Source organism: Pseudomonas sp. DWP2-2, assembly GCF_049897065.1.
GTDB lineage: Bacteria > Pseudomonadota > Gammaproteobacteria > Pseudomonadales > Pseudomonadaceae > Aquipseudomonas > Aquipseudomonas paracarnis.
Map to the genome: position 1 here is coordinate 1 of NZ_JAFCVN010000009.1, position 57,671 is coordinate 57,671.

A 57,671-nucleotide genomic window follows, 5' to 3' on the forward strand; every position below is an offset into this window, starting at 1 on the left:
TACTTCCTTGAACTGGGTCATGATACGAAACTGAAACTTCAGTTCAAGGCGACGCTTTCATCTAGTCAAGCCGAGGCTGACGCCATCATCTTCCCGATAGTGGAATACACTGTTAACACTCTGCCGGCAGAATTCCCTGTTCCCAAGTTGACCCAGGCCACGGGGACGGGTACCTCAGTTACCCTGGCGCCGTTGAATGCACAAAACGGCGGCACGGTGTCGGTGGAGTACACACCGATGTACACCACAGACAGCATCAAGGTGACGATGGTGGGGACAGCCGGTGCGGGTTCTCCGGTGATCCCGGCCAAGAATGGGGTAACGGCGGGCAAAGTCACGTTCGACATTACCAAGGCCGCGATTGCCGCCAACGTCGGTAATGCCAACAAGACGTTCACCCTTAAGTACGACGTAACCCGTAGCGGCAAGGTGGTTGCGTCCAAGGTGTTGACGGTGACGGTGACGCCGATACCCCAGGCTGAGTTGGCCAAAACGGTGCTCAAGATCAACCAGGCTAACGCGGCGACTCAAGTACTGGACTTGACTACGTTTACCGGCGATGCCACAGGGCAAATTGGTGTCTGGCCGTTTATCACTGCACCTTACCCCGTCTGGTTGAAGCTGCAGGGGAAAACGGACAAGGGCGATGATCATTCGCTGACAGTGTACAACGGTGCGGACACTGCAGCTGTCAACTCGACCTGGATCGCTGAAGGGAAAATCGAACCAAGGATCGCTCGTACTTATCTGGCGAGATTGGGACATGGCACCAAGCTGCAGGTGGAGTTAAAAGCGGCTTTCAGTCTTAGTAAAGCTGAAGTCGATGCCATTGTCTTTCCGATAGTGGACTACCAAGTGAGCAATAAAAAGCTCGACCATTTCACGGATTTTAGTAGTGGATATAATGGGTGGACCGTGTTCGGCTCGGGGGACATAACTTCAGGCTATTGGAGAGGTTACAACAGTGTGTCTGGAACTGGGACAGGTTTATATCAAGTTTTCAGTGTGGCCCCCGGATGGTATGAGGTTTCAGCGAGGGTTATTGGGAATTACAATATGTCCGTAGATATCCAATTTGTAAGATTCCTATATAGTACGCCTGGGGTGTGGCAGACAATGACGCACCGTTTTCATGTAGATGATATTAGGACCGGTGTTTCTATTACTGCTAGGCTCTATGACTTTCCGGCAGGCCAATTTGTTGGTTTCGATGATATTCGGATTCGGCAGTTATAAAAAAGAGATGTGGTTAATGGAGCTTAATTAGCAGATAATTGGTTGATGCGACTGCAAGAAATGAAAAAAGGTTGGCCTTGGCTTATGGGGATAGTTGCGTGAACACCTGTAGAATAAGGGCCGGACCGAGTGAGTCGTAGATATAGTCAGCGCGCGAAGGTATGGGGAGATTTACTTAAAGTAGATCTCCCTCTGCACCTTCCATCGCCTTGTAGGACGGTGGGCCACAGACAACCTCCAAATAAGAACTCTGCACCGCCCGCGCCAACTCCCGGATAGCTTCAATAAACTCCGTCAACCGACTATGCAACCCATCCTCCAGAATCTCATCAATCCCCGTATACCTCAGCCGCGCTTCAAATTCCGCCGCCAAGCGCTGCGCCGTGCGTCCATAGCTGCCAGGCAGGTCCGCGAGGATATGGCTCAACTCCCCGATACACGCATGCAGCGAGCGCGGCACGTCGCTGCGCAACAGCAGCAGTTCCGACACCGAGCGGGCATTCAAGGCATTGGGATACAGCTCGGTGTATGCCTCGAATGACGACAATTCGTGGAACACGGACTGATTCAAAAGCGGGTCTGCCCCATACTTGATGCTAGATAACAAGACCCGGCACTGTACTGGAATTGAGCGACGGTCAAATGTGGGAGCTGGCTTGCCTGCGATGGCATCAACTCGGTGTTTCAGTTGCACCGAGTCGTCAGTATCGCAGGCAAGCCAGCTCCCACACTTGAGTGTATCGGCCTCAGGGCTTTGCCATCACGGCGGTAAACAGTGGGGACTCAAGGAACCGCTGTAACCAAATCTGCAAACGCTGATACGGCGTCCCCGCAAACCACTCCCGATCCACATGAGCAAACTGCCGCACAAACGGCGCCAGTGCCGCATCCGCCAGGCTCAGGTGTTCGGCGAGCAAGTACTCACGCTCCGCCAGCAAGCCTTCCAACTTCTGCAAGAACACCTCACCCTCGGCCCGATAATGCTCCATTGGTTGTTCCAGATAGCGCTCGGCATACTTGTATCGATTCAAATGATGCTTGAACACCTGATCATTCTCGGCAATCAACGCCAGCACCGCAGGGTCACCTTGCAGCAGCCAGTCATCCGGGTCGTGCTGCGCCAGCGCCCATTGCATGATCTCCAGGCTCTCCTCGATCACTCGACCTTCGACACTCAACACCGGCACCGTACCCTTGGGCGACAGTGCCAGCATCTCGGCTGGCTTGGCCTTGAGGCTCACCTCGATGATTCGCACAGGAACGCCTGAGTAACCCAAGGCCAGCCGCGCCCGCATCGCATACGGGCAGCGTCGGAACGAGTACAGCAGCGCTTCGTTCACTTGACCTCCAGGGTACTCAAGCCATTGCCCTGGCGCTGGACCTGGATTTGCACCGGAATGCGCTCGTGCATTTCCTGTACGTGGGAGATCACCGCCACCTTGCGGCCCTGGGCCTGCAGGCCGTCCAGGGCGTCCATCGCCAATTGCAACGACTCCGGATCAAGGCTGCCAAAGCCTTCGTCGATAAACAGCGACTCGATCTTCAAGGTGCTCGACGCCATGGACGCCAGGCCCAAGGCCAAGGCCAACGACACCAGGAAGGTTTCGCCACCGGACAATGAATGCACCGAACGCAGTTCATCGCCCATCTCTGTGTCCATCACCAGCAGCCCGAGCATGCTGCCGCCGCGTTTGAGCCGGTAGCGGCGCACCAGTTGGCGCAGTTGCACGTTGGCATGGTGCACCAGCAAGTCGAGGTTGTAGGCCTGGGCGATCTTGCGGAAGGTGTCGCCGGTGGCCGAGCCGATCAGCGCATTCAGGCGTGCCCAGCGCTGCCACTGCTCGTAAGCCTTGGCGATCTGTTCGGCCAGGGCCTGGTTGGCATTCTGGCGGCGCTGGTCTTCGGACTGGCGTGCGCGCAGTTCGGCGCAGTGTTTCTCACCCTCGAGCAATTGCTGCTCAAGCGTTGCCAGGGTGGCGGCCAACTGCTCGGCCTCCAGGTTGCCATTGTGCAGGGCCTGGTGTTCGGCCAGGCGCTGTTCGCGCTCGTGCAGCAGAACCTTGGCTTGCTCGACGGCCTTTTCGCTGCTGTGCAGGTGCTGGCGCAACTGCGCGACCTGGGCTTCATCAAGGGCCAACAGGCGTGCGAGGCCCTGATCATCCAGTTCTGGGTGCTGGGCGCGCCATTCGCCGATGCGTGTCGCAAGGGCGTGCTGTTCCGCCTCCAATGCCTGCTGGCGTTGCTGCTGGGCCTTGAGGTCGGCGGCCAGCTGTACTTGCGCCGTGTGCACGGCGTGCAGTTCCTGGTTGGCGTCGGTCTCGCTTTGGCGCGACTGCGTGACGGCTTGCTCCAGCTGCTGTTGCCAGTGTTCGGCGCTGGGGTAATCCCCTAGCAAGGCGCGGAGTTTTTCCTGGACGGCGTGTTGCTGGTCGGCCAGCTCGGCGACTTGCAGATTCACAGCGTCAAGTTGCTGCTGGCGATGCTGTTGGTGGGTGTGTTGTTTCTCGATGGCCTGTTGGCGCTCTTGCTGCTCGGCCTGCTCATCGCGTTGATGGCCCAACTGCTCAAGGCGCTGGCTGACCTGCTGGTCGAGCTGCATGAAGGTCGCCGCAGGTGCGCTGCGCAAGCCTTCCAGCGTCTGGGCGGGCAGCAGGTTGGCGAAGGCGCTGAGTTCCGCCTCCAGGCGTTCGCGGTCGCCGGCCAGTTGCCGTTGTTGGTCCACCAGCAATTGCCGGGCTTGCTGGCTGGCATCCTGGGCCGCTTGTAATTGTTGCTGCAAGCGCCCGGCGTTCTGTTGCAGGTTGAGCAGGGCGCCTTGGCGTTGTTCGTCCTGGCTGATGCTTTGGGTCAATTGGGCCAGTTGCTGGGCCAGCCAAGGGCTGCGCTTGGCAGCGTCCTGATTGAACAGCGAGGCAGACAGTGGGTGGGCTTGCAAGCTCGGCGCCAAACCCTGCTGCTGGGTGGCCAACTGTTCCTGCTGTTGCAGGAACTCTTTTTGCTGAGCGATCAGGCCGCCCACTTCACCGCGCAATTCAGTGAGTTTTTCCTTGAGGCTATCGACGGCTTTCTGCGCAGCCGCCTCTTCACTTTCATCATGGCGACCCAGGCTTTGCAGCAGGGCTTCAGGCTGGTGATAGGGGTGTTCGTGGCTACCGCACACCGGGCAGGGTTGGTCATCCTGCAACTGCTCGCGTAATTCCTCGACGCTGGCACTGCGGGCCAGGCGTTGGCGCTCAAGCAGTTGCTTGGTCACCGCCAGGGTTTGTTCGGCAACGGTGAGTTCGGCCTTGGTTTGCAGGCCGGTCTGGTTCAGTTGTTCGCGTTTTTGCGCGGCCTCGGCAAGTCTTTGCGTGAGCGCAGCGGCCTGTTGATCCAACTGTTGCTGGCTGTCCCACAAGCGGGCCAGGTCTTCGAAGGCGCGCTGTTGCTTGCGATTGTCTTGCAGCAGGCTGGCCAGCAATTGGATTTGTTCGGCCACCGCGTGCGGTTCGGCACCGGCCTCGTGGTAGAGCAGGTCCAGGGCTTCGCGCTGTTGGGTGAACTGTTCGGCGGCGGCGCTGGCGCGCTGTTCGAGTTGCCCCAGCTCGGCCTGGCCTTGGTTGAAGCGATTGCCGATCAAAACCAACTGTTGCAGGCGGTCACGGTAGGCGTTCCAGGCATCGCTCAGCGGCGCGAGGGCGGCGCTGTGCTCAAGTTCGGTGGCCAGGCGCTGCAGGCGCTCGGTGCCTTGGGCCTGGGTGTGTTGCAAGCCGTCGAGCAGGGCCTGGCCTTCGGTGCAGGCGCTTTCGTGCTGGTGTTTTTCCTCGTTGCGCTTGGCCAGTTCGCGGCTCACATGGGCGAGGGTGTTTTGCTCTTCGATGGCCTGGCGCAACAGGGGCGCGGCGTCGGCCTGGTGTTTCAGGGCCTCGGCCAGTGCTGCCTGGGCGGCCACTTGCTGGTGTTGCGCCTGTTCCTGGCGGGAATGCAGGGCGGTTTGTTGCTCGAGGTGCTGGGCAATCTGTGCCGCCAGGGGCGTCAGCAGGGTGCCGAGTTCTGCCTGGCGCAGGAAGTGATGGCGTTGCGGTGCTAACTGCTCCAGCAGGCTGAGGTCTTGGCGTTGCTGGCCTTGGCTGGCCCAGGTTGCTTCGTCGCGTTGCAGTTGCTCCACTGCGTGTTGATGGCGCTCCTGCCATTCACGCAGTTCCTTGAGCCAGGTGTGCTGCAACTCCAGCTGCTTGAGCTGGGCTTGTTGGGTCTTGAGCTGCTGCTGGGCGTGGGCCAACTGTTGATCCAGCTCGGCGCGGGCTTCGGGTGCCAGGGGTACCACGCCGGTGGCTTGGTCCTGCAGCTGTTTGTGGGCGTCCTTGGCCTCTTTGGCCTTATCGAACGCACGGCGGCCGAGCTGGGTGTAGAGCGCGGTATCGGTGAGCTTTTCCAGCAGTTCGCTGCGCTCATTGTCATTGGCCTTGAGGAAGGCGCTGAACTCGCTTTGCGCCAGCAGCACTGCACGGGTGAACTGTTCGAAGTTCAGGCCCAGGGCCAATTCGAGCTGGGTCTTGTATTCGGTTTTCTGGCTGGCCAACAGTTGGTCGCTGTCCAGGTCGATCAGGCTTTGCCGGCTGTTCTGCAACTTGCCGCTGGCCTTGTCACGGGCGCGGTTGGCTTCCCAGCGCGCACGGTAGCGACGGCCACTGACACCGACAAAATCCACCTCGGCATAGCCGCCACCGGTGCCGCGTCGAATCAGAGTGCGCGGGTCGCCGATGGAAATATCCGTGTCGGCGTCCGGCATCTTGGCCTGGCCGGTGTCACCCAGGCGTGGCACCGCGCCAAACAGCGCCAGGCACAACGCATCGAGCAGGGTACTTTTACCCGCGCCGGTCGGCCCGGTGATGGCGAACAGACCCGCACTGGCCAGGGGCTCGGCGGTAAAGTCGATTTCGAACGGGCCCGCCAGGGAGGCGAGGTTTTTCAGGCGGATGGCGAGGATCTTCATGGCTGTTCGCCCTCCTGTTGTACTTCCTGGAGTAGCACGGCGAAGTCCTTCAAGGTCTGTTCATCCACCTCACTGCCGTAGCTGTCCTGCCAGGCGCGGCTGAACAGTTCCTGGGGCGTGAGCTGGTCGAGTTCGATCAGTTGCGCATCGTCTACCTCTGCGCTGCCGCGTGTGCCGGCATATTCGGCGGCGATACGCACCAGGCGCACGGCCTTGCCTTGCAGGGCAGTTTCGATCTGTTGGCGCAGGTCCGGTTGCGGCTCGTCGAGGCGCACGCGCACTTCCAGCCAGGGGTGGCGCTGGGTTTCGGCGAGCAGGTCGATGTCGGGCAGCTCACCGAGTTGCTTGAGGATATCGGCCAGGGGCGCGGCATCCAGGCGTTGCAGGTTGACGGAGCGGGGAATCAGGATCGGTTCGCAGCCCACCAGCCTTTCGCCCTGGAACGTCACGTCGAGAATCTGGTGCTTGTAGCCGATTTCGGAGAACGACAGGGGGATTGGCGAGCCGCTGTAGCGAATGCGCTCCTCGCCATTGACCTTTTGCGGTTTGTGCAAATGGCCGAGGGCCACATACGCCACGCTTCGGTCGAACAGTGTGGCAGGCAGCGCCTCGGCATTGCCGATGATCAGGCTGCGTTCGGAGTCTTCGGATACCGACCCACCGGCCATATGCGCATGGCTGATGGCTATCAGCGCCTGGCCTTTGTTGCGCTTGGCATTGGCGGCCGCGATCAGCCATTCATGCACTTGGCCGATGCCGCGCAGGTAATCATCGCCCAGCTGTGCGCCGGTGACTTCCGCCGGGCGCAGGAAGGGCAGCGCCAGGCACCAGGCGGCGATCTTGCCTTTGGCATTGGGCAGCGGGATCAGCAGCCGGTCGGCATCCAGTTGCCCGTCATCCAGCCACAGCACCCGGCCCAGGGCATGGGTGCGCAGGCGGCGCATCAGAGGCGCAGGCAGCTCAATGCGCGAACCGGAGTCATGGTTGCCGGCAATCATCACAATGGTCAGTGTCGGCTGTTGTTCGTGGGCGCTGATGATGAAGTCATACAAGCGCTCCTGGGCCTTGAGCGGCGGGTTGACCGTGTCGAAGATATCGCCGGCGATCAACAGCACGTCCGGGCGCTGGGCCTTGAGTTGGCCCAGCAGCCACTCAAGGAAACAAGCGTGTTCGAAGTCGCGTTCCTGGCCGTGGAGGTTTTGGCCCAAGTGCCAGTCGGAGGTATGAAACAGACGCAAGGCGAACTCCGTGGAGAAGATGAAAAGGAGGGGAGTTTACCTGTAAAAGTGCACGCGGACTCATGGCCGACGCGATCAACGGAGTGTGGGCCAGCCCTGATGGCTGATTGTAGGAGCGAGCTTGCTCGCGAAAAACGTCAACGATGACGCGTGTTTCCTGGATAAACGCGGCGCCTGGGAGTTCTTCGCGAGCAAGCTCGCTCCTACACAGGGGTCATGGGGTGTTAGTGGGGTTGGGTTGCAGGCAATCCAGCGCACGGTCGGCGAGGGTGCGGGCCATGTCGATCAGGTGAGCGGTGGAACAGGCCATGTCGCGTCGGGTGCCTTTAAGGCCTTCGGCGGTTTCGGTGGCGGTGGTGGCGGCGCAGCGCAGTAGCGAGGAGATGCTGGCGATGGCGTCTTCGAAGCTCAGGTCTTCGTGGGCGACGAAAATGGGGAAGGGTGGGTCGGGGACGATTTTGCTCATGGGTGAAGCTCCTGCTTGGTTTGGGAGCCATTCTTTTGCCGATCTCACACGTCAAAAGGTGGCAGCTATGTGCGGGGTGAGATACCGGAAAACAGGACCCGGCCAGACCGAAGTCTGCCCGCACACAGCCGCCATTGACGGTTGTAGCGCATTGCGCCTGCTAATAACGGGATCTCACACCCGATCGCTGATAGGCAGCGACGAAGCGAAGGCTAGCCAGTGGGTTGAGCAGGCGCAAGGCCAAAGGATTGTCTAGGAAACGTCCTGCAAATTAAAGGGATATGGATTGCTGGCCTTTAACAATGCATGTCGAACGGGCGGTGATGAATGGAACGGCAGGTTGAGTGACGACCACCCATAAGGTGGATTTTTCAATCAATCCCTGAATGAATCAGAGGCCCACCATGTCATTTTCAGTAAAACCACCTTCGACTAGCGCTTTCACCGCTCTACCAGATCAGCTGGATGCTGACAGTCGCTCAACCCAAGCTAACCATCGTCAGGCACGAAGCGCTCAAACCCAGGCCAGCGCCCCGGACCTGCGCCCGTACGCAAGCGTGAGTGACCGGCAACTAATAGGGGTGATCCGCGATCACTTCCGCGAATTCGCCGCAGGGGCGACAGACAGCTATGTGAACTTCAATGAGTTGAAAGAGGCCGCCGGCCTGATCGCCACCGACAGGACGTTCTCACCCGAGGCCCATCACGCGGCCAGGGAGCTACTCTCACGCCCCAAACTGCTGCCCAAGCTGGATATCGGCATCAGCTTCTTCGGTGGCCCCGGCAAGGAGGATGGCCGGTTCGATATGGATAACCTGAACTATCTGTACAAGTTCCCCCATCGGGAATGGAAGGTGCCGCGTCGTAATCACTAAGTGCAGGCAGGCGTCCGTGCAGCGGCCCGCCAAGCACGCAGCTAGAAGTAGCCGCCCGAAGCACTGTGCCGGACGTCGCAGGCCTATCAGACTTATACGACGAAATACCCGGAATCGTCCGACTTTACCCTAAGTAAATCCCTCTCCAAAGTTTGGCTTGCCGCTGACTCTCTCGTTCTCGTTTACCTCGATTGAATGCATCACGTATCAATTTTCTTATTCGAGACGAGAAGGAGAGTGCGGCCATAAACTCAAATGGATAAAGGGTAAAGCAATGAGCTTAGGTTATTTCATAGGTCTGGGTGACAAGACCACCTGCGGCGGGGAAGTGCTGGACGGAGATAAGAGAGTCAACATACACGGCCTTTTCCATGCGTGCGAAGGTGACCGAGTCACCTGTGGCAAGGATGGGCAAACTTATAAGATCGTCGGTGGCATTTCCCACATAAACAGCCATGGCCGGCTTATGGCTGGCACTTTGGATAGTTACAGCGACTGTCCCTGTAAAGCCGAGCTGATTCCTTCGGTGTACTCAGCCACCTATGAAAACCAACATACAGAACCGCCCATTAACCTGCGAGTAGCTCAAACAAACCCATCATCTGTAAATCGAAACACTGTAGCGCCACGTCATTCTGGTTTCGTGCCGTCCGGTCATGTTGGATCAATGGCATTCAATGGTGTGCAGGGTCAGGAGCCAGGTTTTTATATCGTGCCCAAAAGTATCAGCCGCGAGGCGCTGGAAGCCACACTTTTTCCAACGTTCGACCCGGCTGTAATGCGCAAGTTTAAGGCACTGAACCCGAATACGAGCCACGTCAAAGCCGGCTCGATGATCGTACTCAGCGATCCGAACAACACCTCGTGCACCTATCAGGAAGCGCAACTGTTGCAGGCGGCTCAACACGTCAGCGCATCACTGGATGAGCTGACGCCGGACGAGGCTGACTTTCTGTATCGCCATGGTGCTGAAGTCGCCGGTTTCATCGGCCAAACCTCAACCTGGCTCGGCGTCAGCGCAGTGGTGATGGAAAAGCACCTGAGCAATCTGCGCGAAACACTGCAGGCCATGGAGCGCCTGCATCAGGACAGCTACCGGCAGCACGGGCACCTTAGGTCACCGCAGTTTTTTGCTGATCGCCAACGGTGGATGAACCAGTTGGATGCTCATCTGCTCAACTCCACCCGCCTGCGCGGGCAGACCCCCTTGGGCGATCACCCCAAGTTGAAAACGGCCTTGGGGATATCCAGTCGCAGCTTGGTGCATCACTGGGACAAGGCGGGTGGGCCGGGGCAGATTCCGGGGTATGCCGCTCATGTGGAGGCGGTCAGTCGTGCCACGAAGTATATGAAGGCAGGGGGTTATATCGGTATAGGCCTTGGCGGTGTGTCCTCGTTGTTGGCTATACAGCAGGTGTGTAATGCGGATTCTGGGGCGGCTTGCGAGAGGGTCAAGCTCACCGAAGTAGGAAAATTTGTGGGGTCTACTTCTCTTGGGGCTTTGAGCGGAGTGATGGCTGGTGCTGCAAGTGGCTCTATTTGCATTGCAATGGGTGTGGCGACTGGAGGCGTTGGCGGGGTTATTTGTGTTGCCGCTATAGTGGGAGCGGGCGCATGGGTGGGTACGACGGGTGGGGGGATGGCGGGTGAAGCTATTGGAGAAAAACTCTACCAAGTAAATCAACCATGAGCAGTATCGACACTTGGCCTCTTTGGGTTGCGATCTCTTTTCTAGGGGGGCCAATGTTACTTGCAACTTTGACCCTTACATACAGCCTGTACCTGACCCATCGTCACATGGACGCCATAAAGGAGGCCTTAAAGCACAGTCGTTATATCTATATCTGGGGGCCAAGCCTTGGAAAACGAGGCTTGATTTGGTCACTCTTAGAGATGGGTAAAATCTCGGGAATGCTACTGTGGCCAAAAGCTTCTCTCATTAATGGAGAGCTGGACCCAACCGATCTTGAAAATTTCCCACCTCACTTAAAGCTCCGAATTACCCTTAATCTGAAAACGATGATCATCGCCTTCATATGGATGTTGATCGGGGTTGCTCTGCTGAAGTTCAGGTAGTTCTGCGGTGAAATTTTTAACTTGAAGGCTCTCGGCACTTTCCACCCATGCCTCTGATCTATCATTGGGTTCCCGGTGGCTGTGCCGAGGCAAACCTCAAATTGAAGCCTGCCCGTTCACCGCATCGCCTTGCTGTTCAACAGCAGCATAATCTACGACCGCGGCATAATCGCTGGCATCGGCAACTACCTGAGCAGCACCCTTGCATCCTGGGACCTGTTCCTGGAAGAAGACTTCCTCTACCGCCTGCGCGGTATCGAGCGTTGGCAGGGCGATGGGATCATTGCTGACTTCGATGACCCGCTGATTGGCGGTGCGGCAGGTGGTGCGTTCGTCAGTTATACCAGTGGTTCGATCTGCTTGGCGCTTGGTGTGTCTACAGGTATAGGCGGGGTCGTTTGTGCTGCTGCTTTAGTAGGAGCTGGCGCCTGGGCGGGTAAGACTATCAGTGGGAAGGCCGGCGAAGTCAGCGGAGAAATTTCGTACGAGAAAACACTGCCATGACATCGGGAGATTTTTGGACATCCTGGTTGGCTTTCTGGGTTGTTGGAGGTGTACCGGGCCTGCTCGGCATGGCTGGTGTCGCATACAGTCTGTACCTGAGTCGGTGACACCTTGAAGCCATCAAGGAGGCTCTGAAAAATAGCCATTACATTTATCTCTGGGGGCCAAGCCTGGGAAAACGCGGGGTGATTTGGTCGCTCCTGGAGATATCTAAAATTGCTGGAATGGTGGTGTGGCCGAGGGCTTCGCTCATTATTGGGGAGATAGACCCCGTGGATCTTGCCAATTTTCCTCCGCGCCTGAGGAGGCATCTGATCATCAAGATGATGCTCATGTCGACTTGCTTCCTTTGGATGGCAGGTGTAGCGATTTTGTTGGCGTTCAGGTAGATCGAGCGGACGTGCCCCGGCTGCACTAAACGCAGCCAGCTACCACAGGGGTTTTGTGGTGTTGGTCGAGGCTGGGTTACTTGGGGTAGAGCGGCGGCAAGCTGGTGGTGTCGGTGGCCGGGTCTTGCTCGCGCTCGGCCACGGGGATCGCCTTGATGGCACGCCACAGGTCGTCACCCAGCCAGTACTGGCCGCTTTCGCTGTACAACGCGCCATTCAACCCATCCAGGGCATCGGACAGCGGCACAAACCGCGCGGCCATGTCGGCCAGCGTTTCCGGCTGTTGCCGTGCCCAGGCGTCGAGGGCCTGGCGGGTAGCATGAGGGTCGTTGGCCTGGGTGGCGCGCTTGAGGTCGTCGAGCAGGGTGCGTGGGCTGGGGCCGGTTTGCGCGGCGCGTTGTACCGCCGGTTGCCGGCGTGCGCGCCACCACAGGCCAAAGCCCAGCAGGGTGGTGCAGGCCAGTATCAGTGTGCTCAGTTGCCACAGCCACAGGCGGTCATCATCGGGGGCGGTGATGATGGTCGGTGTCGCCGGGGTGTCCACCACCAGGCTGGGGTTCACCGCCACGTGCACGGTGCGCGCCGGCAGGCTGGTGCGTTCCAGATGATCTTCGTGGGTGTTCCACCACACCACTTCCACGGCGGGCAGTTCCAGCTCGCCGGCGCGGGTCGGCACCAGGGCTTCGCGGTCTTCACGGCTGCCGGTCAGGCCGCGGTCGCTGGTACGGTTAGCCATCACTGGTTGGTCGGGGTAGCGGCGCAGGCCGTTGACCTCGGTGCCGGGCAGCGCCGGCAGCTGTGCGCTGGACAGGCCTTCGGCCTCCACGGTAAGGCTGCGGGTCAGGGAATCGCCGACTTGCACGTGGTCCGGCGTGGGGTTCCAGCCTTCGCTCAAGGTCAGGCTGCGCGCGGGCAGCCAGGGGGCGTCGGCGGGGTAGGCGTCCGGTTTGGGTTTGACCGTCAAGGGCAGGGGCGCAGAGCTGACATGAATCATCTTGCCCGGCTTGGTGCCCTGCAGGGTGTTTTCCTGGGGCGGTCGCGATTCCACCAGGGTGGCGCTGAAGGTCTGCGCCGGAATCACCACAGCGCCGCTGTGTTGCGGGTAGAGGGCGTAGCGGGTTTCGATCACGCCATGGCGAATGCTGTTGATGACCTTTTCATAGGTGCGTGATTCGCCCAGTTGTTCAACACGAGCATCCGGTATCTGCAAGGGCGTGAGGCTGCTGTCGTCATACAGCGACACCGAGTGGTAGACGCGCACGGTCAACAGGGCCTGGGCCTGCACGTACACGCTGGTCTGGTCGAGGCTGGCTTCGATGAACACCGGGGCCAGTTCGGCGCTGGTGTTCTGGCTGGCGCTTTCCACCACTTGCAGGGTGATCGGCTGGGTCTTGAGCGCGCCCACCTGCAGCGGCGGGATCACCACGTTGCCGTTTACCTTGGGCAACAGGGTGATGATCCAGCGGGTGGTGGCGTGGTTGTCGCCGTCCAGCGTGGTGAGTTGGTTGATCTGGCGGGTGCCGCTGACTTCGAACTGCGCGTCCAGGGGCGACAGGTCCGGTTTGCCAAACTGGGTCACATCACTGGATTGCACCGTCAGCTCCACCGTTTCCCCGGAGTTGAGGCGGCTGCGGTCTACGCTGGCGACCAGGTCCGCCGCCTGGGCGTGGCCTGCCGACAACGCGAGCAGGAGCAAAAGGGTGGTGCGGCGGCTCATCGAGTGGTGTCCTGATGTTGTTGCTGTTCGTACCAGAATTTGCGGCGCAACAGCTCGCCGGGGTTGTCCGGGATCTCCTGCAACCATTGCTCCAGTGCTTGGCGGCGCTCGCCTTCCAGGCGTGTGTCGGCGGGGCGCAGTGGCGGCGTGGTGGTCTGCTCGTCGCCCAGTTCGCTGCCAGGCACTTCATTACCGCCTGGCTGTGGCGCGGCGCCTGTCTGAGTCTCAGCGGTACCGGCTTCGCCCTGGCCGTGGGACGATTGCTCGCCGCCCTGGGCCGTTTGTGCGCTGGTGCCCGGTTGCGCAGTTTGGCCGGGTTGGGCGGTTTCGTCATCTGCGTTTTTTGCGGGCGGGTCCGGCTCGGGCTGCGCTTGCTCCTGCATCAGCGCTTCAACCAGGGCTTTGTTTTTCAGCGCGGGCTGCAAATCGGGCTGGGCTTCCAGGGCTTGTTCATACGCATCAAGGGCCGCTTCAAGTTCACCGGCCTTGGCCAGGGCATTGCCGCGGTTATAGTGGGAATAGGCGTCGCTGCCTTGGGCAAACCGCTTGATGGCCTCGGCGTAATTGCCGGCTTCATACAACGCAACGCCTTGCCATTGCGGGTCCTGGAAGTGTTCGGCGGCTTCGGCCGGGCGTTTGTGCTTGAGCAGGTACTGGCCTTGTTGGTCGGGGCGAAGCCACAGGTCCTGCAGCCCAAAGGCGTAGCTGGGTTGCGGCGCGCCCATCAGCAGCAAGGGCAGGCAGAACAGCCAGCCGCGACGCCCGGCGCACGCGGCCAGCAGCAACAACGGCAAAAGCAGCCAGTAACCCTGGTCGGCCCAGCTGTCCAGGCGCAGCCGTTGGCCGTCGTCGCGCAGGGCTTGGGCGCTGTCGAGCATGCCGAGTTGGCGCAGGTCCTTGTCATCCAGGCGCGCCGCACGGTAGCGGCCGCCCATTTCGCTGGCGAACGCCTTGAGGGTCGGGCTGTCGAGGCGCGGCACCAGGATCGCGCCCTGGTCGTCCTTGAGGAATTCGCCGCTCTCCTGAGTCACCGGCGTACCTTCGCGACTGCCGATGCCGAGGATCGACAACGTTGGAGCCTGGGCACTTTGCAGTTGCAGGCGGATGCCCTGGCGCTCTTGTTTGGACAATGAGGAACCGATCAGCAGCAGGCGCCCCTGGCCGAGACCGCCTTGCTTGAGCAGGCCCAGGGCTTTTTCCACGGCAAGATCGGCACGATGGCCGGGCTCGGGCATGATCGACGGGCGCAGGGCTTCCAACAGGTTGCGGCTGGTGGCCAGGTCATCGGACAGCGGCACCAGGGTATGGGCGCTGCCGGCATACACGATGATGGCTGTTTGCGCATCGGTGCGCGCTTGCAGTAAGTCATACAGCTTGCGCCGCGCCTGTTCCAGGCGGTTGGGCGGGCTGTCAGTGGCGAGCATTTCCGGGGTCAGTTCCAGCAGCACCACCAAGGGGTCGGAAGGTTTCTGGCTGGCTTGTTCAACCCGTTGCCAACTGGGGCCCAATAGCGCGAGCACGGCCAACAGCCAGGCGATGCCGAGCACCACCCACGGCGATTTACTCTCGCGGCCATTGCCACCGCTGAGCAACTCGGCATGGAACGCCGGCGGCAGGATCATCTGCCAGCGCCCGGCGCGCTTTTGCCGATGCCATAGCTGCCACAGCAACCAGCCAAGCAGGGGCAGCAACAACAGCCACCAGGGGCGCAACCAGTGCGGCCACAGCGCGATCATCGACGCCTCCGCAAACGCAGGCGGCGCAGACGCTGGCGCCATTCAGGGTGTTGCTGCAAAAAGATGCCCTTGCTCGATAGCCTATTGAAGCCGCGTTGCAAAGCGTTGTTCGGCCAGCGTTCCTGGATCACCAGCAACAGGCTCAACACCAACGCCAAGGCCAATGGGCCGCTGTACAGCGCCTGGGCCGGGCGGGCCTGGGTGGGTTGTTGTTCCACGGGCTCGAGGGTGTCGAGAGTGTCCTTGATCTTCAGCAGTTCCTCGCCGTCTCGGGCGCGGAAATACTGGCCGCCGGTGGTCTCGGCCAGTGCCTTGAGCGCCGGTTCGTCGAGGTCCAGGCTCGGGTTTACGCCTAGGATGCCCAGGGAGCCGGTTTGCTCGGGGTCGGCGCCGATGCCGATGGGGTAGATTTTCACGCCTTCCTCGGCCGCCAGGCGCGCGGCGGTCAACGGGTCGATCTGCCCGGCGTTGTTGGCGCCGTCGGTGACCAGGATCAGCACACGGCTTTGCGCCGGGCGCTGGCGCAGGCGTTTTATGGCCAGGCCGATGGCGTCGCCGATGGCGGTGTTCTTGCCAGCAATGCCGATGCGCGCTTCATCCAGCCAGATGCGCACGGTGCGGCGGTCAAAGGTCAGGGGCGCTTGCAGGTAGGCTTGGCTGCCGAACAGGATCAGGCCCACGCGATCACCTTCACGCTCCTCCAGAAAGTCTCCCAGCAGGTGCTTGACCAGGGCCAGGCGGCTGACGTCCTCGTCCTGCCAATGCATATCGGGAAAATCCATGGAGCCGGACACATCCACCGCCACCAGCAAATCCCGACCGCTGGCAGCAATCGGCAAGGGTTCGCCCAGCCATTGCGGGCGGGCGGCGGCGGTCAACAGCAGCAACCACAGCACCACGAATGGGGCTTGCTGGCGCCAGCCGGGCAGGTTGACGCGGGCACGGCGGCGGGCCAGGCCTTCGAGGTCGCTGAGGTAGCTGACTTTCAGCGCCGGTTCGCCGCTGTCGGCCACGGGCAGCACCAGGCGCATGACCCAGGGCAGTGGCAACAGGGCGAAGATCCACGGCCAGGCGAACTCAAACATGTTTGCGAATCCAGGTGTCGACGGCTTGGGTGAGGCCGGCGATTGCTTTGTCGTCGAGCTTGCATTCGGGTTTGTAGGCACCTTCCACCAACACCATCCAGCGCGTCAGGCCGGCGGCAGGGCAGCGGTTGTCCAGGAAGGCCAGCCATTTGCGCCCGTTGAGGGTATGGCTCTGGCTATAAGGGTAGTCGTTACGGCACAGGCGCTTGAGCAGGCCGTTGAGTTGCTGCAGCCAGGCGCCCGCAGGCGCTCCGTCGTAGGGCTTGGGCATCAACGCCAACTCGGCCAGGGCGGCGATACGCAACGGGTCCAGTGGTTGTTCGGCGCGGGCCACAGGGCGGCGGGCCGGCAGGAAACGGCGCAGCCACCACAAGCCCCAACCGAGCAGTGGGATCACCAGCAGCAACAGCCACCAGCCCGGTGCCGGTGGCCAGAAGCCAATGGCGGGCGGGGCGATCAGCGGTTGCAGTTGGTCCAGGCTGCTCATGGTTTTTTAACCGGGCGTTGCGGGTTGAGGTATTCGCGCAGTTGCTCGACCATTTCACTCTGGGTGCTCAAGGGCATCAACAACAGCCGCAGTTTCTGCGCGAGCAGTTCCCAGCGGGCGATACGCGCTTCGGCTTGAGCCTTGTAGGCCTGGCGCAGGTCGATATTCAGCGTGTCCAATTCCAGTTGCGCGCCCCTTTGCGCGAAACGCAGCAGCCCGGCGGCGGGCAGGGCGTGGTCCAACGGGTCAGAGATTGGCAACAACAGCAGGTCGCAATGGCGCGCCAGCAGGCTCAGCTGTTGCTCGGCGCCTTCGGTGAGGGCGCGTTCATCACAGATCACCACCACCAGGCTGCCCGGGCGCAGTACCTCGCGGCCACGGCGCAAGGCCATGCCCAGGGCATCCGCTTCAGGCTGACGTTCGGTATTCAGGCTCTGGTTGACCCGCACCAGCCGGTTGAGCAGTTGCAACAGGCTCTGTTTGCTGCGCCGTGGCTTGATCTCGTAGTGCTCGTTGTCGCCGAATACCAGCCCGCCCACCCGGTCGTTGTGGCCCAGGGCGGCCCAACCGATCAGGCTGGCGGCCTGGGCGGCAAGCACCGACTTGAACATTTGCCCCGAACCGAAGAACAGCCGGCAACTTTGCTCGACCATGATGAAAATCGGTCGCTCGCGCTCTTCGTGGAACAGCTTGGTGTGCGGCTCCTGGGTACGCGCCGTCACGCGCCAGTCGATGGTGCGCACATCGTCGCCGGCCTGGTACACGCGCACCTGGTCGAAATCGACGCCACGCCCGCGCAGCTTGGAGTGATGCAGGCCCACCAGCGGGCTACGCTGGCCAGGCGTGGAGAACAACTGCACCTCACGCACGCGGTGGCGCATCTCAATCAATTCACTGAGGGTTACGCGGATGCCATCGCTTGCGTTCATCGACTTCAAGCGACGGCAACGACGTCGAGAATGCGTTGCACCACGCGGTCCTGGTCGACACCGGCGGCCTCGGCCTCGAACGACAGGATGATGCGGTGACGCAGCACGTCGAACAAGACCGCCTGGATATCTTCCGGGCTGACAAAATCGCGACCGGCCAGCCAGGCATGGGCCCGGGCACAACGGTCCAGGGCGATGGAACCACGCGGGCTGGCGCCATAGGCGATCCACTCGGCCATTTCCGGATCGAACTTCGCAGGGGTGCGCGTGGCCATCACCAGTTGCACCAGGTATTCCTCCACGGCATCGGCCATGTACAGGCCGAGGATTTCCTTGCGCGCAGCAAAGATGGCCTGCTGGCTGACCCGGCGCTCGGGCTTGGTTTCGCCATTCAATGCTTCGCCACGGGCCTGTTGCAGGATGCGGCGCTCGACGGCGGCGTCCGGGAAGCCGATCTTGACGTGCATCAGGAACCGGTCGAGCTGCGCTTCGGGCAGCGGGTAGGTGCCTTCCTGTTCGATGGGGTTCTGCGTGGCCATCACCAGGAATAGCGGCGACAGCTCGTAAGTGCTGCGGCCCACGCTGACCTGGCGCTCGGCCATGGCTTCGAGCAATGCCGACTGCACCTTGGCCGGGGCACGGTTGATTTCGTCGGCCAGTACCAGATTGTGGAAGATCGGCCCCTGCTGGAATACGAAGCTGCCGGTTTCCGGACGATAGATCTCGGTGCCGGTGATGTCGGCGGGCAGCAGGTCGGGGGTGAACTGAATACGATGAAACTGCGCTTCGATCCCTTCGGCCAACTCCTTGATCGCCTTGGTCTTGGCCAGCCCCGGTGCGCCTTCGACCAGCATATGGCCGTCAGCGAGCAGGGCGATCAGCAGGCGATCGATGAGTTTTTCCTGGCCGAGAATCTGCGTAGAAAGAAAGGTTCGCAGCGCAAGCAGCGCTTCACGATGTTCCATCGATGACGGTTCCTGGAAAGATGAGCCTGGGTGTCGTGACAGAACACCGGGCCTGGGGCGTTTACTTTAATGCATCGCGGGGTGCGGCGACTAACGGCTTGATGGGTATTTTTGGCGAAACTTACAGGATTGCGGTGTGAGCGGTATAACAGCTGGGTAGGTAGAGCACGGTCACTGTGGGAGCTGGCTTGCCTGCGATCCAGTCAACTCGGTGATTCAGGCACACCGAGTCGATACCTTCGCAGGCAAGCCAGCTCCCACATTTGGATCGTGCCTCAGCCAGATCAGCGTCGGCTGTCAGGCCGTCACGGGAGCAAGCTCCCTCGCCACAGATTTAGCGTCGTGCCGAAGTTTCAAGTGACCGGTTTCAAGTCCGAATGAACGTGCCGGTGCCTGTGAGGATGTTCTGCAGGGTTTCCTGCACTTCGGCCATGTCTGACGCGGCGGTGCTGTGGGTGATCTCCAGCTGGTCCTTGCCGCCCAGGGCATCGGCATCGCCGGCCGCCAGTTCGATCAATAAGGTGGTGTCGCCCAACGTCACTTTCAGCCCATCCAGGGTCGAAGGCTCGTAGTCCCAGGTCAGCTCCACTTCGTCTTCATCCGGGTAACGGGTGAGCATGAACATTTCGCCGTTCTTGCCGTGACAGCAAAGCATGGCCATGTTGTCTTCTTCGTCGTCGCACGGGGTGGCCATCAGGGCGTCGGTTTTCAGCTGCAGCATGGGGCAATCCTGTGTAGGGGAGGGCAATTGTGCCACTGCGGCGAATTTTGTGCTTCATCCTGTGTCGGAAGTCAGGCATGACCTGACGGGCCGGATCGGTCATTTCTGGTACTGATGGTGTGCAAAGTAGCAAGATTTTCTACCGAAAATCCTGGGTTGCCCAAGTTGCAACCGACACCCTGCTTACCGATGACCGAATATGTCGCAGCGTTGCAAGCAGCGTTCTTCCTACACTCGTTAAGCTGCGCAACGGATGTGCCCTGTGCCAGGCGCCTGACCTGCCCGTCGTATCGTCATCTGGCCAACGGCATGCCGTATGGAAGTTGTATGTGACCTGACTGTCCTGTCCAGCTTCACCCACCTGTCACCCTGATTCGTTTATGGTGCTTGTCAGCACACCAGCGAACAGAGCTGACGGTCTCCCCGCAAGGGGATAACACGCGACGCTTTCATCAATAACAAGCCCAAGCGGAGTACCACAGATGGCGTTCTTCACCGCAGCCAGCAAGGCCGACTTCCAGCATCAACTGCAAGCGGCACTGGCGCAGCACCTCAGTGAACAGGCACTGCCACAAGTGGCGCTGTTCGCTGAACAATTCTTCGGCATCATTTCCCTGGACGAACTGACCCAGCGTCGCCTTTCCGACCTGGCCGGTTGCACCCTGTCTGCCTGGCGCCTGCTTGAGCGCTTTGATCACACCCAACCGCAAGTGCGGGTCTACAACCCCGATTACGAACGTCATGGCTGGCAATCGACCCACACTGCGGTCGAAGTGCTGCACCATGACCTGCCGTTTCTGGTCGACTCGGTACGCACCGAGCTGAATCGCCGCGGCTACAGCATCCATACCCTGCAAACCACCGTGCTCAGCGTGCGTCGTGGCAGCAAGGGCGAGCTGCTGGAAATCCTGCCCAAGGGCACCCAGGGCGAAGGCATCCTGCAAGAATCGCTGATGTACCTGGAGATCGACCGCTGCGCCAACGCCGCCGAACTGAACGTGCTGAGCAAAGAGCTTGAGCAGGTGCTGGGTGAAGTACGCGTGGCTGTGGCCGATTTCGAACCGATGAAAGCCAAGGTCCAGGACCTGCTGGCCGGTATCGACGCCAGCGCGTTCGCCATCGACGGCGAAGAAAAAGCCGAAATCAAGAACTTCCTCGAATGGCTGGTGGGCAACCATTTCACCTTCCTGGGCTACGAAGAGTTCGTGGTACGTGACGAGGCGGACGGCGGTCATATCGAATATGACGCAAGCTCTTTCCTCGGTCTGACCAAGCTGCTGCGCGCCGGCCTTACCGCCGAAGACCTGCGCATCGAAGACTACGCCGTGGCCTACCTGCGCGAGCCGACCGTACTGTCGTTCGCCAAGGCCGCCCACCCAAGCCGCGTGCACCGTCCGGCTTACCCGGACTACGTGTCGATCCGCGAGATCAGCGCCGACGGCAAGGTCATCAAGGAACACCGTTTCATGGGCCTGTACACCTCCTCGGTGTACGGCGAAAGCGTGCGGGTGATCCCTTACATCCGTCGCAAGGTCGCGGAAATCGAACGTCGTTCGGGTTTCCAGGCCAAGGCGCACCTGGGTAAAGAGCTTGCCCAGGTGGTGGAAGTACTGCCCCGTGACGACCTGTTCCAGACTCCGGTCGACGAGCTGTTCAGCACCGTGATGTCGATTGTGCAGATCCAGGAACGCAACAAGATCCGCGTGTTCCTGCGCAAAGACCCCTATGGTCGTTTCTGCTACTGCCTGGCGTACGTGCCACGCGACATCTACTCCACCGAAGTACGCCAGAAGATCCAGCAAGTGCTGATGGACCGCCTGAAGGCCTCGGACTGCGAGTTCTGGACCTTCTTCTCCGAGTCCGTGCTTGCCCGTGTACAACTGATTCTGCGGGTTGACCCGAAGAACCGCCTGGACATCGACCCGCTGCAACTGGAAAAAGAAGTGGTGCAGGCCTGCCGCAGCTGGCAGGACGACTACGCCAGCCTGGTAGTGGAAAGCTTCGGCGAAGCCCAGGGCACCAACGTGCTGGCGGATTTCCCCAAAGGCTTCCCGGCTGGCTACCGCGAGCGTTTCGCCGCGCATTCGGCTGTGGTCGACATGCAGCACCTCAACAGCCTGACCGAAGCCAACCCGCTGGTAATGAGCTTCTATCAGCCGCTGGGCCAGGTCTCCGGCCAGCGCGAGCTGCATTGCAAGCTGTATCACGCCGATACGCCGCTGGCGTTGTCCGACGTGCTGCCGATTCTGGAAAACCTCGGCCTGCGTGTGCTGGGCGAGTTCCCGTATCGCCTGCGCCATGCCAATGGCCGTGAGTTCTGGATCCATGACTTTGCGTTCATCGCCGCCGAAGGCGTGAACCTGGATATCCAGCAGCTCAACGACACCCTGCAGGATGCATTCGTGCACATCGTGCATGGCGATGCCGAGAACGATGCGTTCAACCGCCTGGTCCTCACTGCCGGCCTGCCATGGCGCGACGTGGCGCTGCTGCGTGCCTATGCCCGTTACCTGAAGCAGATTCGCCTGGGCTTCGACCTGGGTTACATCGCCAGCACCCTGAACAACCACACCGACATCGCCCGCGAGTTGACCCGGTTGTTCAAGACCCGCTTCTACCTGGCGCGCAAGCTCACTGCCGACGACCTGGAAGACAAGCAGCAACGCCTGGAGCAAGCGATCCTCAGCGCCCTGGACGACGTTCAGGTGCTCAACGAAGACCGCATCCTGCGTCGCTACCTGGACCTGATCAAGGCCACCCTGCGTACCAACTTCTACCAGACCGATGCCAACGGCCAGAACAAGTCGTACTTCAGCTTCAAGTTCGACCCGCGGGCTATCCCCGAGCTGCCCAAGCCAGTGCCGAAGTTTGAAATCTTCGTGTACTCGCCACGGGTCGAAGGCGTGCACCTGCGCTTTGGCAACGTGGCTCGTGGCGGCCTGCGCTGGTCCGACCGTGAAGAAGACTTCCGCACCGAAGTGCTTGGTCTGGTAAAAGCCCAGCAAGTGAAGAACTCGGTAATCGTGCCGGTGGGCGCCAAGGGCGGCTTCCTGCCGCGTCGCCTGCCATTGGGCGGCAGCCGGGACGAGATCGCGGCCGAAGGCATCGCCTGCTACCGCATCTTCATTTCCGGCCTGTTGGACATCACCGACAACCTGAAAGACGGCGCGCTGGTGCCGCCGGCCAACGTCGTGCGTCATGACGACGATGACCCGTACCTGGTGGTGGCGGCGGACAAGGGCACTGCGACCTTCTCCGACATCGCCAATGGCATTGCCATCGACTACGGCTTCTGGCTGGGCGATGCGTTCGCCTCCGGTGGTTCGGCTGGTTACGACCACAAGAAAATGGGCATCACCGCCAAGGGCGCGTGGGTAGGTGTACAGCGTCACTTCCGTGAACGCGGCATCAACGTGCAGGAAGACAGCATCACTGTGGTAGGCGTCGGCGATATGGCCGGTGACGTGTTCGGTAACGGCTTGTTGATGTCGGACAAACTGCAACTGGTCGCAGCCTTCAACCACCTGCATATCTTCGTCGACCCGAACCCGAACCCGGCCACCAGCTTCGTCGAGCGCAAGCGTTTGTTCGAACTGCCGCGTTCGGCCTGGACCGACTACGACACCAGCATCATGTCTGAAGGTGGCGGTATCTTCTCGCGCAGCGCGAAAAGCATTGCCATCTCGCCACAGATGAAAGAACGCTTCGACATCCAGGCCGACAAGCTGACCCCGACCGAACTGCTCAACGCCTTGCTCAAGGCGCCGGTGGACCTGTTGTGGAACGGCGGTATCGGTACCTACGTCAAGGCCAGCACCGAGAGCCATGCCGATGTGGGCGACAAGGCCAACGACGCACTGCGCGTCAACGGCAACGAGCTGCGCTGCAAGGTAGTGGGCGAGGGCGGTAACCTCGGCATGACCCAGCTGGGGCGTGTGGAATTCGGCCTCAATGGCGGCGGTTCCAACACCGACTTCATCGACAACGCCGGTGGCGTGGATTGCTCCGACCACGAAGTGAACATCAAGATCCTGCTCAACGAAGTGGTGCAGGCCGGTGACATGACCGACAAGCAGCGCAACCAACTGCTGGCGAGCATGACCGACGAAGTCGGCAACCTGGTGTTGGGCAACAACTACAAGCAGACCCAGGCCCTGTCCCTGGCCGCGCGCAAGGCTTACGAGCGTGCTGCCGAGTACAAGCGCCTGATGAGCGACCTGGAAGGCCGTGGCAAGCTGGACCGCGCCATCGAGTACCTGCCGACCGAGGAGCAGCTCACCGAGCGCGCCTCCAGCGGCAAGGGCCTGACCCGTCCGGAGCTGTCGGTGCTGATCTCGTACAGCAAGATCGACCTCAAGGAAGCACTGCTCAAGTCGCTGGTACCGGATGACGAGTACCTGACCCGTGACATGGAGACCGCGTTCCCACCGAGCCTGGTGGCCAAGTTCGGCGAAGCCATGCGTCGCCATCGTCTGAAGCGCGAGATCGTCAGCACCCAGATCGCCAACGATCTGGTCAACCACATGGGCATCACCTTCGTGCAGCGACTCAAAGAGTCGACCGGCATGAGCCCGGCGAACGTGGCGGGCGCTTATGTGATCGTGCGGGACATCTTCCATCTCCCGCACTGGTTCCGTCAGATTGAAGCCCTGGACCACCAGGTTTCCGCTGACGTGCAACTGGAGCTGATGGACGAGTTGATGCGCCTGGGCCGTCGCGCTACGCGCTGGTTCCTGCGCAGCCGTCGCAACGAGCAAGACGCCGGGCGCGACACCGCGCACTTCGGTCCGCACCTGGCGGCGCTGGGCCTCAAGCTCGACGAACTGCTGGAAGGCCCGACCCGCGAAGGCTGGCAGAACCGCTACCAGGCCTACACCCAGGCCGGCGTACCGGAGTTGTTGGCGCGCATGGTTGCGGGTACTACCCACCTGTACACCTTGCTGCCGATCATCGAAGCCGCCGACGTGACCGGGCATGACGCCGCCGAAGTGGCCAAGGCCTACTTCGCCGTCGGCAGCGCCCTGGACCTGCCGTGGTACCTGCAGCAGATCAGTGATCTGCCAGTGGCCAACAACTGGCAGGCCCAGGCCCGCGAAGCCTTCCGCGATGACGTGGACTGGCAGCAACGGGCGATCACCATCTCGGTCCTGCAAATGGCCGATGCACCACAAGACATGGAAGCCCGCGTGGCCCTGTGGCTTGAGCAGCATCAGGACATGGCGGATCGCTGGCGCGCCATGATGGTGGAAATTCGTGCCGCAGTGGGCACGGACTACGCCATGTACGCGGTGGCCAACCGTGAGTTGCTGGACCTGGCGTTGAGTGGCCAGTCGGTGTTGCAACCGGCTTGATGCCTCGCTGAACAAAAAGCCCCCGCATCGTGAGATGCGGGGGCTTTTTATTTGATCTGGAATGCGATCAATGTGGGAGCTGGCTTGCCTGCGATAGCGGCGGGTCAGTCAATCATTTGGTCACTGGTACACCGCTATCGCAGGCAAGCCAGCTCCCACAGTTTTAACGTCATTCACTTGGAGTCAGTGATGTTTCAGTAGTCGGGTTTCCAGGTGATCCAGGTGCTGGGTCATCAGGGCGACAGCCGTGTGGGCGTCGCGCTGTTCCACGGCATCCACAATCGCCACATGCTCCTGCCATGCGCAATAGGTGCAGGCCTTTGTTTCAAATTGCGCAATGATCAACGACGTCAACGGCACCAGGCTGTTGAGAAACTGTGCCAGCGGCGCATTGCCTGCCATGTGCGCCAGTTGCAGATGAAACTCTCCCGAAAACCGGATCGCCGGCCCCCGCTGGTCACGCTCAATGGCGTTGCGCTCCTGTGCAATCAGCTCGCGCAGTTGGCGAATCTGCATCGCTGTGGCCTGGGCGCAGGCCAGTTGCACCACGGTCATTTCGGTGAGGCGCCGTGCTTCCAGAATCTGCCGTGTGTGCTGGGCATCCGGCGCGGCGACCTGGGCGCGCTGGTTGGGGCGCAGGATGACCACTTGCTGATGGGACAGCTTGGCGAGCACCCGGCGAATCACGCTGCGGCTCACGCCAAAGAGTTCGCCCAGGCCTTCTTCGGTGAAGCGGCTGGCGGGCGCAATGCGTTGCTCAAGAATGGCGTCGAACAAGCGTGGGTAGATATCGTCCACCGAGGGCTTTTTTTCGGGCGTCCAGCGTAGGGACGTGAGGGTGGAGTCGCGTTGCAGGGCGTGAGCGTTCATGGCCGGTCTCCGAAAATCAACTGCCCAGATGGTCGTCCGGGATATTCAAGCGAATGCCCATGCGCAGGCCTTCCTGCAGGATGTGCCGACGCATTTCGGCACTGGCCAGGGCGCTGTTCTTGTTGCGGATGGCGCGGACCACGGCTTCGTTCTCTTGCAAGCGTTCGGCCAGGTGTTCAGGGGAGTTGCGCAGTACCTGGGCGCTTTGTTTGAGCGCGGTGCTGGTTTGCTGCACCACGTTCTGGAAGATCGGGTTGGAGGTCAGGGCGAAGAGTTCTTCATGGAAGTCGATATAGGCGTTCATGCCGGCTTCGGCATCGCCGGCATCCAAGGCTTCGCGCATGTCCATCAGGGTCAGGCGCAGTTGGCCGATTTCCTTGCTGCTGATCGACTGCGCCACCAGGCCGACGATGAAGGGTTCGAGGGTGTAGCGCAGTTGCAGGATGTCCTCGAGGCTGGCATCGGCCACGGCGTCGCTCGATTGCGGCTCGCTGACGCTGGTTTCCAGCACGACCACGCCTTTGCCCGGCATGGAGCGCACCAGGCCGAGGGTCTCCAGCACGATCACCGCTTCACGCAGGCTCGGGCGGCTGATGCCCAGCTGTTCGGCCAGTTCGCGTTGACCGGGCAGCATTTCACCGCGGCGCCACTGGCCTCGCGCCAAGGCGGCGCGCAGTTTTTCTACCACTGAATTGACGACGGTTGAGGTGCTGATCACGTCGAAGGCTCCTTGATGTTGCTCATACAGTATTCAGTCTGGCGAAGGTCCAATGTGGGAGCTGGCTTGCCTGCGATAGCGGTGGGTCAGCACCCAATGTATCGCCTGACACTCAGTCATCGCAGGCAAGCCAGCTCCCACATTGGGTGGGTGTTGTCCTAGAACTCCTGATGCGCCGGCAGCACCGGCTTCTTGGCCTGGAAGGCATAGCCTTGCTGGCCGTCGAGCACTTTGTTGGCGCGCTGGATATCAATGTCTTTTTCCCAACGGGCAATCGCCACAGTCGCGACGCAGTTGCCGATCAGGTTGGTCAGCGCACGGCCGATGCCCATGAACCAGTCCACCGCCAGCACCAACACCAGGCCGACCACCGGAATCGCCGGGATTGCCGTGAGCGTTGCCGCCAGGATCACCAGCGCCGAGCCTGGAATGCCATGGGCGCCCTTGGAGGTGATCAACGATACCAGGAGGATGGTCAGCAAGTCGGTCATCGACAGCGGCGTGCCGGTGGCGTTGGCGATAAAGACGATGGCCAGGGTCAGGTAGATCGAGAAACCGTCGAGGTTGAACGAGTATCCGGTGGGGATTACCAAACCCACGGTGGAGCTGCCAATGCCCAAATGTTCCAGCTTGCGCATGATCTGCGGCAGCACAGCGTCGGACGAAGCGGTGCCCATCACGATCAGCAGTTCTTCGCGCAGGTACTTGAGCAGCGGCAACATGCGCAGGCCCGACAGGCGCATCACCAGCCCGAGGATCACCGCCACGAAGGCAAAGCAGGTCAGGTAGAAAAGCCCCACCAGGCTGCCCAGGTGTTGCAGTGAGTCCAGGCCATAGGTGCTGGTGGTGAAGGCGATGGCACCGAATACGCCAATCGGCGCCAGGCGCACGATCATGCCCATGATGCGGAAGATCACATGGCTCAATTCGTTGATCAGTCGCGAAATCCCGCTGGCCGCTTCGCCCACCAGGTTCAGCGCGCTGCCGAACAGCACCGAAAACAACAGCACTTGCAGCACGTTATTATCGGCAAAGGCGCCGACTACCGAGTTGGGGATCAACTCCATCAGAAACTGGCTGGTGCCGCGGATGTGCTGGCCCTTGTCGGCCAGTTCATTCAAACCGGCGGAAGAGAGTTGCTCCAGGTGAATATTGGCGCCGCTGCCGATGCCGGTGCTGAAGGCCATGATCAGGCCGAGCACCAGGGCGACGGTGGTCAGCATCTCAAAATAGATCACCGACTTGAGGCCGATGCGTCCGACCTTCTTCAAGTCGCCCGCGCCGGAAATACCGCTGACCACCACGCAGAACACGATCAGGCCGATCAGCATTTTGATCAGCTTGATAAAGCCGTCACCCAGGGGTTTGAGTTGCGAGGAGAATTCGGGAAGGGCCAGGCCGCAGGCGATGCCGAGCATCAGGCCAATCACGACTTGCAGGAAAATCGAACGCGAGCACCATCTGAGCATGGGAGGGATCTCTATTCGGTGCCCTGGTGGTTCCAGGGCTTAATTGTTGTGGTCTTACCGGTAAGTCCAGTGCGGGGCCAGTCTACGCTCGGTTTTTTTCAAATCACAAGTAAATATTTGGCGGTTGGCAGGTCCCGGTCTGACCAGTTGGTCGGTAAGTACGATGCTTGAGCGGTTGGCGGGGATTAATTTTTTTTGCGTATCATCGTCCTCGGCATACGAGGTGATGGATGGACCAATCAGGGCTGACAACCGACGAAGCAGGGCGCGTGTATTGCGCCTGGCGCACTGCAGCGCCTGCTTACCTGCATTACCACGACCACGAATGGGGCGTGCCGGTGGCGGATGACATCGCGTTGTACGAGAAGATCTGCCTGGAGGGCTTTCAGGCGGGGATGGCGTGGATCACCATCCTGCGCAAGCGCGAAAACTTTCGGCAGGCGTTCGAGGGTTTTGATTTTCGCCGGGTGGCGCAGTACGGCGAGGCGGACATCGAGCGGTTGACGAGCGACCCGGGCATCGTGCGCAATCGCGCGAAGATCGTCTCGGCCATCAACAACGCGCGCCGGGCCTGTGAACTGGTGGCGGAGACCGGTTCGCTGGCGCGCTGGCTGTGGGCGTTCGAACCCGGCGCGCAAGAGCGGCCGGCAGTGGTGGACATGGCTTACTGGACGGCCAATCCGACCTCAGCGGCTTCGGTGCGCTTGTCCAAGGCCCTGAAGAAACGCGGCTGGACCTTTGTCGGCCCGACCACGATGTATGCGTTGATGCAGGCGATGGGGATGGTCAATGATCATCTGGAGGGTTGTGAGTGCCGCCCGCGCATTGAACACCAGCGCAACCTGTTCAAACGTCCCTGACCAGATACGGTTAAAACTGTGGGAGCTGGCTTGCCTGCGATAACGGTGGGCCAGTAAAAGATGAGCTGGCTGGTCCACCGCTATTGCAGGCAAGCCAGCTCCCACATGGGTATTGTGGTGTTGCTGATTACTTGGGAAGTGGGGTAAGTACCTCAGCCTTGTCATCCAGCACCATCACCACCAGCAGCTTGGCCGGTTGGGTCTGGCTGGCATTGCTTGACTCAAAATGCCGCGAGCCGGCCGGTTCGTAGAACGATTGCCCGGCTTTGTAGGTGATCGCCTTTTCATCATTGACCCGCGAGGTGATCTCGCCTTCGAGCACATAAGCCACGGCGGTGCCGGTGTGGCTGTGGGGCACGGTGGCCTGGCCGGGGGCGTAGTCCACGGTGAGCATGATGGTTTTCTTGCCCGGCACGTTGGTCAAGGCGTGTTCTTGCAGCACCTTGAGCTTTTCCTTGTTGTAGACCGGGTCGTGGGCAAATGCACTGAGGGAGGCGAGCATCAGTGTGGCAGCGAACAAGCGTTTCATGATGAGGGTTCCATCGGGTGAAAGACCGCTTCACCCTACGCCGCTGAGGGCTTGCCACCAATGACCAATGCGGCGGAAAACCGCCTAGCCAATCTGCAGGAGAATATCCCGCACCTTGTCCAGCGCCGGGTCGATATCCAGGGTCTCGATGGCGCCGAACCCCAGAATCAGCCCCGAGCGCACCGGGAGGTCGTGAAAAAACACGTCCAAGGGATATAAACCCACCTCGACCTGACGCGCCCGTTCCATCAGCAATGGAATATTCACCGGCACCTTGCACAGGGCCGCCAGGTGAAAGCCCGCCACCGTCGGTACTGCCTCGAACCACGGCGACAGATCGCCCGCCAGACGCTGCAGGATGCGTTCGCGACGCCCCGCGTAGACGCCGTGACAGCGGCGAATATGTTTGAGCAGGTAGCCTTCGCTGATGAACTTGGCCAGTGCCCACTGCGGCAAGGTAGCGCTGTGCTGGTCGGTCAATTGCTTGGCCTTGAGCACCGCACCATAAATGGCCGGCGGCAGCACCGCATAGCCCAGGCGTAACTCCGGCGACAGGGTTTTGGAAAAGGTGCCGACGTAGGTGACCACGCCTCGGGTATCCATGCTTTGCAGGGAGTCGGTGGGGCGGCCTTCGTAGCGGAATTCGCTGTCGTAATCGTCTTCGATGATGATCGCGCCGAGCGCAATGGCGCGGTCCAGCAGGGCTTCGCGCCGCGCCTGACTCATGGGCATGCCGAGGGGGAACTGGTGGGACGGCGTCACATAGATCAGGCGCGTGCCATCCGGGATCTGGTCGACCTGCAGGCCCTGTTCGTCGACGGCAACACTGGCGACGCGGGCGCCCATCGCGACGAACAATTGGCGTGCGGGGCTGTAGCCGGGGTCTTCCATCGCGACCAGACTGCCGGGTTCAAGCACCACGCGGGCAAGCAGGTCCAGCGCCTGCTGTGCGCCGTTGGTGACCACGATATTGCTGGCGCGGCATTTGACCCCTCGGGAAAACGCGATATGCCCGGCGATGGCATCGCGCAGGGCGGGCACGCCTTCTGGCTGGCTGTAAAAGCCACTGTTCTGGGCGATGCGACGCAACGCATCCTGGGTGCAGCGCCGCCATTCATCCTGGGGGAATTGGTGGCGTGTCGTCGCGCCACCGATAAATTCGTAGCGCAGGATCTCCTCGCGGGCGGGGTGGCCCATGGGTGAGGGCAGTGCCGCCCATTTGCCCAGGTTGGCGGCACACGCCAGGTCGGTGGCGGTTTGCACGCGGTCGGGCTGTGGCGCCCAGGCATTGACGAAAGTACCGCGGCCGATCTTGCCAACCAGCAGGCCCTCATAGGTCAAGGTGGCGTAGGTGTCCGACACCGTCTTGCGCGAGATGCCCAGTTGTTCGGCGAGCAGTCGGCTGGGGGGCAGCTGTGCGCCTGCCGACAGCCGCCCGGTGGCGATGGCTTCGCGCAACTGCTGGTAGAGCTGTTCGGCCAGGTCCTTGCGGCCATTGATTACCACGTGCAGTTCCATGTTTCATCCCAAGGCTTCACTCCGCGCCAAGACTACTCGCTTGCGGTGCGGGCTCAAAATATCTATGAGTCAGTCGCCCCTGCGTATAAGCATCTACCGTCGCCTGGCTATTACCGACCGCCATGATTTCCCCTATCGCAGGCACCGATTGCCTGCCGCCCGCGTTATTCAACGTGATGGCATAGGGAGCCGGACTCATGACGACATCGAAAACACATACTAAAAAGAGGCTTGAGACCTTGCTCGCCCTGGACCAGAGCCTGGGACCGCTGGTGGTTGGCGAGTTGACTGTCTCGCGTATAGACCTGGCCGCCATGGGCGCCCAGGTGGCGGGAAAACCGGTCAAGACCCATCGTCTGGCGGTACGCGAGGCAGATCAGACGCTGCTGGATTCAATCCGGTTCTCGGCGTCCAGACTGCAGCGTTATCTTCGTGGGAGTAGTTCTGTCAGCGACAGCAGCGCCGCTGTGCTATTTGAGTTCGCGGCGTTGCGCTCTACACAAGCTGCGCCTTTACTGGCGGTCAAGCCGGGAGACGAAAATCCCGGTGCAGTGGGCAAGCTCGATAGGCTGTTACGTTCAGTGCAGAAAACCAATCTCAACCAAGCGGCGCAGTTGGAGGGAATGCCTGGTTGGGTCGAGCCGAAGAAAAGCCGAAGCTTGGCGGTAATGGGCGCGGGGCTGGAGGTTTACGGGTACTACAGTGCGATCAACGCGTTGGCCGAAGCGATCAAGACCGGCGATATCAATGAGGCGGTAGTCACAGGCGCAGAGTTGTTTGCCAACCTCACGGGCACGGCACTGGAGTTGGCGCTGGAGCACTTGGGCAGACGACTGCTGGAAAACGGGCATAAGGTGTTAGCAGGTTTCAGCGCCAGTTCTCTTGGCCAGGCCCTGCGACGGGGCGCCGGCCTGTTCGCTCTGGTGCTGACGTTGCCGTTTGACTATCACAATGCCAAGCAATCGCTGCATAAGGCGGCGAACAGCACTGGCAAGGAAGCGCTTGATCATTACGTCAACGCCGGCTTCAGTATCGTGAGCGCCAGCGTCAGTGTGGCCCTGGGGGTTGCAGCGTTGGCTGGATTCGGCGTGGCCGGCCCGCTGGGTATTGCCGCCGCCGCCGTATTGATGTTTGGCGCGCAACTCTATGCGGCGGTTCGTCAGGTGGATGAAATTGATGACTATATCGAGCTGAGTGTTTTCGAGCGGCTGCACACGGGCTGGTTGGCATTTCAGGGCAAGGAACCGGAGAAAGAAATACGTGAGCGGTTCGCCCTGGCCAGGATGGAAAATTGGTATGCGCAGCACCTGACCAATCAGGCCCAGACCTGGCTCAGGGGGGCGCTCAGAGGCACCGTACAGGCGGTAGTCAATGGTGGGTTTGAGGTGCGGCTGAGCCCGGTCCGGCATTGGAAGCATCGATGGAACGAAGCCGAGGGTGAGGATCCCTACATCGACACCACCGAGCCGATGCTCGTCGACCAGAATGATCAAATAGATGCTTCCAGCGCCTCGGTTGGCCGTCTGCCGGGTGTGGTGCTTGGTCAGGGTGATGCGAATTCCGCGGTGCTTTGGCGGCTGGGGGGCGGCAATGACGATGTCAAAGGCTTCGCTGAGATCCCCAATATTTTTCAGTTCGGTGAAGGCCAAAAGCAGCTGACCGGTGGCGCCAGGGACGACGTATTCAGCTATGACATGCCGACGGGCACACTGGACGAGGCCGACGCACATCGCCCGGCCAGTCAGCTGCGTGGCGAGGCAGGCAGCGATACGCTCTACCTGTCCAACTCGGCCATCTATGAGCACCAGACGCAGGGTTATGCCATCGACCTGCAGGCGGGCACCGTCGTGCGGCGCAAAGATATCGACAAACCGCTGCCTCATCACTCGATCAGCCTCGACTCGATAGAAAATATCGCCACGCCAGCCGGGGTTGCCAGCCAAGTCAAGGGTTCGGAACAGGCCAATACGATAATCGCAAACGGCGATGGCGATCGGATCGAGGCCGCGCAGGGCAATGATACGGTGATCGTGCTGGGTTCCAACGCCTGGGTGGACGGCGGAGCGGGCAAGGACCGTTATGTTCTGGCCACCAACCGCGGCACGGTCTCGCTATACGAGCAGGACTGGGCCGAGGGTGCCGTGATCGAGATGCGCTGGCCTCTCTCGGCTATCGCCCATTGGGGCATCCAGGGGTGTGCGTTGGTCATTGTGGTCTGGCGGGGCGTTAATGGCGAACTGCCGCAGCACGTGATCAAGCTTGAGCAGCTGTATACGCAAGGTGATGACCGGCGCTGGTTGAACAAGCACAGCCTGCTGTTTCTCACGGAGGACGGCTACATGCTTGAGCCGATTCTCGAACCGACATTGGTTGGCAACGAGGACGCCGACGTGACCGTCGCCGTGAGAGCAGGTGGCCAGGACGTCAGCCTGGACAGGGTGTTGAACGCCGGAACGTTCGTGGTGCCCCATGGGCGTTCGACCCGCTGTTTCATCGAACGTGGGCCACACAGAAAGGTGGTCGAAGTTCGTCTTAAAAGCGACGCGACTGCTTGCGTGTTGTACGTGGATTATTCGTCGCAGGAGATTCTCCAGGTATTGGCCGGTTACCGTGTGACCCTACGCAGGTTGGTTCACTTCGATTCGCTGACCTATAGCGACGTGAAATTAACCATCAGTTTCACCGACGGCAGTCAGTTGGTGCTCTGCGAATATGCCAGTGATCGATCCTCGATACGCACCAACGTGACGTCAAACATCATCGCGGTCAGCCTCAAACTGGACTGCCAGTTTGTACTGGTCATGAATGATGGCGTCTCATACCGGATACAGGCGGCCCAGCAAACCTATAGCCAGGACCGCGCCTCACCAGGTTTCAACACCTTCGATGGCAGCTCGGCATTGGTAAAAAAGCCAGGGATACACGGTTTTTTTCGACCGCACAGTGCCAAGGGGGTCTGGTTGCAATCGTCGCCGCAGAAAGTCGTTATTCCTGCCCCACCGCATTATCAAAAGTCTTACTCGTTGATGGGGCGGGCGTCGACCTATGAAGTGGTGCCCAGTACCGGCTCAACGATCTACCTGTCCACGCCGGGCGCGCTGGCCAAAAAGTCGGACGCATCGTTCTGGCGGATCAACACGGCCAAGCTTGGTGAGCTGATTGAGCGGGCGCACATCGTCTTGAACGAAAACACGCTGACCCTCGGCAGCGTGAAGGTGCTGCTGCCACCCGTGACAGACCCTTCGGTGCCGCTGGAACAAGTCAGCGTACTCACCAAGCAGGGCGAGCAATACGACATCCGCCAGGACCTGGGGGGCATCTATCTCGCGCAACTGGATGCCTCCCCTTATCAGACTGTAGCCGAGGTCTGGGAAGCGTTGCGGCGTTCTCGCCAGTGGTCAACCTTGATGGCGCGTCAGCTGCGCGTTATCGGCTTGGAGCTGAGCGACGGCACGGTGTCAGGCGTTCATTACGATTCAGGCCGCGATTGCTGGGGGGCGGATGTTGATCCGCTGCGTACCGTAACGTCTGCGGACTTGCGGTTCAGCGGTGTTGACTCAGTCTGATTGATCATTAAAAGGGATTTTTAATTTATGCAGCAAAAACCGCAATCGCCCAGAACTGCCGGCCGACCCTCTGGGCGTGCCGGTGACGGTGCTGACACTGTCATGGTCAGGGACTATGGCCGCCCGACCAGTACCACTCAACCGGTGTATCAAGGCGCGCAGCGCACGCGATACCGCAATGGTGGTTTGCTTGGGGTCCCGCAAATAAGTGCTTTGGATCTGCCTGGGCCGCCACCGCCAACGGCTGTATGGGTGACAGGCGATACGCTTGGAGCCGTCAATGCCGAGGGTATGCATGATGTGAACGGCCGCAGTTACGTCAATCTGGATACCGGGCAAACGGTGCAAGTGGTCCATCAGCCGGCCAGTGGTACTTATCACCCGCGCTTGGCGCATCAACTGGCTGCCGGCTCCGCTGTGGTACAGAGGGTTGGGAATACTTCAACCTGGACAAACGTGACGACCGCAGCGCATTCCAGTGTTCCGATAGCCACGCCAGTGACGATGCCAGCACCCGGGCCGCGAGATCCGCAGTGGGATCTGCAGCTCTACGATGCGCGAGGTGCTGGTGCAGCGACGGGGACTCCTATCCCGGGGAAAAAACAGTACGTCATTGGCGGGCAAAACTACTACGGTGATGAACTGTTTTCGTTGGACCACTACAAGGCAGGCGATAACAGGCTCTACATGCAGAATGCGAATGGTGTGTTGCAGCCTCGCGGCTCCATCACCGAAGACGGGATGATTCAGCTCTCTGGTGACCCGGCCGTCGCCTATTTGGAGGTGGGGAGCGTGCTGGTTCGCGTCGAGCTTGATAGCACGAGAAATAAATACCAACTGATCCCGAATGGTTCCAACAGCGCGCCGGGTATTTACCTGGATACTGGCGGCAGCCGGGCATCGTGGGTGCCCGAAATGCGCTTGGACAGCATCGGCGCAATCATTAACGCCGCCCGCAAATCGCTGGGCTACACCGGTGTTACCAGTGATATGAGCCAGGGCTTGATGTCGACGGTGGACAAGCAGACGTACTGCTATATGCGCCAATATGCGCGGCAGATGATTGCATTCGATAACCCGCGTATCCGCAACGCGCCCGTGCAGCAGCGAGATCGCATGATTGATGCACACATCTGGACCCATGGCTACCCGTATGACCGCCTGTTGCTCGGGATGCACGCCAGGGCTGAGGGCGTCGCACTACCACCGGGTGTTGTGCAGTTTGATGCGTTTCAAGGCATGGCCACCGTGGCGGCCCGTCGTGAGGGAACGTTCAATCTAGAGGCCGTTGCCGTCAATGATCAGCTTCATTATCCCTATCGCGGCAGGCGCGGGGATGAACAGGATTTTTTTGATCAATGGAGGGCGTTGGACATTAAGCAGACCAGGCAGCGTGGGGCGGCCAATGAGCAAATGTACCGTGAGTTACTTAAAAATGATGGCTATCGAATCATTCCCGGTGGGACCTACGGCGGCAGCCAGAATGGCTTCGATCTGGTATTCATGGGGCCGGCGGGCGATGTCTATGTGCTTGAAGTCAAACATGCCAAATCCAGCCACGTCAGCATGGCTAGGGTCAATCAGCACTTCCAGATGGAGGATGGCTGGGTCACACGGGTCCTGAGCAAACTGGACAGTCGCGATCCAGGTGCCGGGCAGCAGGTTGCGGATGCACTGGCACGTCAACGGCTTTTCAAGGTCATTGGTGCGACCCTGCCAGATGGCAAACTGGTGCTATTTAAGATCGACATGAGCGCTGTACGTGCGCGGTGACAAACAGGCGAGCCCGTTCGCCACCGACAGTGCAGGCGGCTTCAGGACAAGAAGCCACCGTCCACGTTGAGCGAAACGCCCGTGGTGTAGCTCGATGCGTCACTGGCCAGGTACAACACCGCGCCAGCCATTTCGCTGGGGTCGGCCACGCGCTTGAGCGGGATCTGCGCCAGGGCAACTTTCAGGATCGAATCGTTCTTGACCAGTGCCGAGGCGAACTTGGTATCGGTCAGGCCCGGCAGCAGCGCGTTGCAACGGATACCGAACGCCGCGCACTCCTTGGCGAATACCTTGGTCATGTTGATCACGGCGGCCTTGGTCACCGAGTAGATGCCCTGGAATACGCCCGGCGAGATGCCGTTGATCGAGGCCACGTTGATGATGCTGCCGCCGCCGTTCTCGCGCATCAGCTTGCCGGCTTCCACCGACATGAAGAAGTAACCACGGATATTCACGTCAACGGTCTTCTGGAATGCGCCCAGGTCCGTGTCCAGTACGTTGCAGAACTGCGGGTTGGTAGCGGCGTTGTTGACCAGGATATCCAGGCGGCCGAACTGTTCACGAATGCCGGCGAACACCTGGGTGATCTGCTCCATTTCACCAATATGGCAGGCAATGGCCGTGGCTTTGCCGCCCTCGGCGATGATCGCATCGGCCACGTGCTGGCAACCCTCCAGCTTGCGGCTGGAGACGATCACATGGGCGCCTTGCTGGGCCAGCAACTTGGCGATGGCTTCACCGATGCCACGGCTGGCGCCGGAAACAAACGCAATCTTGCCATCGAGGTCGAACAGGTTGGTCTTGGACATGAGGGTTCCTTGTAGTTGCACTCAGAGCGCTGATTTGCCGATGACATTCAGGCTCATCTGCTCCAGCAGTTTGTTCATGTGGATGAACTGCGCGAAGCGTTTGTCCTGGGTCTGGCCATGGAAGAAACGGTAGTAGATCTGCTGCACAATCCCGGCCAGACGGAACAGGCCGTAGGTGTAATAGAAATCGAAATTGTCGATCTGGATGCCGGAACGCTCGGCGTAGTAGTCGACAAACTGGCGGCGGGTGAGCATGCCGGGGGCGTTGCTCGGCTGGCGGCGCATCAATTGCACCGGCGCCGGGTCTGCGGCCTCGATCCAGTAGGCGAGGGTGTTGCCCAGGTCCATCAGCGGGTCGCCCAGGGTGGTCAGCTCCCAGTCCAGCACGCCGATGATCTGCATCGGGTTGTGCGGGTCGAGGATCACGTTGTCGAAGCGGTAGTCGTTGTGCACGATGCTGGAGGTGGGGTGGTCGGCAGGCATCTTGTCGTTGAGCCAGGCGCGTACCGCCTCCCATTTTGGCGCGTCGGGCGTCAGGGCTTTTTCATAGCGCTCGCCCCAGCCGCGAATCTGCCGCGCCACGTAGCCTTCAGGCTTGCCCAAGTCGGCCAGGCCGCAGGCGTGGTAGTCGACCTGGTGCAGTTCGACGAACTTGTCGATAAAGCTCTTGCACAAGGCTTCGGTGCGGGTAGCGTCCAGGCCCAGCTCAGCCGGCAGGTCGGAACGCAGGATGATGCCGTTGACGCGCTCCATCACATAGAACTCGGCGCCGATCACCGATTCATCGGTGCAGTGCACATACGCCTTGGGGCAGTACGGGAAGCCATCTTTGAGCTGGTTGAGAATGCGGTATTCGCGGCCCATGTCGTGGGCAGACTTGGCCTTGTGACCAAACGGCGGGCGACGCAGCACGAATTCCTGGTCGGGGTATTCCAGCAGGTAAGTCAGGTTCGACGCGCCACCAGGGAACTGGCTGATTTTGACGGTACCGCTCAGGCCCGAAATATGAGCTTTGAGGTAGGGATCGATCAGGCTGGCATCAAGTTCTTCGCCTGGGCGAATCTGGGTCGATTGGTCGTTCAGCGCCATGCTTATCCCTTCTGCTTATTCTAAAGGCCTTGGACTATTTCCTAATCTAATGCGCATAGCCGCCCAGCGACAAGGTCGGGGCGGTTTAATAGGTTAGCGTGTTGAAGGGTGATCAGCGTGCCTGATTGGTCATTTTGCGGGCGCTGGCAAGGCCACCGGTGTAAGCACGGGGCGGCCGGCAAAGTATTCAACCAGGTTATCAGCGACGCGCTGCACCGTGTCATGGGCCGCTTCCGGGGACAGGCCGGCCACGTGGGACGTCAGCACGGTATTGCTCAGGCGCTTGAGGGCGTCGGGCACTGCAGGCTCATCGTCAAACACGTCCAGCGCGGCGCCGCCGATGCGGCGCTGCTCCAGCGCGGCGACCAGGTCGGCGGTCACCACTACGCTGCCGCGCCCGATGTTGACCAGAAAGCCGTGCGGCCCCAGGGCGTCCAGGGCGTGACGGTCGATCAGGTGACGGGTGCTGGCACCGCCGGGCGTAGCCAGCACCAGGAAATCCGAGGTACGCGCCAGCTCGACAGCCGTCGCACAGTAGGTGTAATCCACGTCATCGCGGGGTTGGCGGTTGTGATAACTCACCTCCATGCCTAACCCCAGGGCGGCGCGCCGGGCAATCTCCATCCCCACCGCACCCAGCCCGAGAATCCCCAGGTGTTTACCGCTCAGGGAAGGGCGCATCACTTTCGGCCATTCGCCACGCCGCACCGCTGCATCCGTCTGGGGAACGCCACGCACCAGCGACAGTAGCAACGCCATGGCATGGTCGGCCACTGACGGCGCATTTACCCCTGCACCGTTGGTCACCACGATCCCACGATTGCTCGCGGCCTGCAGGTCCACGTGTTCGTAGCCGGCACCGATCACGCAGATGATTTCCAACAACGGCAGTGCCGCGATTTCATCGGCGTACAACCCCAGCGGGCCACGGGTCAGCACGGCCTTGATCTGCCCACCGTGCAACTTGATCGCCTGAGCGCGTTCGGCGGGCGTCGGCGCCAGAATCACATGAAAGTCATTGCTCTCGATGATTTGCAGGTACTCGTTGATGGTTTCAACCAGGACCAGAACGGTGGTGGGCATGGGGCAGCTCTCCGGTGAGTTCGATGCTCTGAGTATGCTGCATTTTTGTTGCGCGAAATGCCGAGGGCCCGAGAAAGCGCGACTGATTTTGCGAAAGGTGCCAGCGTCTCGGCGAGCGGGAGACGCTGTTTACACGCGGGCGAATTATTTAGCGGGTGCAGGCTTGCGCACCTTGCTCTGTTCGGCCGCTACGATGTCCATGTAATCGTAGGTAGGAAAGAACTCTGTCCTGAAGGGGCCCCATGCAGAGCGTTCGATGGCGAGATTGACCTCCCGCAGGCGCGAGGCGGGGAAGCGTAGAACGATGACGTGGCCGATCCCCATGGCGATGGTCCAACTGACGATCTCTACCCCTTCAGGAGGGAATACTTTAAAGAGTTCCTGTTCGGTGAGTTTTGTTCTTATTTCGTTCAAGTTGCGAGATTGGTCATGTTTGAGGAAAACGGTCAGCAGCACCGCATTGTCAGCGCTGATGGCGACAGGTTTTCCTGATGTGGAAGCCTGCGCATGAAGGCCGCCTGAAACAAGGGTAGAGAACAATAAAACAGACGCCAATAAAGGCTTTAATAGCGTTTTCATTGAGTGAGGCCTTTTATGAGTATTGTCGCTACTCGTGGGGGTGAGTGTTGAGGGTTAGTGGGTGGGGGTGGTTTTTACTGATCCGGTATAGGGCGCATGAACCACATGTATTCGAACAAGAGGGTTGGCGTCGATCATGTCGCGCGGCACTTCACGAGAGTAAGTGAATTCCTGATTGTTCAACGTCTCAAGTTTTCTGACGATGGTTCTCGTTGCACCTTTATCGGGTATCAGGATATGGTTTTTCCTGTCCCCTGTTACCATGAAGTAACCGCCGCCGCCGTTGTCATATTTTGATAGCCCGGTATCGGTGTAGAAAAATTCGTAGCGATTACGCTCAGGGTCCCACGCTGATATTCCAACGACACCTGGGTACTTGTCCTTTACATCGATCTCTGGGGCGCCCTCTATATAAACTTTTGTCGTCAGCCAGCGGGGGGATGTGCCCAGGGCACTTGCGTCGGAGTTTTCTACTGCCGGTTGTGCTTGGCTGGCCAATGGGCTGAGCATTCCGGTGGCAAGTATCAGCGAGAAAATAAGGTTGTGTTTTTTCATCAAGTCGCTCCTGGCGAGTGAGGTTTTTAATTCTGCTGTCGTGGGTTTAGAGGACTTTGTTTTTTGAGCTGAGCTGGAATATAGACGTGATAGGAGGGGCTCTCAATGCTTGGGAAAACCCTTGCAACAAAACCCGCAATAATTAAAGTTTCAGTCCAGATGCGCTGATTAACTGTCTGTAAGAACTTTCTTATATGTGAGGGTGCGTAACTTTAATTGATGTTGGGTTTCTGTCAGCGGCTTGCCACTGGAGAACTTTGAATGACTGGATTTGTTTAAACACAGCTTCGCCGGCCTTGCCTGATCGACCCTCCCAATGCCACGCCGGCAGGGGGGCTCGTGAGGTGGGTAAAGGCGGTGCGCATCTGGCGTTGACTCAACTGAGCTGCCCATGGACCGCCTTCCAGGCTTTGCACTGCAGTGCCGTTCCTCAGCTAAGTCTTTGCTTATTCACAAGAATCCCGGACAATCGCGCCCCTGTTAAGGTCAGGGCGCTGCCTGTCAGGTTTTTCTGACTCGTCCTGGCCGTGTGAATGCGGAGATCCGACCGGATGAATGATCAGGCCAATAGCGTCGACGAACGCTATGCAACGACACCTGCAACGCTCACAAGCTGGAGCCGCCAGGACACCACCTGGATGCTCGGGCTGTTCGGTACCGCCATTGGCGCCGGTACTTTGTTCTTGCCGATCAACGCGGGCCTGGGGGGCTTCTGGCCGCTGGTGATCCTGGCGCTGCTGGCCTTCCCGATGACGTTCTTTGCCCACCGTGGGCTGACCCGTTTCGTGCTGTCCGGCCGCGAAGGTTCCGACATCACCGACGTGGTGGAAGAGCATTTCGGTATTAAGGCCGGTGCACTGATCACCTTGCTGTACTTCTTCGCGATCTTCCCGATCCTGCTGATCTACAGCGTGGCGCTGACCAATACTGTCAGCAGCTTCATGGAGCACCAACTGCACATCCTGCCGCCGCCTCGGGCGATCCTGGCGTTTGTATTGATCCTGGGCCTGTTGGCCGTGGTGCGTTGCGGTGAGCAGGTGATCGTCAAGGCCATGAGCCTGATGGTGTACCCGTTTATTGTGGCCTTGCTGTTCCTGGCGGTGTATCTGGTGCCGCACTGGACCGGTGGCATCCTCAGCACCGCCAGTGAAGTCCCCGCGCCTTCAGCCTTGCTCAACACGCTGTGGCTGGCGATTCCGGTGATGGTGTTCTCGTTCAACCATTCGCCGATCATCTCGGCCTTTGCGGTGGACCAGAAGCGCCAGTATGGCGCTCACGCCGAGGAGCGCAGTTCGCAGATCCTGTCCCGCGCGCACTTGCTGATGGTGGCGATGGTGCTGTTCTTCGTGTTCAGTTGCGTGCTGACCCTGTCGCCCGCGCAGTTGGCGGAAGCGAAAGCGCAAAACCTGTCGATCCTGTCGTACCTGGCCAACCACTTCGATAACCCGACGATTGCCTTTGCCGCACCGTTGATTGCGTTCGTGGCGATTGCCAAGTCGTTCCTGGGCCACTACATCGGTGCAAGCGAGGGCCTCAAGGGCCTGGTGGTCAAGATTGGCCGCCGTCCGGCACCCAAGACTCTGGACCGCATGACCGCCGCCTTCATGCTGGTGGTGTGCTGGATCGTCGCCACGCTTAACCCGAGCATCCTTGGCATGATCGAGACCCTGGGTGGGCCGGTGATTGCGTCGATTCTGTTCCTGATGCCGATGTACGCCATCCGCAAGGTGCCGGCCATGGCCAAGTACCGTGGGCAGGCGTCGAATGTGTTTGTGACTGCAGTCGGCTTGGTTGCCATTACGGCGTTGGTGTATTCGCTGGTTGCTTGAGCCCTGATGCGGTCTGTCTGACTGCACAGCTCTAAAAGTGTGGGAGCTGGCTTGCCTGCGATAGCTATCTGTCAGTCATTACATTCATGACTGATACACCGCTATCGCAGGCAAGCCAGCTCCCACATTTGTTTTGCGGTGGTATTGACGTTGTATCCCAGGCATAAAAAAACGCCGCGTACCTTGCGATACGCGGCGTTCTTCACATCAACACACCGTTAAGCTTGAATCACCGGGATGTTGGCGCTTGCTGCGATCTTGCGGAACTCGGCGATCTGGTCGAAGTTCAGGTAGCGGTAGACGTCACTGGCCATGGTGTCCAGTTTCGCTGCGTAGCCCATGTACTCTTCGACTGTCGGCAGGCGACCCAGAGTGGAGGCGACGGCCGCCAGCTCAGCCGATGCCAGGTAGACGTTTGCACCATCACCCAGGCGGTTCGGGAAGTTACGGGTCGAGGTAGACACGACGGTGGAGTTCGGCTCAACGCGTGCCTGGTTACCCATGCACAGCGAGCAGCCTGGCATTTCCATGCGTGCGCCAGCCTTGCCGTAGATGCCGTAGTAGCCTTCTTCGGTCAGTTGGTGAGCGTCCATCTTGGTCGGCGGCGACAGCCACAGACGGGTAGGCAGCTGGCCCTTGACCTGCTCCAGCAGCTTGCCGGCAGCGCGGAAGTGACCGATGTTGGTCATGCACGAACCGATGAACACTTCGTCGATCTTCTCGCCAGCGACGCTGGACAGCAGACGGGCGTCGTCCGGGTCGTTTGGCGCGCAGAGGATCGGCTCGTTGATTTCCGACAGGTCGATCTCGATGATTTCGGCGTATTCGGCGTCGGCATCGGCTTCCATCAGCTCCGGGTTGGCAACCCAGGCTTCCATCGCTTGGGCGCGACGTTCCAGGGTGCGTGCATCGCCGTAGCCTTCGCCGATCATCCAGCGCAGCAGGGTGATGTTGGAGTTCAGGTACTCGGTGACGGACTCTTTGGACAGCTTGATGGTGCAACCGGCAGCCGAACGTTCAGCCGAGGCGTCGGACAGCTCGAAAGCCTGTTCCAGCGTCAGATCGTTCAGGCCTTCGATTTCCAGGATGCGGCCAGAGAAGGCGTTCTTCTTGCCTTTCTTTTCTACGGTCAGCAGGCCAGCCTGGATCGCGTAGTAAGGAATGGCATGAACCAGGTCACGCAGGGTGATGCCAGGCTTCATCTTGCCTTTGAAGCGCACCAGAATCGATTCCGGCATGTCCAGTGGCATTACGCCAGTGGCTGCGGCGAACGCGACCAGGCCAGAACCGGCCGGGAACGAGATGCCCATCGGGAAACGGGTGTGGGAGTCGCCACCGGTACCGACGGTGTCCGGCAGCAGCATGCGGTTCAGCCAGCTGTGGATGATGCCGTCGCCTGGACGCAGCGATACACCGCCACGGGTCATGATGAAGTCAGGCAGGGTGTGGTGGGTGGTCACGTCGATCGGCTTCGGGTAAGCCGCGGTGTGGCAGAAGGACTGCATCACCAGGTCGGTCGAGAAGCCCAGGCACGCCAAGTCTTTGAGTTCATCACGGGTCATAGGGCCGGTGGTGTCCTGGGACCCCACGGTGGTCATCTTCGGCTCGCAGTAGGTGCCTGGACGAACGCCTTTGCCTTCTGGCAGGCCACAGGCCTTGCCGACCATTTTCTGCGCCAGGGTGAAGCCTTTGCCGGTGTCGACAGGCGCTTCAGGCAGCTTGAACAGGTCAGTCGGGCCCAGGCCCAGCTCAGCGCGTGCCTTGTCGGTCAGGCCACGGCCGATGATCAGCGGGATACGGCCGCCGGCGCGAACTTCGTCCAACAGCACTGGGGTCTTCATTTCGAAGGTGGTCAGGACTTCGTCGGTGCCGTGTTTACAGACTTTGCCAGCATGCGGGTACAGGTCGATCACGTCGCCCATGTTCATGTTGGTGACGTCGAATTCGATTGGCAGTGCGCCGGCATCTTCCATGGTGTTGTAGAAGATCGGAGCGATCTTGCTGCCGAAGCAGAAACCGCCGGCACGCTTGTTCGGCACGTAAGGTACGTCGTCACCGAAGAACCACAGTACCGAGTTGGTCGCCGACTTACGCGACGAACCGGTACCGACCACGTCACCCACGTAGGCGATCGGGAAGCCTTGGCCGCGCATTTCTTCGATCTGCTTCATCGGGCCGGTCTTGCCTTGCTCGTCCGGCACGATGCCTTCGCGAGCCATTTTCAGCATGGCCAGGGCGTGCAGCGGGATGTCAGGGCGGGACCAGGCGTCAGGCGCCGGCGACAGGTCGTCGGTGTTGGTTTCGCCGGTGACCTTGAAGACGCGCAGGCTGATTTTGTCGGCCAGGGTAGGGCGGTTGCGGAACCACTCGCCGTCAGCCCAGGACTGGATCACGCCTTTGGCGTGCTCGTTGCCGTTGCGGGCTTTTTCGGCGACGTCGTGGAACGCATCGAACATCAGCAGGGTGTGCTTGAGTTGGGCGGCCGCGACGGGCGCCAGTTCGGCGTCGTCCAGCAGCTCGACCAACGTCACGATGTTGTAGCCGCCCTGCATGGTGCCGAGCAGTTCAACAGCGCGTTTCTTGTCGATCAGGGGGGAAGTGGCTTCGCCCTTGGCCAGGGCAGACAGGAAACCGGCCTTGACGTAAGCGGCTTCGTCAACGCCTGGTGGAATACGGTTGGTGATCAGGTCAACGAGGAATTCTTCTTCGCCAGCCGGAGGATTTTTCAGCAGCTCGACCAGGCCTGCGGTTTGTTCGGCGTTAAGCGGCTGGGGAACGATACCCAGTGCTGCACGCTCTTCGATATGTTTGCGGTAGGCTTCAAGCACAGTTATTACCCTCATCAGTGGTCCCACGGGACGCTCATCCAGAAATGAACGGCACGCATGCGCTCGGGGGCTTTTTGGGCCGCAAAGCCAGCGCTGCCGGCATTCCTTACAGAAGCTGCTTTCAAAGTTTTACGCCTGCAGAACGGAGCTGATGAGGGTTGGCGCGGGCTCTGACCTACCGGGTCGAACCTGCGCCAACACCGTTCTGAAGGAACGACTGTGCTCGTGACGCTTTGAAAACAGCTTCCAGCGGATTATTGGCGCCTTACAAGGCCGGGTGATTCTACGGCAAAAAAAATCTAAAGGTAAGTTGCCTGCTCAAGTTTGCTGGGTGATCAACCTTAGACAAAGGGCTAACATGGCGCACTGTTTCGCTGATTTGCGTGTTGCTGCCCATGCCCAACCAAACCATCAAGACCCCCTGCGTCGGCCTGTGCTCCACGGTCTACGGCGATCTCGTGTGCCGTGGATGCAAGCGCTTCCACCATGAAGTGATCCAGTGGAACGGCTATAACGAAGAAGAAAAACGCGCGGTCTGGCTCAGGCTTGAGCAGCTGTTAGTGCAGGTCATGGCCGGTAAAGTGGAGGTTTTCGACCCCAAGACCCTGCGCGGGCAGTTGGAGCAACGCAAGATTCGCTTTGTGCCACACCAGTCCGAGTATTGCTGGGCCTACCAGTTGATCGCCCGTGGGGCCCGGGTGATCAATAACCTGGAAGCCTATGGCATGGTGCTGTTGCCGGAGTTTCGCGACTGGGCGCTGCCTGAACTGCGCGATGCCATTGATCGCGAGTTCTTTATCTTGTCCGAGGCGCATTACCAGCGCTATATCGCGCCGGGGTTCTTGAAAGATGCGCTGGGTAACTGACTGGCGAGGTCAATGTGGGAGCTGGCTTGCCAGCGATAGCGGTGTGTCAGGAGCAAATGCGCCCGCTTACCCACCGCAATCGCAGGCAAGCCAGCTCCCACATTTGATCCACATTGCCTGAAGGTCGGTGTCAGGGCTTGGTCGCCAGCTCTTCCAGATGGTCCATGAGCGTCTGCGGTTTGAGCACCAGCACATCGCTTTGCACCGCATCCAGCACCACTTCTGCGGTATTGCCGATCAACGCGCCGGAAATCCCCGTGCGCGCCACCGTGCCGATAATGGTCACCGCCGCCTGCAACCGATGGGCGATATGTGGGATCAGCACATCGGCCGGGCCTTCCTCGATATGCAGATGTCTGTCGTCCACGTCGAACTCGGCCTGGAAGGCCTTGCATTGCTCGCGGTAGCGCGCCTCAATGGTTTCCTTGAGCTGAAAGGTCGGGTCTGCCGCCGACAGCATGGGCGAGGGGTGAGCGCTGATCACATGCAACTGCGCTTTGGCGAGGCTGGCGATATCAAAGCCATGGTCGATGATCGAATTGTGCAGCGAGCGGTGTTCGCCGTCGGCGTTGCCCACGTCGATGGCCGCCAGGATCACGCCGCCCGCCCAGGGGGTGGCGGTCTTGACCAGCAACACCGGCGTTGGGCAGTAGCGCAGCAACTTCCAGTCCGCCGGGGTCAGCAGGGCTTTTTTCAGAGGGTTGTCGGGGAAGTGCTGTTTGATCACCAGGCCACAGCCTTCGGCTTGCTGCACATCGATGATGGTTTCATGCAGGCTGTCGTTCCAGGCCTGCTCGGTGGTGACGCTGTAGCCGTCTTCTTTCAAGCCTTCCTTGAGCAGGCTCAGCAGCGCCGAATGCTCGTGCTTCTTGTCACAGACCAGCAAGTGCAGGTGCGCGTCGGTGACTTTGGCAATCAGCTTGGCACGCTTGAGGGCCAGGCTTTCCGAATGCTCGGGCTCGATGACCACCAGGATGCTGCGGATGGCTTGCATGGTCGGGATCTCCAAAAGGGCAGGCGTTGGATAACTATAGTTGCTGCTACGCAGCCGTCATGTTGATACACATCAAGGCCGGTGGCTGGTGGTCTGCGACGGGGTCGGTATAATCGGCGCCCTTTTGTGATCCTTTGCCCGTGAGCCCGATGAACCTGCCCGAAATCCATGAATTCCTCGGCTGCCGCACCCCCGATGCCTGGGTCCAGGCCGCGTTGGCCGATCAGGAAACCCTGCTGATCGACCACAAGAACTGCGAATTCAAAGCCGCCAGCACCGCCTTGAGCCTGATGGCCAAGTACTACGGCCACGTTGACCTGATCAACATGATGTCGCGCCTGGCCCGCGAAGAGTTGGTGCACCACGAGCAGGTCATGCGCCTGATGAAAAAGCGCAAGGTCGAACTGCGTCAACTGCACGCCGGCCGTTACGCCTCGGGTTTGCGCAAGGTGGTGCGCAGCCATGAGCCGGTCAAGCTGGTGGATACCCTGGTGGTGGGCGCCTTTATCGAAGCGCGCAGTTGCGAGCGCTTCGAAGCGCTGGTGCCGCATTTGGACGAAGAACTCGGCAAGTTCTATTTCGGCTTGCTCAAAAGCGAGGCGCGGCACTTCCAGGGCTACTTGAAGCTGGCATACCAGTACGGCGACGCCAAGGACATCGCCCAGGTGATCGAGCGGGTGCGGGCCACCGAGCAGGACCTGATCGAATCACCCGACGTCGAGTTCCGCTTTCACAGTGGCGTGCCAGCCTGAGGCCACGGCCACACCGATCAAGGCGGTGATCCCGGTCAGCAGCAGGATCACCGTTGGCGTGCCCAAAGGCGCTGCCAACACGGCAATCATCAAGCCCGCCAAGGGCTGGGCCAGGTTGTTGAGCAAGGTCATCACGCCAACGGTCTTGCCGAAGTCCTGCACCGGAATCACCCGTTGGCGGGTGCTGCGCAGGTACACGTTGAACATCTTGTCGAAGCCGGTCAGCAGCAGGAAACCCACCGCGTAGGCCCACACGCCGGGGCTGAGCGCGGTGATCAGCGCGCCCACGGTGATCATCGAGTACGACAACCCGCCCAGTACCTTCAGCTTCAGTGATGAATGCGCCAGGTAGAACAGAATCGCGATGGTCACCAGCGCCCCGGCGGCTTGCAGCAGGGCATAGGCGTCTTTGCCCGCTGCGTAGTGGCCGGTGACCATGGCAGCCGAGGTAGCCAGCGTCACGCCGACCATCAGGTTCACACCGACCGCCAGGACGATGATGCGTTTCAACTCCACCCGGTTGAGGATGTGGCCAAAAGCGGTGCGCAGGGGTTGCAGCCAGTTACCCGGCTGTTGTTCATGGATGTGCAGGTCCACCGTGGTGTTGCGTTGCCAGATCAGCATCGCCAGGTCTGCCAGCACAAACAGCGCGGCGACGCCCAGCACTACCCATGGCCACGCCCAGACTTCCAGCATCAGCGCCGCCACCAATGGCCCGAGCACCAGTCCGCCCTGGTCGGCGATCTGCGAATAGGACAAGGTCTTGGCGTAGGTGTACTGCCCGAAGATATGCGGCATCACCACTTCCCGCGCCATGATGCCCTGGGTGGTCAGCACGCCGCACAACGCGGACAGCATCACCAGCCAATGGATACCGTCGAACAGCCCATACAGCGCCATCGCCACCACGCAGGCCAGGGCCCGATACACCTGGCTGATATGCAGGATACGCACCGGTGAAAACCTGTCGCACAACGCGCCGCACACCGGAAACGCCAGGTAGCGCGGCAGTGACTCGATAAAAAACGCCAACCCCGCCCACGACACGCTTTGCGTGGTCTGGAACACGATCAGTGGCACGATAAACAGCAGAACCTGGTCGGCCAGCCGTGAAAGGAACAGCGAAATGAAGAACGCCAGGTAATCCTTGCGCATGGAGCTCCCTGTCAATGGCGTTAAAAACTGCAGGCTATTTGTTAAAAACTCTTAAAAGCATGAAGCTTCTTCGCTGTGGACTGGTCAGCCACCTCTGTCGGCCAGCTTGCCACCTATAATGGCCCCATTTCAATCCGCGCATCCACACTGAGAACTTATGGAAAACCTGGGTCTGGGCAAGGTCCTGCTCGTTGAGGACGATGAAAAGCTGGCAGGGCTGGTCTCGCATTTTCTGTCGCAGCATGGTTTCGAGGTACGGGTGGTGTACCGGGGCGATGAAGCGCTGGTGGCGTTCCTGGATTTCAAGCCGAAGATCGTCGTGCTCGATCTGATGCTGCCGGGTCAGAGCGGGCTGCATGTCTGCCGCGAGATTCGCAACGTGTCGGACACGCCCATCGTGATCCTCACCGCCAAGGAAGATGACCTGGACCATATCCTTGGCCTTGAGTCCGGTGCTGACGACTACGTGATCAAGCCGATCAAACCGCCGGTGTTGTTGGCGCGCCTGCGTGCGCTGCAGCGCCGCCAGGTACCCGAGCCCACCGTGCGCGGTGCCCTGGAATTTGGCCGCTTGTCGATTGATCGCAGTTGCCGGGTGGTCCGCCTGGGCGGCGAGACCATTGACCTCACCACCATGGAGTTCGAGTTGCTGTGGTTGCTGGCCAGCAGCGCGGGCAAGATCCTCTCTCGCGACGACATCCTGAACCGCATGCGCGGCATTGCCTTTGACGGGCTGAACCGCAGCGTAGACGTGTACATCAGCAAACTGCGCGGCAAGCTCAATGACAACCCCCGCGAGCCGGTGTGCATCAAGACCATCTGGGGCAAGGGCTACCTGTTCAATCCGTTCGCGTGGGAGGTGTAGATGCTGCGCTTGTACCTGCGCCTCTATTTGATTCTCGCGCTCGGTCTGGCCGGGTCGATCTGGTTGGTCAACTTCGGCCTGGACGCTTACATGCCCGAATCCAACGAAACCTATAACCGTGAAGCCCTGCGCGGCCCGGCCTGGGCCCTGGTGGAACAGTTGCGCCCCGTGCAGGCAGAGGCGCGCCAGGCACGCCTGGACGAACTGCAACCGCATTACGGCTTGCGGCTCGAACTGGTGCAGCGCGACACCCAGGATTTGAGCGAACGGGAACAGAAACTCCTGGCGGCTGGCCAGGTGGTGGTGCGCGAGGACTTCATGAAATTTCTTGCGCCTATCGACGACGGCCCGCAACTGCTCGAAATCAGATTGCCGGAGGAACCCAAGTGGTTGTACCTCTGGGCCTACGCTTTCCTGGGCGTGAGCCTGGCCATCGTCCTGTATTTCTGGGTGCGTCCACACTGGCGCGACCTGGAGCACATCCGCCTGGCAGCGCAACGTTTCGGTGACAATGACCTGGGCTCGCGCATCTTGCTGCCGACTCGCTCCACCGTGCGTTCACTGGCCGGGCACTTCAACCAGATGGCCGAGCGCATCGAAGGTTTGATCGCCAACCAGCGCGAACTCACCAACGCGGTCTCCCACGAATTGCGTACGCCGATTGCGCGGCTGTCATTCGAGCTGGACCAGCTCAGGCAGCAGAGCGACCCACGGCAAAGCCGAGCGTTGATCAACGACATGTACGCCGACCTCGGTGAGCTGGAAGAAATGGTCTCCGAGCTGTTGACCTATGCCAGCCTTGAGCCAGGCGCTACCCAGGTCACCCGCGAGCATATCGAGGCCCACAGTTGGCTCGACAGTGTGATCGGCAGCGTGGCCCTGGAGGCCGAAGCGGAAGGGGTGCAGTTGTCGTTGCGCACCTGCGAGGTGGACGTTATCCAGATCGAGCCACGCTTTATGGCGCGGGCCGTGATCAACCTGCTGCGCAACGCGATTCGTTATGCCGATCGTCGCGTGGAAGTGTCGCTGGTCAAGTTTGGCAGCGGTTACGAAGTGCGGGTCAACGACGATGGGCCGGGAGTACCGCTGGAGGGTCGCACCAAGATATTCGAACCCTTCCTGCGCCTTGACGCCAGCCGCGACCGCCGCACAGGCGGATTTGGTCTGGGCCTGGCGCTGGTCAAGCGTGTCAGCCAGTGGCATGGCGGGCAGGTGGAAGTGCAGGATTCGGAGTGGGGCGGGGCGTCGTTTCGAATGACGTGGGCCTATGCAGAGTAAGGGGGCTTGCCCCAATGCCATCCTGTAGGAGCGAGCTTGCTCGCGAAAAGCCTCAACGATAACGCGTGTTCTCTGGATAAACGCGGCGCCTGCGAGTTTTTCGCGAGCAAGCTCGCTCCTACAGAGGGCAAGTCAGATCAGAAGGTGTACTGCAGCTCCCCCAACACCGATGCCTGCAGCCGCTGCTCCACGATCGGGCTCTTGCCTGCTTCATCCGCCAGGTATTGCACATCCAGCAAGGTCGAGAACTGCGTGTGTTCGTTGATCGGCACGCTCCATGAGAGGTTCATGCCATTGCTGATATTGCCGGCCCTTGCCTTGTATTCCTTGAAGCGGCTGCGGGTGGCCTGGTCGGCAGTCACGCCGTACCAGGTTTGCAGGTAGTTGCGGTCACCGAAGTGGCTGTTGATGGCGGCATCGACGGAGCCGTAGCGGCCTTCATAGAGATTGGTACCCAGGCTCAACTCCAGGTGGGTAAAAGCCTTGCCGGTTTCCTTGTGTTTATCTTCTTCAAGCGCATGTTCCAGGGTGGCGCCGATGATCACACCTCCGAGGTTGTAGGCGGCACTCACCCCCAATTGCGGACGTGACTTGATCTCGCCCATGCCTTTGAGGCGTTTGGAGCCGGCATGCATGCTTTCATTTTTATCCTTGCGCGAATCGCTTGCGCCAACGTATGCGCTGAAGCTCAGGGCATTGCCTTCGTAACCCCAGCCCAAGCCCGTATCAGTGTCGAGGAAGACGCCCCAGGGGCTGATGATTCTGCCGCCGAGCACAGGCGCCGTCATACGTTCGTCGCTGCCACTGTAGCGGGGGGCGTTGGCCATGCCGGCCTCGAGACTGTATTGCCAGTCTTCGGCAAGCGCCGTATCGGCGGCGGCGAGCAGGCACAGTGAGGTCAATGACAGGCACAGGTTTTTTGAGTGCATCAGGGTGTTTTCCTGGTTAGAGGTTCAAGGGTGTGTGGGGTGAATGGGTGCGTTTGAACGAGTAGCCCGAAGCACTCAGGCCGTTGACCTGGCGGCTGACGGTATCGCCCAGGCCGTAGCCGTTGCCGGCCAGCACCGCATGGGCGTTGTCGATGGGCAGCAGGATGTAGTCGGTCAGCGGCTCGCCGTGCAATTGGCCGCGAATCACCAGGAAACCGTCCTCCTGGCGCACGCTGATGCCACTCAATGGCGCGTCGGGTTCATGGCTGCTGAGCACCTGGTAGGTGCCGACCGTGTTGGCCCACGCGGCGGACAAGGGCGGCGGCTCGATGCGCTCGCCGATGGCAATGCGTTGGCCGTGGCTGCGGGCGGTGAGCATTTGGCGGCCTTGTACCGTGAGCACATCCAGCTGCACGCGGCCCAACTCGCCGAGGTCCTTGCGCCAGAACCCCAGTATCTTTTTCTGCGCCCGCAGCCAGCCTTGCTCATCACGCAATAGCTGGAAATCGTAGCCGGCCAGTTCACCGCTCAAGCGCGCATGCTCATCCCTGATGCGGAACACGCCCCAGGCGGTCGCGTAGAAGCCTGCCAGGCGCTTGCGATCCACCGCCGCCGGTACATGGCGCAGCTTGAGGCCGTGGCTGGGGGCCTGGCAGTCATCGGCGCATACGGGCTTGCCGGTCTGAGCCTGGAGCATCAGGCGCAGGCTGTCGGTGGTCAGCGACACCACCATGTCTTCGGCGTTGCTGTCGTTGGCCATGATGACCACGGCCAGTTGCTGATCCGGCAGCAGGGTCAACTGGGCCACGAAGTCGTCGCCGCCACCGCTGTGCTGGTAGGTGCGCACACCGGGGCCGATGGGCTCGTCACCACAGGGCGCCAAGAACCAGCCCAAGCCCATCTGGCAGTCGAAATCCAAGGCATTGCCGGTGTTTTGCTGGGTAAACATGGCGTCGATAGACGTGCTACCGAGGATCTGGCTGCCCTTGTAGGTGCCCTTGGCAAACAGCATGCGTACGTAGCGGCTGAGGTCTTTGGGGCTGGTCCACAGGCCGCCGGCGGCGAGGTCACGCACCTGTGGGTCGGTGCTGGCCTTGCCATCCTCGTAGCCGTGGGCGCGATAGCTCATTTGCGCACCGGTGCCCAGGAAACTGGACTGGTTCATTCTCAAGGGTGTGAGCAGGCTGCTTTGTAACTGGGCTTCGAAGCTTTTGCCGCTGCTGCGCTCAATGGCGGCGCCCACCAAGGCATAGCCAAGGTTGGAATACGCCACCTGGGAACCCGGCAGGCTGCTCAGCCACACACCCGACACACGCATCGGCATCTGCCCCATGGCATAGGTGCTGCGCAGGTCGCGCAGGTGCTCGCTGGGCAAGCCGGATTGATGGCTGAGCAAGCGCCGCAAGGTGATCGCTCGATCCGCCTCGGCCTGGTCGCTGTGAAAGCGGGAGCGTACGTAGAACTCACGCAGGGTCTGCTGGATCGGCGCATCCAGCGCCAGGTGTTGCTGCTCCACCAGTTGCAGCGCTGCCGTGGCGCTCAGCAGCTTGGAGATGCCACCTGCGCGAAACGCGGTATTGGGCGTGACCGGCACCCCCAGGTCTTTGTCAGCCAGGCCAAAGCCGCGGGCCCAGATCAGCTCCTGGCCATTGACCAGGGCAATCGACAATCCCGCCACATTGTCCCGCGCCATCTCCTGGGGAATGCGGGTTTGCAGGTAGCGGATGATTGCGCCGTAATCACCTTTTTGAATCGGCGGCGGGGCAGGCGGTTGCGAGTGGCAACCGATACTGCCCAACAGGCAACCCAATAGCGGAATACCGCGCAGTCTGCGAAACATCAAGAGCACCCGAATGATGATTTGGATGCTGGAATGCTAGGGCGGCGGGTACTGAGAATCTTTGAGTGCTTTGTCGGGAAACTGTCAAAGACTGTTAACGGCCGCTTATAAAAACATCAGGATTTGCCCAGGGGGGCAGGCATCAACGTGGCGATCAGGGCGCGTATGGTCCCCGGCAGCGCTTCCAGCTCGCGTACCAGGATGCTGCGCTCGCGAATCGCCCAGGGCTCGTCCAGTTTTACCGTCACCAGCTGCATGGTGCGGCTGTGACGCAGGGCGGCGGACTCTGGAATGATGCCAATGCCCACGCCGGCCTCGACCATCCGGCAGATCGCCTCGAAGCTCGAGACCTGGATACGCAGCGACAATTGCTTGCCCAGACGCTCGACGTGTTCGCGCAGGAAACTCAACAGCGTGCTGCCTTCATGCAGGCCGATATGCTGATACGCCAGGGTCTGCTCAAGGGTCACCGAAGGCTGGTCGGCCAACGGATGCCCGACGGGTACCATCAGCACCAGTTCGTCGGTGCTGAAATGCAACACTTGCAGGCCGGAGGCTTCCACGGGGCCGGCGATGATGCCCATGTCACTGGTGCCATCGAGCACCCCACGCACGATGTCCCGCGACAGGCGCTCCTGCAGGTCGACGGTGACGCCCGGGCGCTGTGACAGAAAGCCTGCCAAGACCTCCGGCAAAAACTCGGTGACCGCCGTGGTGTTGGCGAAGATACGGATATGCCCGGCCGAATCCACGCCGTATTGGGTGAACTCGCTTTTGAGGTAATCCACCTGGCGCATGATCAACCGCGCATGGTGTAACAGGCGCTCGCCTGCCGGGGTGATCTCCACGCCTCGGCTGTCGCGGTACAACAGGCGCGTGTCGAGCTGACCTTCCAGGGCCTTGATCCGCGCACTGGCGGCAGCCGGCGACAGGAAGGCGCGCTTGGCACCCTGGGTGAGGCTGGGGGATTCGGCGATATGGATAAACAGGCGCAGGTCGGCGAGATCGAAGTGCATGCAAAAACTCCAGGCTTGTGATCACCCGTGGCGAGGGAGCTTGCTCCCGCTGGACTGCGAAGCAGACCTGTTTTTTGGGGCCGCTTCGCGCCCCAACGGGAGCAAGCTCCCTCGCCACAAGAGGTACGCATAGGAATGGTGCGTTCAGCTTAACCGAACGCTGGTTTATTGAAATGCAAATTCTCAGAACGGGCAGGCCCTTGCATGATCCACGGCAGACACCCACTGCCTGAGGACCTGCACCCGATGAGCGCCACTGATTGGATCGGCCGAAGTGAGACCGCCCACGACCACCTGAGTCATAACCTGCTCAAGCGCATCGCCGCGACGTTAGGTGAAGAGGTGCCTGCCGACGGCGACGCTGTGCCTGCGTTGTGGCAATGGTGCTTTTTCCAGGACCCGCTGCCGGAGGTGGCGTTGGGCAGCGACGGCCACCCGGCACGCGGCGGGTTCCTGCCGCCGGCCGATAACCGCAATCGCATGTGGGCCGGTGGGCGTCTTGAATTTCTGCAGCCACTGCGGGCTGGCGAGGCGGCTACGCGCGTGTCGACCATCACCCAGGTCGAAGAAAAGACCGGGCGCACCGGCTCACTGCTATTTGTCACTGTGCGCCATGACTACTCCCAGGAAGGGCGGCTGGCCATCCGCGAGGAACAGGACATCGTCTACCGCGAACCCACGCCACCCAAGCCTGGCAGCGGCGACGCGCTGGCCCGGGGCGAATGGACAGAGGCCGTCGAGCCGACGCCGACCCTGTTGTTCCGCTACAGCGCCGTCACGTTCAACGGCCACCGCATCCACTACGACTACCCCTACGTCACCGGCACCGAAGGCTATGCCGGCCTGGTGGTGCATGGCCCGCTGATCGCCACTTTGAACCTGCGTGCGTTCTGCCGGGCGCACCCTGAGGCGACCCTGCGCCGCTTTGCCTATCGCGGCGTGCGCCCACTGATTGCGCCACAGCCTTTTGAGGTGGGCGGGCGTATCACCGCAACCGGCGTCGCAGAACTCTGGGCGGGCAACACTGAAGGCCTGGCGCAGACCGCCCAAGTGCATTTCGAATAACCCGATAACAACAGGCGGAGAGCCGTTAATGAATGCCCATGACAACGAAGAACTCAAGGCCATCCGCGAAGGCGTGCGCGCCTTGTGCGCCGAGTTCGATGCCGCTTACTGGCGCAAGATCGATGAAAAAAAAGGCTTCCCTGAAGCCTTCGTCAAGGCCCTGACCGACGCCGGTTGGCTGTCGGCCATGATCCCCGAGGAATACGGCGGTTCCGGCCTGGGCCTGGCCGAAGCCTCGGTGATCCTTGAGGAAGTCAACCGCTGCGGCGGCAACTCGGGCACCGTACACGGCCAGATGTACAACATGTTCACCCTGCTGCGTCACGGCAGCGAGGCGCAAAAACGCTACTACCTGCCCAAGCTGGCCAGCGGTGAATTGCGCCTGCAGTCGATGGCCGTCACCGAGCCCACTACCGGCACCGACACCACCAAGATCAAGACCACGGCGATCAAGCGCGGCGACAAGTACGTGATCAACGGCCAGAAAGTCTGGATCTCTCGGGTACAGCATTCCGACCTGATGATCCTGCTGGCGCGCACCACGCCTTTGGCCGACGTAAAGAAAAAGTCCGAAGGCATGTCGATCTTCCTAGTGGACCTGCGCCAGGCCATCGGCAACGGCCTCACCGTGCAGCCCATCGCCAATATGGTCAACCACGAGACCAACGAGCTGTTCTTCGACAACCTGGAGCTGCCCCTGGACAGCCTGATTGGCGAGGAGGGCAAGGGCTTCAAATACATCCTCGATGGCCTGAATGCCGAGCGTACGCTGATTGCCGCCGAGTGCATCGGTGACGGCCGCTGGTTCATCGAAAAGGCCAGCGCCTATGCCCGCGACCGTGTGGTGTTTGGCCGGCCAATCGGGCAGAACCAGGGCGTGCAGTTCCCGATTGCCGAGGCGCATATCGAGATCGAAGCGGCCGACCTGATGCGCTGGCGTGCCTGCGAGGAATACGACAGCGGCAAGAACGCCGGGGCCAGTGCCAACATGGCCAAGTACCTGGCGGCCAAGGCGTCCTGGGAAGCGGCCAACGCCTGCCTGCAAACCCACGGCGGCTTCGGCTTTGCCTGCGAGTACGACGTGGAGCGCAAGTTCCGCGAAACCCGCCTGTACCAGGTGGCGCCGATCTCCACCAACCTGATCCTGTCCTACGTGGCCGAGCATTTGCTCGAATTGCCACGCAGCTTCTGAGGGCCTTGAGCATGCATCATACCCAAGCCCTGTGCCGGTTCCTGGCCGAGCTGACGTACTCACAATTGCCCGAGCCCGTGCTGGCGCGTACCGAAGAGCTGTACCTGGATTGGCTCGCGTCCGCCTTGGCCAGCCAAGGCGCGCACCCGATTCCCTTGTTTGAACGCTACGCGCAGAAGATGGGCCCGAGCAGCGGCCCGGCCCAGGTGATCGTCAACGGCACCGGCACCAGCGCGTATTTCGCCGCACTGGTCAACGCCGCCTCCTCACACCTGGTGGAGCAGGATGACCTGCACAACAGCTCCGTGCTGCACCCGGCCACCGTGGTGTTTCCCGCCGCGTTGGCGGCTGCCCAGGACCTCGGCAAGGCTGGCCGTGAACTCTTGCTGGCCTCGGTGGCCGGCTACGAGGCGGGGATTCGCATCGGTGAGTTCATGGGCCGCTCGCACTACCGCATCTTCCACACCACGGCCACGGTCGGCACCCTGGCGGCGGCGGTCGCGGTGGGCAAGTTGCTCGATTTCAACGAAGAACAATTCATCAACCTGCTCGGCAGCGCCGGCACCCAGGCTGCCGGGGTGTGGGAGTTTCTGCGCGATGCCGCCGACTCCAAACAACTGCACACGGCCAAGGCGGCGGCGGACGGCTTGCTGGCGGCTTACCTTACGGCCGATGGGCTGACCGGCGCGCGCAATATCCTTGAAGGTGAGCAAGGTTTGGCGGCAGGTATGTCCAGTGATGCCCAGCCGGGCAAATTGTCTGCCGAGCTGGGCAGCCGTTGGGCGCTGGTGGAAACCTCGTTCAAGTTCCACGCCTCCTGTCGCCACACCCATCCTGCTGCCGAGGCGCTGCTGGCCGTGATGCAGCGTGAAGGCTTGAGCGCTGCGCAGATCT

Annotated in this window: 43 protein-coding genes and 2 pseudogenes (1 of these 45 running past the window's edge); 17 read left to right on the forward strand and 28 right to left on the reverse strand. The window is 60.6% G+C overall.

The genetic code is table 11. The features are described from left to right. A pseudogene (locus ACP7CZ_RS19130) lies at positions 1-1,236 on the forward strand (hypothetical protein); the annotation flags it as partial. A 175-nt stretch (positions 1,237-1,411) separates the two neighbouring features. Here ACP7CZ_RS19130 and ACP7CZ_RS19135 read toward each other — a convergent pair. The 5 genes from ACP7CZ_RS19135 to ACP7CZ_RS19155 all read right to left on the reverse strand — a co-directional run bounded on the left by ACP7CZ_RS19135 (position 1,412) and on the right by ACP7CZ_RS19155 (position 7,915). Next, positions 1,412-1,843 carry an alpha-E domain-containing protein gene (locus tag ACP7CZ_RS19135; protein ID WP_254989552.1) on the reverse strand — a complete coding sequence of 144 codons (432 nt, stop codon included), beginning with the start codon at positions 1,841-1,843 and terminating at the stop codon, positions 1,412-1,414. 139 nt (positions 1,844-1,982) lie between these two features. After that, on the reverse strand, positions 1,983-2,576 hold the full coding sequence (locus ACP7CZ_RS19140) for a glutathione S-transferase (RefSeq protein WP_294156516.1): 594 nt from the start codon (positions 2,574-2,576) through the stop codon (positions 1,983-1,985). Beyond that, positions 2,573-6,211 (reverse strand): AAA family ATPase, encoded by a 3,639-nt coding sequence (locus tag ACP7CZ_RS19145; protein WP_294156518.1) that lies wholly within the window; start codon positions 6,209-6,211, stop codon positions 2,573-2,575. The genes ACP7CZ_RS19140 and ACP7CZ_RS19145 overlap by 4 nt, the downstream gene beginning before the upstream one ends. Beyond that, positions 6,208-7,449: an exonuclease SbcCD subunit D C-terminal domain-containing protein gene (locus ACP7CZ_RS19150; RefSeq protein WP_054897971.1), complete on the reverse strand. Its 1,242-nt coding sequence runs from the start codon at positions 7,447-7,449 to the stop codon at positions 6,208-6,210. The genes ACP7CZ_RS19145 and ACP7CZ_RS19150 overlap by 4 nt, the downstream gene beginning before the upstream one ends. A gap of 214 nt (positions 7,450-7,663) precedes the next feature. Further along, entirely contained in the window at positions 7,664-7,915 is a 252-nt protein-coding gene (locus ACP7CZ_RS19155) for a DUF6124 family protein (protein ID WP_094774614.1), read from the reverse strand. A gap of 557 nt (positions 7,916-8,472) precedes the next feature. Here ACP7CZ_RS19155 and ACP7CZ_RS19160 point away from each other — a divergent pair. From ACP7CZ_RS19160 to ACP7CZ_RS19175, 4 genes and pseudogenes are all read left to right on the forward strand, one after another. Then, on the forward strand, positions 8,473-8,790 hold the full coding sequence (locus ACP7CZ_RS19160; protein ID WP_294156525.1) for a hypothetical protein: 318 nt from the start codon (positions 8,473-8,475) through the stop codon (positions 8,788-8,790). 274 nt (positions 8,791-9,064) lie between these two features. Further along, positions 9,065-10,480: a PAAR domain-containing protein gene (locus ACP7CZ_RS19165; RefSeq protein WP_294363012.1), complete on the forward strand. Its 1,416-nt coding sequence runs from the start codon at positions 9,065-9,067 to the stop codon at positions 10,478-10,480. Next, positions 10,477-10,866 (forward strand): hypothetical protein, encoded by a 390-nt coding sequence (locus ACP7CZ_RS19170; RefSeq protein WP_236456464.1) that lies wholly within the window; start codon positions 10,477-10,479, stop codon positions 10,864-10,866. Before ACP7CZ_RS19165 ends, ACP7CZ_RS19170 begins: the two co-directional genes overlap by 4 nt. A 108-nt stretch (positions 10,867-10,974) precedes the next feature. Further along, positions 10,975-11,196 (forward strand): annotated as a pseudogene (locus ACP7CZ_RS19175) (xylose operon transcription regulator XylR); the annotation flags it as partial. 639 nt (positions 11,197-11,835) lie between these two features. On the opposite strand, the gene ACP7CZ_RS19180 reads toward ACP7CZ_RS19175, so the two are convergent. The 7 genes from ACP7CZ_RS19180 to ACP7CZ_RS19210 form a co-directional block, all read right to left on the reverse strand. Continuing rightward, positions 11,836-13,476 (reverse strand): BatD family protein, encoded by a 1,641-nt coding sequence (locus ACP7CZ_RS19180; protein ID WP_072446308.1) that lies wholly within the window; start codon positions 13,474-13,476, stop codon positions 11,836-11,838. Continuing rightward, the gene (locus ACP7CZ_RS19185; protein ID WP_057975741.1) at positions 13,473-15,212 is read right to left on the reverse strand and encodes a tetratricopeptide repeat protein; all 1,740 of its coding nucleotides are present in this window, start codon (positions 15,210-15,212) and stop codon (positions 13,473-13,475) included. The genes ACP7CZ_RS19180 and ACP7CZ_RS19185 overlap by 4 nt, the downstream gene beginning before the upstream one ends. Beyond that, complete coding sequence (locus tag ACP7CZ_RS19190; protein WP_294148425.1) at positions 15,209-16,297, reverse strand: vWA domain-containing protein; 1,089 nt, start codon at positions 16,295-16,297, stop codon at positions 15,209-15,211. The genes ACP7CZ_RS19185 and ACP7CZ_RS19190 overlap by 4 nt, the downstream gene beginning before the upstream one ends. Then, the gene (locus ACP7CZ_RS19195; RefSeq protein WP_003190798.1) at positions 16,290-16,784 is read right to left on the reverse strand and encodes a DUF4381 domain-containing protein; all 495 of its coding nucleotides are present in this window, start codon (positions 16,782-16,784) and stop codon (positions 16,290-16,292) included. The genes ACP7CZ_RS19190 and ACP7CZ_RS19195 overlap by 8 nt, the downstream gene beginning before the upstream one ends. Further along, a complete protein-coding gene (locus ACP7CZ_RS19200; protein WP_034126021.1) occupies positions 16,781-17,713 on the reverse strand; it encodes a DUF58 domain-containing protein in 933 nt (310 codons plus the stop codon). The genes ACP7CZ_RS19195 and ACP7CZ_RS19200 overlap by 4 nt, the downstream gene beginning before the upstream one ends. A gap of 5 nt (positions 17,714-17,718) precedes the next feature. Further along, on the reverse strand, positions 17,719-18,678 hold the full coding sequence (locus tag ACP7CZ_RS19205) for an AAA family ATPase (protein ID WP_020301524.1): 960 nt from the start codon (positions 18,676-18,678) through the stop codon (positions 17,719-17,721). Positions 18,679-19,045: 367 nt separating this feature from the next. Beyond that, entirely contained in the window at positions 19,046-19,399 is a 354-nt protein-coding gene (locus tag ACP7CZ_RS19210; RefSeq protein ID WP_127881916.1) for a hypothetical protein, read from the reverse strand. A 482-nt stretch (positions 19,400-19,881) separates the two neighbouring features. Between ACP7CZ_RS19210 and ACP7CZ_RS19215 the strand changes: the two genes are divergently transcribed. Beyond that, positions 19,882-24,750, forward strand: a complete 4,869-nt coding sequence (locus tag ACP7CZ_RS19215; protein WP_054897965.1) for an NAD-glutamate dehydrogenase — start codon at positions 19,882-19,884, stop codon at positions 24,748-24,750. Between the two features lie 183 nt (positions 24,751-24,933). Here ACP7CZ_RS19215 and ACP7CZ_RS19220 read toward each other — a convergent pair whose 3' ends face one another. The 3 genes from ACP7CZ_RS19220 to ACP7CZ_RS19230 all read right to left on the reverse strand — a co-directional run bounded on the left by ACP7CZ_RS19220 (position 24,934) and on the right by ACP7CZ_RS19230 (position 27,822). Further along, on the reverse strand, positions 24,934-25,620 hold the full coding sequence (locus ACP7CZ_RS19220; RefSeq protein WP_034126017.1) for a GntR family transcriptional regulator: 687 nt from the start codon (positions 25,618-25,620) through the stop codon (positions 24,934-24,936). A gap of 16 nt (positions 25,621-25,636) precedes the next feature. Continuing rightward, positions 25,637-26,338: a FadR/GntR family transcriptional regulator gene (locus ACP7CZ_RS19225; protein WP_014718317.1), complete on the reverse strand. Its 702-nt coding sequence runs from the start codon at positions 26,336-26,338 to the stop codon at positions 25,637-25,639. Between the two features lie 158 nt (positions 26,339-26,496). Next, on the reverse strand, positions 26,497-27,822 hold the full coding sequence (locus ACP7CZ_RS19230) for a C4-dicarboxylate transporter DctA (RefSeq protein ID WP_169855370.1): 1,326 nt from the start codon (positions 27,820-27,822) through the stop codon (positions 26,497-26,499). Positions 27,823-28,037: 215 nt separating this feature from the next. On the opposite strand from ACP7CZ_RS19230, the gene ACP7CZ_RS19235 reads away from it, so the two are divergent. Then, positions 28,038-28,667, forward strand: a complete 630-nt coding sequence (locus ACP7CZ_RS19235; protein WP_294204199.1) for a DNA-3-methyladenine glycosylase I — start codon at positions 28,038-28,040, stop codon at positions 28,665-28,667. A 127-nt stretch (positions 28,668-28,794) separates the two neighbouring features. Here the strand turns inward: ACP7CZ_RS19235 and ACP7CZ_RS19240 are convergent, their stop codons facing one another. Both ACP7CZ_RS19240 and ACP7CZ_RS19245 read right to left on the reverse strand, forming a co-directional pair. Further along, complete coding sequence (locus tag ACP7CZ_RS19240; RefSeq protein WP_054921306.1) at positions 28,795-29,196, reverse strand: cupin domain-containing protein; 402 nt, start codon at positions 29,194-29,196, stop codon at positions 28,795-28,797. A gap of 84 nt (positions 29,197-29,280) precedes the next feature. Beyond that, the gene (locus ACP7CZ_RS19245; protein ID WP_294204202.1) at positions 29,281-30,714 is read right to left on the reverse strand and encodes a PLP-dependent aminotransferase family protein; all 1,434 of its coding nucleotides are present in this window, start codon (positions 30,712-30,714) and stop codon (positions 29,281-29,283) included. Between the two features lie 197 nt (positions 30,715-30,911). Here ACP7CZ_RS19245 and ACP7CZ_RS19250 point away from each other — a divergent pair, with 197 nt between their 5' ends. Together ACP7CZ_RS19250 and ACP7CZ_RS19255 are read left to right on the forward strand one after the other, a co-directional pair. Then, complete coding sequence (locus tag ACP7CZ_RS19250; RefSeq protein WP_294204203.1) at positions 30,912-34,280, forward strand: calcium-binding protein; 3,369 nt, start codon at positions 30,912-30,914, stop codon at positions 34,278-34,280. Between the two features lie 291 nt (positions 34,281-34,571). Next, the gene (locus ACP7CZ_RS19255) at positions 34,572-36,053 is read left to right on the forward strand and encodes a hypothetical protein (RefSeq protein WP_232241753.1); all 1,482 of its coding nucleotides are present in this window, start codon (positions 34,572-34,574) and stop codon (positions 36,051-36,053) included. A 41-nt stretch (positions 36,054-36,094) separates the two neighbouring features. Here the strand turns inward: ACP7CZ_RS19255 and ACP7CZ_RS19260 are convergent, their stop codons facing one another. The 5 genes from ACP7CZ_RS19260 to ACP7CZ_RS19280 all read right to left on the reverse strand — a co-directional run bounded on the left by ACP7CZ_RS19260 (position 36,095) and on the right by ACP7CZ_RS19280 (position 40,168). Beyond that, complete coding sequence (locus ACP7CZ_RS19260; RefSeq protein WP_034126013.1) at positions 36,095-36,862, reverse strand: SDR family oxidoreductase; 768 nt, start codon at positions 36,860-36,862, stop codon at positions 36,095-36,097. 21 nt (positions 36,863-36,883) lie between these two features. After that, on the reverse strand, positions 36,884-37,951 hold the full coding sequence (locus ACP7CZ_RS19265) for a phosphotransferase family protein (protein WP_054897959.1): 1,068 nt from the start codon (positions 37,949-37,951) through the stop codon (positions 36,884-36,886). Between the two features lie 129 nt (positions 37,952-38,080). Then, a complete protein-coding gene (locus ACP7CZ_RS19270; protein WP_294204205.1) occupies positions 38,081-39,034 on the reverse strand; it encodes a 2-hydroxyacid dehydrogenase in 954 nt (317 codons plus the stop codon). A 144-nt stretch (positions 39,035-39,178) separates the two neighbouring features. Next, on the reverse strand, positions 39,179-39,613 hold the full coding sequence (locus tag ACP7CZ_RS19275; protein WP_054921314.1) for a hypothetical protein: 435 nt from the start codon (positions 39,611-39,613) through the stop codon (positions 39,179-39,181). Positions 39,614-39,667: 54 nt separating this feature from the next. Then, entirely contained in the window at positions 39,668-40,168 is a 501-nt protein-coding gene (locus tag ACP7CZ_RS19280; protein ID WP_034126009.1) for a DUF4822 domain-containing protein, read from the reverse strand. Positions 40,169-40,719: 551 nt separating this feature from the next. Between ACP7CZ_RS19280 and ACP7CZ_RS19285 the strand changes: the two genes are divergently transcribed. After that, positions 40,720-41,997 carry a serine/threonine transporter gene (locus tag ACP7CZ_RS19285; protein WP_294204208.1) on the forward strand — a complete coding sequence of 426 codons (1,278 nt, stop codon included), beginning with the start codon at positions 40,720-40,722 and terminating at the stop codon, positions 41,995-41,997. A 218-nt stretch (positions 41,998-42,215) separates the two neighbouring features. On the opposite strand, the gene acnB is transcribed toward ACP7CZ_RS19285, so the two are convergent. Next, positions 42,216-44,825, reverse strand: a complete 2,610-nt coding sequence (acnB, locus tag ACP7CZ_RS19290; protein WP_003190828.1) for a bifunctional aconitate hydratase 2/2-methylisocitrate dehydratase — start codon at positions 44,823-44,825, stop codon at positions 42,216-42,218. 395 nt (positions 44,826-45,220) lie between these two features. Here acnB and ACP7CZ_RS19295 point away from each other — a divergent pair, with 395 nt between their 5' ends. Then, entirely contained in the window at positions 45,221-45,691 is a 471-nt protein-coding gene (locus ACP7CZ_RS19295) for a DUF1289 domain-containing protein (protein WP_032892118.1), read from the forward strand. Positions 45,692-45,821: 130 nt separating this feature from the next. On the opposite strand, the gene ACP7CZ_RS19300 is transcribed toward ACP7CZ_RS19295, so the two are convergent. After that, a complete protein-coding gene (locus ACP7CZ_RS19300) occupies positions 45,822-46,685 on the reverse strand; it encodes a universal stress protein (RefSeq protein WP_034126007.1) in 864 nt (287 codons plus the stop codon). A gap of 149 nt (positions 46,686-46,834) precedes the next feature. Here ACP7CZ_RS19300 and ACP7CZ_RS19305 point away from each other — a divergent pair, with 149 nt between their 5' ends. Next, complete coding sequence (locus ACP7CZ_RS19305) at positions 46,835-47,437, forward strand: tRNA-(ms[2]io[6]A)-hydroxylase (RefSeq protein WP_032892116.1); 603 nt, start codon at positions 46,835-46,837, stop codon at positions 47,435-47,437. On the opposite strand, the gene ACP7CZ_RS19310 is transcribed toward ACP7CZ_RS19305, so the two are convergent. Then, the gene (locus ACP7CZ_RS19310) at positions 47,393-48,592 is read right to left on the reverse strand and encodes an MFS transporter (RefSeq protein WP_054897954.1); all 1,200 of its coding nucleotides are present in this window, start codon (positions 48,590-48,592) and stop codon (positions 47,393-47,395) included. The two genes, ACP7CZ_RS19305 and ACP7CZ_RS19310, sit on opposite strands and share 45 nt — an antisense overlap. A gap of 157 nt (positions 48,593-48,749) precedes the next feature. On the opposite strand from ACP7CZ_RS19310, the gene ACP7CZ_RS19315 reads away from it, so the two are divergent. Together ACP7CZ_RS19315 and ACP7CZ_RS19320 are read left to right on the forward strand one after the other, a co-directional pair. After that, positions 48,750-49,457 (forward strand): winged helix-turn-helix domain-containing protein, encoded by a 708-nt coding sequence (locus tag ACP7CZ_RS19315; RefSeq protein ID WP_054921321.1) that lies wholly within the window; start codon positions 48,750-48,752, stop codon positions 49,455-49,457. Beyond that, the gene (locus ACP7CZ_RS19320) at positions 49,458-50,735 is read left to right on the forward strand and encodes an ATP-binding protein (protein ID WP_054897953.1); all 1,278 of its coding nucleotides are present in this window, start codon (positions 49,458-49,460) and stop codon (positions 50,733-50,735) included. A gap of 137 nt (positions 50,736-50,872) precedes the next feature. Here the strand turns inward: ACP7CZ_RS19320 and ACP7CZ_RS19325 are convergent, their stop codons facing one another. The 3 genes from ACP7CZ_RS19325 to ACP7CZ_RS19335 form a co-directional block, all read right to left on the reverse strand. Next, the gene (locus tag ACP7CZ_RS19325) at positions 50,873-51,664 is read right to left on the reverse strand and encodes a MipA/OmpV family protein (protein WP_072446325.1); all 792 of its coding nucleotides are present in this window, start codon (positions 51,662-51,664) and stop codon (positions 50,873-50,875) included. Between the two features lie 16 nt (positions 51,665-51,680). Further along, entirely contained in the window at positions 51,681-53,504 is a 1,824-nt protein-coding gene (locus ACP7CZ_RS19330) for a serine hydrolase domain-containing protein (protein WP_057975751.1), read from the reverse strand. Between the two features lie 116 nt (positions 53,505-53,620). After that, on the reverse strand, positions 53,621-54,520 hold the full coding sequence (locus ACP7CZ_RS19335) for a LysR family transcriptional regulator (protein WP_034126002.1): 900 nt from the start codon (positions 54,518-54,520) through the stop codon (positions 53,621-53,623). Between the two features lie 246 nt (positions 54,521-54,766). On the opposite strand from ACP7CZ_RS19335, the gene ACP7CZ_RS19340 reads away from it, so the two are divergent. The 3 genes in view from ACP7CZ_RS19340 to ACP7CZ_RS19350 are tightly spaced (at most 28 nt apart) and all read left to right on the forward strand, a layout consistent with a single transcriptional unit that may run on beyond the window. After that, positions 54,767-55,585: an FAS1-like dehydratase domain-containing protein gene (locus ACP7CZ_RS19340; protein ID WP_072446329.1), complete on the forward strand. Its 819-nt coding sequence runs from the start codon at positions 54,767-54,769 to the stop codon at positions 55,583-55,585. Positions 55,586-55,613: 28 nt separating this feature from the next. Next, on the forward strand, positions 55,614-56,777 hold the full coding sequence (locus tag ACP7CZ_RS19345) for an acyl-CoA dehydrogenase family protein (RefSeq protein WP_072446330.1): 1,164 nt from the start codon (positions 55,614-55,616) through the stop codon (positions 56,775-56,777). 11 nt (positions 56,778-56,788) lie between these two features. After that, positions 56,789-57,671: the 5' portion of an MmgE/PrpD family protein gene (locus ACP7CZ_RS19350; RefSeq protein ID WP_294204225.1), read on the forward strand. Its footprint extends 467 nt past the window's final position; the window shows 883 of its 1,350 coding nt (coding positions 1-883); it begins with the start codon at positions 56,789-56,791; its stop codon lies off the right edge, out of view.

What these genes read in the sequence shown, in the direction of transcription:
- ACP7CZ_RS19145 (WP_294156518.1), bottom strand. Translation starts at nt 6,211, where the DNA reads ATGAAGATCCTCGCCATCCGCCTGAAAAACCTCGCCTCCCTGGCGGGC.
- ACP7CZ_RS19155 (WP_094774614.1), bottom strand. Translation starts at nt 7,915, where the DNA reads ATGAGCAAAATCGTCCCCGACCCACCCTTCCCCATTTTCGTCGCCCAC.
- ACP7CZ_RS19165 (WP_294363012.1), top strand. Translation starts at nt 9,065, where the DNA reads ATGAGCTTAGGTTATTTCATAGGTCTGGGTGACAAGACCACCTGCGGC.
- ACP7CZ_RS19170 (WP_236456464.1), top strand. Translation starts at nt 10,477, where the DNA reads ATGAGCAGTATCGACACTTGGCCTCTTTGGGTTGCGATCTCTTTTCTA.
- ACP7CZ_RS19180 (WP_072446308.1), bottom strand. Translation starts at nt 13,476, where the DNA reads ATGAGCCGCCGCACCACCCTTTTGCTCCTGCTCGCGTTGTCGGCAGGC.
- ACP7CZ_RS19185 (WP_057975741.1), bottom strand. Translation starts at nt 15,212, where the DNA reads ATGATCGCGCTGTGGCCGCACTGGTTGCGCCCCTGGTGGCTGTTGTTG.
- ACP7CZ_RS19190 (WP_294148425.1), bottom strand. Translation starts at nt 16,297, where the DNA reads ATGTTTGAGTTCGCCTGGCCGTGGATCTTCGCCCTGTTGCCACTGCCC.
- ACP7CZ_RS19195 (WP_003190798.1), bottom strand. Translation starts at nt 16,784, where the DNA reads ATGAGCAGCCTGGACCAACTGCAACCGCTGATCGCCCCGCCCGCCATT.
- ACP7CZ_RS19200 (WP_034126021.1), bottom strand. Translation starts at nt 17,713, where the DNA reads ATGAACGCAAGCGATGGCATCCGCGTAACCCTCAGTGAATTGATTGAG.
- ACP7CZ_RS19205 (WP_020301524.1), bottom strand. Translation starts at nt 18,678, where the DNA reads ATGGAACATCGTGAAGCGCTGCTTGCGCTGCGAACCTTTCTTTCTACG.
- ACP7CZ_RS19210 (WP_127881916.1), bottom strand. Translation starts at nt 19,399, where the DNA reads ATGCTGCAGCTGAAAACCGACGCCCTGATGGCCACCCCGTGCGACGAC.
- ACP7CZ_RS19215 (WP_054897965.1), top strand. Translation starts at nt 19,882, where the DNA reads ATGGCGTTCTTCACCGCAGCCAGCAAGGCCGACTTCCAGCATCAACTG.
- ACP7CZ_RS19220 (WP_034126017.1), bottom strand. Translation starts at nt 25,620, where the DNA reads ATGAACGCTCACGCCCTGCAACGCGACTCCACCCTCACGTCCCTACGC.
- ACP7CZ_RS19235 (WP_294204199.1), top strand. Translation starts at nt 28,038, where the DNA reads ATGGACCAATCAGGGCTGACAACCGACGAAGCAGGGCGCGTGTATTGC.
- ACP7CZ_RS19240 (WP_054921306.1), bottom strand. Translation starts at nt 29,196, where the DNA reads ATGAAACGCTTGTTCGCTGCCACACTGATGCTCGCCTCCCTCAGTGCA.
- ACP7CZ_RS19245 (WP_294204202.1), bottom strand. Translation starts at nt 30,714, where the DNA reads ATGGAACTGCACGTGGTAATCAATGGCCGCAAGGACCTGGCCGAACAG.
- ACP7CZ_RS19250 (WP_294204203.1), top strand. Translation starts at nt 30,912, where the DNA reads ATGACGACATCGAAAACACATACTAAAAAGAGGCTTGAGACCTTGCTC.
- ACP7CZ_RS19255 (WP_232241753.1), top strand. Translation starts at nt 34,572, where the DNA reads ATGCATGATGTGAACGGCCGCAGTTACGTCAATCTGGATACCGGGCAA.
- ACP7CZ_RS19260 (WP_034126013.1), bottom strand. Translation starts at nt 36,862, where the DNA reads ATGTCCAAGACCAACCTGTTCGACCTCGATGGCAAGATTGCGTTTGTT.
- ACP7CZ_RS19265 (WP_054897959.1), bottom strand. Translation starts at nt 37,951, where the DNA reads ATGGCGCTGAACGACCAATCGACCCAGATTCGCCCAGGCGAAGAACTT.
- ACP7CZ_RS19270 (WP_294204205.1), bottom strand. Translation starts at nt 39,034, where the DNA reads ATGCCCACCACCGTTCTGGTCCTGGTTGAAACCATCAACGAGTACCTG.
- ACP7CZ_RS19275 (WP_054921314.1), bottom strand. Translation starts at nt 39,613, where the DNA reads ATGAAAACGCTATTAAAGCCTTTATTGGCGTCTGTTTTATTGTTCTCT.
- ACP7CZ_RS19280 (WP_034126009.1), bottom strand. Translation starts at nt 40,168, where the DNA reads ATGAAAAAACACAACCTTATTTTCTCGCTGATACTTGCCACCGGAATG.
- ACP7CZ_RS19285 (WP_294204208.1), top strand. Translation starts at nt 40,720, where the DNA reads ATGAATGATCAGGCCAATAGCGTCGACGAACGCTATGCAACGACACCT.
- ACP7CZ_RS19295 (WP_032892118.1), top strand. Translation starts at nt 45,221, where the DNA reads ATGCCCAACCAAACCATCAAGACCCCCTGCGTCGGCCTGTGCTCCACG.
- ACP7CZ_RS19300 (WP_034126007.1), bottom strand. Translation starts at nt 46,685, where the DNA reads ATGCAAGCCATCCGCAGCATCCTGGTGGTCATCGAGCCCGAGCATTCG.
- ACP7CZ_RS19305 (WP_032892116.1), top strand. Translation starts at nt 46,835, where the DNA reads ATGAACCTGCCCGAAATCCATGAATTCCTCGGCTGCCGCACCCCCGAT.
- ACP7CZ_RS19310 (WP_054897954.1), bottom strand. Translation starts at nt 48,592, where the DNA reads ATGCGCAAGGATTACCTGGCGTTCTTCATTTCGCTGTTCCTTTCACGG.
- ACP7CZ_RS19315 (WP_054921321.1), top strand. Translation starts at nt 48,750, where the DNA reads ATGGAAAACCTGGGTCTGGGCAAGGTCCTGCTCGTTGAGGACGATGAA.
- ACP7CZ_RS19320 (WP_054897953.1), top strand. Translation starts at nt 49,458, where the DNA reads ATGCTGCGCTTGTACCTGCGCCTCTATTTGATTCTCGCGCTCGGTCTG.
- ACP7CZ_RS19325 (WP_072446325.1), bottom strand. Translation starts at nt 51,664, where the DNA reads ATGCACTCAAAAAACCTGTGCCTGTCATTGACCTCACTGTGCCTGCTC.
- ACP7CZ_RS19330 (WP_057975751.1), bottom strand. Translation starts at nt 53,504, where the DNA reads ATGTTTCGCAGACTGCGCGGTATTCCGCTATTGGGTTGCCTGTTGGGC.
- ACP7CZ_RS19335 (WP_034126002.1), bottom strand. Translation starts at nt 54,520, where the DNA reads ATGCACTTCGATCTCGCCGACCTGCGCCTGTTTATCCATATCGCCGAA.
- ACP7CZ_RS19340 (WP_072446329.1), top strand. Translation starts at nt 54,767, where the DNA reads ATGAGCGCCACTGATTGGATCGGCCGAAGTGAGACCGCCCACGACCAC.
- ACP7CZ_RS19345 (WP_072446330.1), top strand. Translation starts at nt 55,614, where the DNA reads ATGAATGCCCATGACAACGAAGAACTCAAGGCCATCCGCGAAGGCGTG.